The organism is Raoultibacter timonensis (assembly GCF_900240215.1).
GTDB classification, from domain to species: Bacteria; Actinomycetota; Coriobacteriia; order Coriobacteriales; family Eggerthellaceae; genus Raoultibacter; species Raoultibacter timonensis.
This window is the reverse complement of sequence record NZ_LT964679.1, coordinates 1,756,978-1,814,648: the sequence shown is the minus strand read 5'-3', so window position 1 is coordinate 1,814,648 and position 57,671 is coordinate 1,756,978. Positions and strand designations below refer to the sequence as shown.

Sequence of the window (57,671 nt, the reverse complement as noted above, 5' to 3'; positions counted from 1 at the left end):
TCCCGTGCGGGCGTCCCCCGTCGAGTTCGAGGCGATGCGTCCCGCCGCGGCGATCCATTTCCCGGTGAGGTTTGCGTTGTCGCCCATGGCCGTGCGAACCGATTGCACGGCAGAGGTGCAGTCGGTAGCGTTGTAGAAGATGTATCCGCCGCCGATGAACTGGCCTGCCGTCATAGTGTAATTCGCGTCGAACGCCGTATCGACCGATCCGCGAACGCTCGTCGTGCAGTTGTTCGCTTTGTTGTAAGCCAACCCGCCGCCCACGAACGATTTCGTGGAAACGTTGCTACCGAAGGTGGTCGCAACGCTTCCTTCGACAACGGCTTCGCAGTCGTTCGCCGCATTCGCCATGCCGCCGCCAACCGTGAAGTTGCCGTTGAGCGTGCAGCCGTCTTCGATGGTGGCCTCGACATTGTCCCGCACGTTCGCCGTACTGTTGAGTGCCTCTTTGTAGGCGTACCCGCCGCCCACAAAGAGGCCGCCTACCGTAGTGCCGCTTCCGAGGCTGATCGATGTTGCACCTACATCGGCGGATGCGTTGCGAGCTCCTTGCGGGCGACCGTCGTATTCGCTGCCCCAGACGATGCCCCCGCCTACGATGCCCTGCGAGACGAGGGTGTCGGAATCGACGGTGATGCGGGCGCCGTCGATTACATCGGCCGAGCACTTATTGCCTTTTGCGATGCCGCCGCCGACGATGTTCATGCCCGTCGAACTGCCCGACACGAGGTTCGCGCTCGCATGAACGACCACTTCGGTCGAGCCCGCTTTGGCAGATGTGGCGCAGTCGTCCGCATTGCTCTCGGCAAGACCGCCGCCTGCGATGAGGTTTGCGTTTTCGTATCCCGACCGCTGCCCTTCGAAGCCGAACACCTCGACGCGTGCCGTGCCGAGAACGTCAGCAGTGCCCCCGTTGCCGGCATAGCCGCCCCCGATGATGCCTGCTGCCGATTCCNAACGTCAGCGGTGCCCCCGTTGCCGGCATCGCCGCCCCCGTTGATGCCTGCTGCCGCTCCCCCCCCGCAGCGGGCCGTTTTTATCTCGGTTGATCCTCCGCTGGCCTGTGCGTTGCGGTAAAGTGCGCACCCCCCGCCGTAGAAGCGAGAGAATGCTTTCGCATTCGGTTGGCCCAGGGCCGCCGTGTCGTCCTCGAGCGCCGTGATGCGCGCGCAGCCGAGTACATCGGCGGTGGCGCGATTCGAGTCGAGCTTCGTCCCTGTCGCGAGGCCTCCTCCCCAAACCTTCAACTTGTTGAACGAGGATGAAGAGGAGAAGGCCTGCGCCTTTGCCCCGAAGACGATGGCGGAGTCGCCGGCAACGTTGGCCGCAGCTGTCGTGTTGGAAAGCCTGTCGAGCGCGATGGAGGCTGCGCCTGCGCTGCCTCCCCCGTACGCCTCATCGTTAGTACCGTCGATCGCAATTGACGTTGAGCCGTTCAGGTCGGCTGTTGCCGTAAGCGGCGCGTCTCCGCTGTCGGGAAAGCATGCCTCGCCGCCCCCGTATACCGCTTTGACGCTTCCCGTCTCGGTGACGGAGATGCTCGAAGAGCCGCTCATGACGGCTGAGGCGCTCGGTAGGCCGTCGGCCGACGCGTATGCGCGACATCCGCCGAATGCGGCATCCGCCGTGCCCCCCACGACGATCGTCGAGCTGCCGGCGAGATCGGCGTTCAGGCTGCCGCCGTAGATGCGCGAAACGTGAGCGCCTTCGCAAACGGCAATGCGCGTATCGGCCGAGAGGGGCGTGCCGTTCGCGCCCCCGTAGATGTAGGCGTTCATCTTCAGGGGCGCTTCGATGGTGGTTGCGATACCGCAGGTGTAGAGGTGGATGCTGTAGAAGCCGTTGCCCGCGTTGCCGACGGTAACCGTGTCTGTCGCATCGGATGTGATCGTGAAGGACGTTATGCCGCGGTCGGTCGGCAGTTCGAAGGCAATGGCGCGCGAAAGGTACTCGCGGTAGTCTTGGTACAGATCGCTTGTCACCTTGAAGACGACGTCGCCCGCATCTGCCGAGGGAATGGCCTCGATCGCCTCGGCGAAGCCTGCGTATGGCTGGCCGTCCCCGATAAGGAGCACGGTATCCGCCGAATCCTCCGATGTCGCACTCGACGTATCCTGGGGCTCGCCTGCCGCATTGGGGAAAGCAAGGCCGCTGCGCCCGTCATCGTCTGCGGCGGACGGGTTGTCTCGGAGCTCGGACCCTGGTCCGTCGAACGCCGTCGGCTCATCGGGCTCGGGTTCGATCGGTTCTTCGGGGTTCGATTCGGTTTGAGGCGATGGCTCCTCTAGCGACGTGGGGTTCGGGGGGGGGGTGGAGATTTCGCTGCCGTTTGCAGGGGTGCCGAAGGCGGGGGCGGTGCACAGAGAGGCGCCGAGGACGGTCGCCAGGCATGCTGTCAGGAGATTTCGTCTCATCGCTTTTCCTTAATATATAATCAACTCGGTCATATAATAATAAGGTAAACGGGGGGTTTAGTCTACGGTATTCAAGAAAGTTGCTGGTTGAACGCGATTTTCTCGGCTAAAGCCGTCAAGGGAGGAATCGTTTCGCGAACGCTTCCAATACGGTGACGGCGGTGCGCCGCTTGTGGTCGGGGCCGTGCAGCGCAATAAGTTTTAGGTATCTGGGCTTTTCTTTTTCAATGGTTGTGATAATATAACTGCCGCTGCAACAACAGCATCGGGATGTGGCTCAGTTTGGTAGAGCGCTGCGTTCGGGACGCAGAGGCCGCAGGTTCAAATCCTGTCATCCCGACCATGTAGACTCGGGATGTATTCTTTTTTATTAAGATGCATCCCTTATCTATGTGTATTGTGGTAATCTGACGTGGTTAGATTGCGCGGGTCGTGCGTCCCGCATCAACGAGTGGAGGACTGTATGAAAATTCTCGGAATGGGCGTTCCCGAGCTGTTGATCATCCTTGTTGTGATCCTGCTTATCTTCGGGCCCAAGAATCTCCCCAAGCTGGGCAGTGCACTCGGCAAGACCGTGAAAAACCTCCGCGAAGGCATCGGCGGCGGCGATAAGGACGTCGAAGAGGTCGAAGAAGAGGAAGAAGAAGTCGAAGAGGTTGAAGAAGAGCAGCCTGTCAAGAAGACGGTGAAGAAGACCACTACGACGACGAAAAAGCCGGCTGCAAAGAAGAAGGCCGAGTAGCACCACACATTGAGTATGTTGCGCGGCATGTGCGCTCTATGTGCACGTGCCGCGTTGTCATATACCGAGCCCTAGGTTCGCCGCTTAAGCGAGGACTCGGTTTCCGAGCGGGCCGATACACGTAAGCGCACGCAGGACATGCGTGCATGTTTTTTGTAACAGACAGGTGATGGTATGGCAGACAAGGATTTTATCCTCACGCAGGAAGGAAAAGAGAAGCTCGAGGCCGAGCTTCATTTCCTCGAGACGGAGAAGCGCGCCGAGATCGGCGAGCGCATCAAGGTTGCCCGCGAGTTCGGCGATATCTCCGAGAATTCCGAATACGACGACGCCAAAAACGAACAGGGTATGATGGAGGCTCGCATCGCCGAGATCAGCCGCATCCTGAGCGAGGCTACGGTCGTTACCGTTCCGAAGCGTTCGAGCAAGGTCAACATCGGCTCGAGCGTGACGGTCGACATGGACGGCCGCGAGCGCGTGTTCACGATCGTGGGCGGCGCTGAGAGCGATGCCGCTGCGGGCAAGATTTCCAACGAATCGCCCGTCGGCTCGGCGCTTCTGGGCCACAAGAAGGGCGATGTGGTGGAAACGCAGGGCCCCACCGGCAAGAAGATCGTGATGACGATCGTCAAGATAGACCACTAAGAACGCGGCCCCGACAGAAGAGGGCCGTCATACTTCGGATTCGCAGGAGCGGAGCCGAACCTTTCGGGCCCTGGGAATCGAGGGCCCGTTTGCGTTTTCGAACGATACGAGAAGGAAGCACATGAGCGAGACGACGAGTACTGCCCAAGAAGGAATCGACCAGATCGAGGACGACCCGATCGAGGTTCGCCGCGCGAAGCGGGAGGCGCTGATCGCGGCTGGCAAGAACCCCTACGGCCACGCGTTTGCCTACAGCCACCACATCGACGAGCTCGATGCGAAGTACGCCGAGCTGCCCGACGGCGAGTCCACCGAAGACGAGGTGCAGATCGCGGGCCGCATCATGGCTAAGCGCGATCAGGGAAAGATCATGTTTCTCGAACTGCGCGACGCAACGGCCGACATCCAGCTGTTCTGCCGCATCAACACGCTCGGCGAAGAAGCGTACGCCGAACTCAAGGATCTCGACGTGGGCGATTGGATCGGCGCATGCGGAACGATGATCCGCACGAGGCGCGGGCAGCTTTCGGTTGCCGTCGAGTCGTTCGAGCTTCTGTCGAAGTCGCTTCGGCCCCTGCCCGAGAAGTTCCACGGGCTGGCCGACAAGGAGACCCGGTACCGCCAGCGCTATGTCGATTTGGTCATGAACCCCGAGGTGCGCTCGACGTTCGAAGCGCGCTTCAAAATCATTTCGGCCATCCGCTCCTACATGGAGTCGCAGGGCTTCTACGAGGTCGAGACGCCGATCCTCCACCCGATCCTCGGCGGGGCGAACGCGAAGCCCTTCATCACGCACCACAATGCGCTCGACAAGGACTTCTACCTGCGCATCGCCACCGAGCTGCATCTGAAGCGCCTGCTCGTGGGCGGCTTCGAGAAGGTGTTCGAGATCGGACGCCAGTTCCGCAACGAGGGGATGGATCCTTTCCACAACCCCGAATTCACGACTATGGAAGCCTATCAGGCGTATTCCGACCTCGAAGGCATGATGGAACTCACGCAGGGCTACATCCAGGCGGCCGCCATGGCCGCATGCGGCACGTTGCAGATCACGTTCCAGGGCAATGAAATCGATCTGTCGGGCGAGTGGCCGCGCAAGTCGATGATCCAGCTCATCGAAGAGGAGTCGGGCGAGAAGGTCGACTTCGGCATGTCGCGCGACGAGCTTGTGCGCATCGCCGAGAAGTACGGTGTGAAGGCCGAGGAGGCATGGGGCAAGGGCAGGCTCATCGCCGAGATATTCGAGGCGACGGCCGAGGACAAGCTCATCCAGCCCACATTCGTGATCGACCATCCTCTCGAGGTGTCGCCGCTCGCCAAGAAGAAGCCCGACAACGAGAACCTCACCGAACGCTTCGAGCTCTTCATCTGCGGTCACGAGTACGCAAACGCTTTCAACGAGCTGAACGACCCCGTCGATCAGGCGGAACGGTTTCAGGCGCAGGTTGCCGCCAAGGAGACCGGCGACGATGAGGCGATGGGCTACGACGACGACTACGTGCGTGCGCTGGAATACGGCATGCCGCCCGCGGGCGGAGTCGGCATCGGCATCGACCGTTTGGTCATGCTGCTGACCGACTCGGCATCGATCCGCGACGTGCTGCTGTTCCCGCACATGCGCGACGAGGCGAAGTAGCGCGGCCGTTTTCGGGACGCGCACGGCGGGTTTTTGGTGAAGTTGTGAGAGAGCGTTACGGCCAGGTGTCGTTTTAGCACTCACTTGACTTGAGTGCTAATATTATGCGGAAAGCTAAAGTTAGCGAGAATAGAGGCATGTATGAGCTTTGAGAAATTCACCGACAAGGCCCGCAAGGTCCTCGTCCTGGCTCAGGATGAGGCCCGTGCCTTGCACCAGCCCTACGTGGGCACCGAGCACTTGCTGCTCGGTTTGATACAGGAGGAGGACGGCCTTGCCGCCCAGGCGCTCGATCGTTTGGGCGTCGAGTACAACGCCGTCGTCCAAGCTATCCGCCAGGTCGTTGCGATCGACGAGGACACCGACGTATCGGGTCATCTGAGCTTCACGCCCCGCGTCAAGCGCGTACTCGAGAATTCGCTGCGCGAGGCCATGCAGATGGGCCAGAGCTACATCTCCACCGAGCACCTGCTGCTCGGCATCGTGCGCGAGGGCGACGGCACCGCGCTCGAAGTGCTCGGCCGTCTGGGCGTCACGGGCGACAACGTGCGCTCGGCGCTGAACGACCTCGTGGGCCAGAGCCCGGTCTATGCGGGCCGCGGCGCATTCGAGGCGCAGGCGACCTCGTCCGACAGCATGCTCAAGGAGTTCGGCACCGATCTCACCAAGAAGGCGACCGAGGGCAAGCTCGATCCGGTCATAGGACGCGCGGGCGAAATCGAGCGCGTCATGCAGGTGCTTTCGCGCCGCCAGAAGAACAACCCGCTCCTGATCGGCGAACCGGGCGTGGGCAAGACTGCCGTGGCAGAGGGCCTGGCGCAGCTCATCGTTTCCAACCAGGTTCCCGACATCCTGCGCAACAAGCGTTTGGTCACGCTCGACATCTCCGCGCTCGTCGCAGGCAGCAAGTACCGCGGCGAGTTCGAAGAGCGCCTGAAGAAGTGCATCAAAGAAGTCCAGGACGAGGGCGACGTCATCCTGTTCATCGACGAGATCCACACGCTCATCGGCGCGGGTTCGGCCGAGGGGTCCATCGACGCGGCTGCCATCCTCAAGCCGCCGCTGTCGCGCGGCGAAATCCAGGTTATCGGCGCAACGACGATCGACGAGTACCGCAAGCATCTCGAAAAGGATTCTGCGCTCGAACGCCGCTTCCAGCCGATCACCGTCGGCGAACCCAACGAGGAGCAGGCGCTGCGCATCATGGAGGGCCTGCGCGACCGTTACGAGGCGCATCATCAGGTGCACTTCACCGACGAGGCGCTGCAGGCGGCCGTGGCGCTGTCCGACCGCTACATCCAGGACCGCTTCCTTCCCGATAAGGCCATCGACGTGCTCGACGAGGCGGGCGCCCGCATGCGCATCCGCAACATGACGCTTCCGAAGGAGCTGCGCGAGCTCGACGACGAACTCCGCCGCCTGCGCGCCGAGAAGGACGAGGCCATCGCCTCGCAGGATTTCGAGCGCGCGGCAAGCTTGCGCGACGAGGAGTCGCAGCTGCGCAGCAAGCGCGTCGAAGCGGAGAAGAAGTGGGAAGAGGACGCCCAGAAGTCGATCAACCAGGTGACGGTCGAGGATATCGCCGACGTCATCTCCATGACCACGGGCGTGCCGGTATCGAACCTCACCGAAGCCGAGACCGAGAAGCTCCTGCGCATGGAAAGCGTGCTGCACGAGCGCATCATCGGCCAGGAAGAGGCCGTTACCGCCCTCTCCAAGGCGATCCGCCGTAGCCGTTCGGGCCTGAAGGATCCGAAGCGCCCTGCCGGCTCGTTCATCTTCCTCGGGCCTTCGGGCGTGGGCAAGACCGAGCTTTCAAAGGCGCTCGCCGAGTTCCTGTTCAACTCCGAGGACGCGCTTTTGTCGTTCGATATGAGCGAGTACATGGAGAAGCATTCGGTTTCGAGGCTCGTGGGGTCGCCTCCGGGCTACGTCGGGTTCGACGAAGGCGGCCAGCTTACCAAAGCGGTGCGCCAGCGCCCGTATTCGGTCGTGCTGTTCGACGAGATCGAGAAGGCGCATCCGGATGTATTCAACATCCTGTTGCAGATCCTCGAAGAGGGGCGCCTGACCGACGCCCAGGGCCGTACGGTCGATTTCCGCAATACGATCATCATCATGACCTCCAACGTCGGTGCGCGCGAAATCGCGCAGTCCACGCCGCTCGGTTTCCAGAGCGATGCGAACACGGGGCTGTCCGACAAGGAGATCAAGAGTCGCGTGATGAGCGAGATGAAGAAGCTCTTCAGGCCCGAGTTCTTGAACCGCATCGATGAGATCATCGTGTTCAAATCGCTGACCGAAGCCGAGATCGCCGAGATCGTGAACCTCATGGTCGCCGAGCTTCGCGAGCGCTTGATTTCGCAGAACATGACCATCAACCTGACCGAGGCCGCAAGCAAGCACGTAGCCAAAGAAGGCACCGATGCGACGTTCGGCGCGCGCCCGTTGCGCCGTGCGATTCAGCGCCTGCTCGAAGATCCGATCTCCGAGCAGATACTCGAGGGCCGGTGGACGAGCGGTTCGGTCATCGACGTCGACTTCAAAGACGGAGAACTGACGTTTGCGGCGGGAAGCGGCTCTATACCTGCACCGCGCAAACGTGATAGCATAGCCAAGGACACCGAATTGCTCCTGACGAACTTCGATCTGGGCAACGCGGGCGTCTCGAGCGGCGGCTCGATGTCGGGCGGCGCCGCAGACTAACGCAGGTTTTGGCAAGGCAACGAACATGCGGAAGCCGTCGCAGCAACGCGACGGCTTCCTCGCATCGCCGATGAAGAAGGGTATGAAACCACATGGCGAAGACCATCGACCCCGTGTTCTCACCTCAGGTGCTGAAAAGGCCCGAGCTTCTGCTCGACGACCTTGATTTCGACGCGCTTTCGCAGAGTATGAGGGGCCTTGAGGGCAAGGTCGACGAGAACCCGAAAACGGCAGCCATCATCCTTGCCGGCGGCACGGGGGAGCGCTTTGGGAAAGAGGGGGGCAAACAGCTCGTCGAGATAGCGGGCAAGCCCATCCTCACCTGGTCGGCCGAGGCGTTCGATGCGGTGGGAGATATAGGCCTCATCGTCATCGTCTGCCCCGACGATCGCAAAGACGAGTACCTCAAACGCGCGGTCGATCCGTTCCCCTTCGTCACGCCCGTCGTGGTTGCGCCGTCGGGCCCGAGCCGTCAGGAATCGGCTTTTTCGGGCCTCGAATGCGTGCCCGATGATTTCGAATACGTGGTGCTGCACGACGGCGCCCGCCCGCTCATCTCGCCCGATCTGATCCTGCACGCCATCAACGTGCTCAAGGGCAACATCGATTGCGACGGTGCCGTGGTGGCCCATCCCGCGGTGGACACCCTGAAGGTCGTCGAGAACGGCGTTATCGTGGGGACCCCCGATCGCCGCGTGTTCTGGAACGCGCAGACGCCCCAGGTATTCCGTGCCGGCATCTACCGCCGCGCGCACGCATCGGCGCTTTCCGACGGGTTCATGGGCACCGACGATTCGTCGCTCATCGAACGTCTCGGCGGGCGCGTGCTCGTCGTCGAGGGCAAGCGCGACAACATTAAGCTCACGGTTCCCGAAGACTACCTCATGCTCGCCGCGGCCGTTCGCGCCCTGTACATGAAGGATGCCGAGCAGTGATCGACGGCGACCGACACGATGCGGGCAAGCTGCAGGGTTTTGCTGCCGATGTATCGGGCCGGGCGGCATTGCCCGCCGATGCGCCCGGTGACGCAGCGGCGGCTCCGGCTGCGGGTATTCCCGCAGCCGCCACGACGGTTCCCGCCGTACTCGCCGGCCTGAAAACCGGCCTCGGCTTCGATGTGCATGCGTTCGCCGAGAACCGCAGGCTCATCTTGGGCGGCGTCGATATTCCCCACGAGCGGGGTTTGCTCGGGCATTCCGATGCCGACGTGCTCGCCCACGCCATCGCCGACGCGCTTTTGGGGGCCGTGCGCGGAGGCGATATCGGCAAGCTCTTCCCCGATACCGATCCGGCGTACAAAGACGCCGATTCCCTCAAGCTGCTCGCTGCCGTGGCCGCATTTGTGCGCGAGCGGGGCTATGAGATACTCGACGTCGATAGCGTGGTCGCTGCGCAGGCTCCCAAGCTTTCGCCGTATCGCGATGCGATGCGCGAAAACCTCAGCCGCGCGATGGGCGTTCCCGTCGAATCGGTGGGCGTGAAAGCTACGACGACCGAGCATCTTGGGTTCGAAGGCCGCGAGGAGGGCATCTCGGCGCGCGCCGTTTGTCTCGTCTGTCGATGTTGCTAGCACTGCGACCAATCTGCGCACGTGAGCATGTGCGCTTCGCATGCAATGCTACAATGCACATTCGACTGGAAGACGGATGATCTATGAACATATTCAAAACCATAGGCGAAGATATCTTGGCGGTGAAGGAGCGCGATCCTGCCGCTCAGAACTCGTTTGTAATCTGGCTGACTTATCCTGGCCTTCACGCTCGCTGGTCCCACGTGGTGGAGCACTGGCTGTGGACGCATGGCGCAAAAAGCCTTGCGCGCATCTCGTCGCAGTTCACGCGTTTCATGACCGGTGTCGAGATCCATCCCGCCGCCGTGATCGGGAGGAGGTTCTTCATCGACCACGCCATGGGCGTCATCATAGGCGAGACCACGGTGATCGGCGACGACGTGACGCTGTACCAGGGCGTGACGCTCGGCGGTACCGGCAACGAAACCGGCAAGCGCCATCCCACGCTCGGCAACAACGTGCTCGTGGGCGTGGGGGCGTCGGTGCTCGGCAACATCACCATCGGGGATAACTCGAAAGTGGGCGGGGGAGCGGTCGTCGTGCGCGACGTGCCGCCGAACTGCACGGTCGTCGGCATTCCGGGCAAGATCGTCATGCGCGACGGCAAGCGCGTTGAAACCGAAAAGAAGGATGCGGCGAAGCATCGCGAGTGCTTGCCCGATCCGGTGACGGAGGAGTGCGAGCGGCTATCCGAGCGCATTGACGAGCTAGAGCGCGAACTGCGTGAAGATCAGGATGAACATGCGCTCGATCGACTGGCCGCGCGCATCGACGAGTTGGAACGAAGGTTGGGAGAGAAAGCATGATCAAGGTATACAACACCCAAACCAAGAGCAAGGTGGGTTTCGAATCGGTCGAGCGCGGGAAAGTCGGCATGTACGTATGCGGCCCGACCGTCTACAACTACATCCATATCGGCAACGCCCGTACCTTCATCGCGTTNCCAGGTGCTCGGCCATGTCGCGCAAGTACCTCGGGCTTCCGTTCGACATCCACGGCGGCGGCGCCGATCTCGTGTTCCCGCACCACGAGAACGAGCGAGCTCAGAGCGAGGCCGCTTGCGGGTGCCGTTTCGCCAACTACTGGCTGCATTCGGGCATGCTGCAGATCAATTCCGAGAAGATGAGCAAGTCGCTCGGAAACTTCCTTCTTTTGCGCGAGGTGCTCAAAACCACGAAACCCGCTGTGCTGCGTATGTTGATGCTGCAAACGCACTACCGCAGTCCGCTCGATTTCTCCGACGAGCGCATTGGCGAAGCCGAGGCGGCGCTGTCCCGCATCATGAACACGGTGAAGAACCTCGAGTGGGTTGTCGAGAACGCCGAGGACATTCCCTCGCCGCTCGACACCCGTACGATTATGACCCAGACAAGGGAGCTGCGCACAGCGTTCGTCCTCGCTATGGACGACGACTTCAACACGGCGGGCGCGCTCGGGGAGATATTCTCGTTCGTCGGCGAGCTCAACGCGCACCTCGGCGATAAGACGGTTTCGCTCACCGATGTGGCGGCGCTGCGCCAGGCGCACGACGCCATCGTCGAGCTCATGGGCGTGTTCGGCATCGAGCTTGTTGAAGATGAAGCGGGCAAGGATTATCCCGTCGAGGTCGTTGATCTCGCTCGCGAACTCGCCGCGTACGACGGCGCGAGCCCCGTCGAAGCGGTCGATGCGCTGCTTGCATGCCGCGCCGATGCGCGCAAGGAAAAGAACTGGGCGCTTGCCGACAAGGTGCGCGACGGGCTCGGCTCGCTCGGGTTCACGATCGAGGATACGCCGCAGGGTGCGCGCGTCTCGCTCGGCTAGACCTGTGCGGTAAGCGGGCGCTCGTGCCGTCTTCTCGGAAAAAGCCCGAGCTGCTTGCCCCTGCGGGGGGCATCGACCAGCTCGAATACGCCATCCATTTCGGGGCCGATGCGGTGTATCTCGCCTGTGATCGGTTCGGCCTGCGCCAGCGCGCTGCGAACTTCGCATTGGCTGCCGTGCCGGACGCGGTCGCGCTTGCGCATGCGGCGGGCGCAAAGGTGTACGTGACGCTCAATGCGGCGATGACGGCCGACGACATCGCAGCGCTGCCCGCCTACCTCGAGGCGCTTGCGGAGTCGGGCGTCGATGCGTTCATCGTGAGCGATCTCGGCGCCGTGCGCCTTGCGCAGCGATACGCGCCCGGGGTTGCCATCCATATCAGCACGCAGGCGTCGTGCATGAATGCGGAGGCGGCAACTCTGTGGCACGAACTCGGAGCGAAGCGCATCGTCTGCGCCCGCGAGATGAGCGTCGACGATATCGCAGCCATGCGCTCAGCCGTTCCGGACGAGCTCGAGATCGAGGCGTTCGTGCACGGCGCCATGTGCATGGCCGTATCGGGACGTTGCCTCATCAGCGATCACCTCAACAGCCGGTCGGCTAACAAAGGGCACTGCACCCAGCCATGCCGATGGGCGTATTCGCTTGTGGAGGAAACGCGGCCCGACGAGCGCTTCCCCATCGAGGAGGACGAAGGCGGAAGCTTCATCCTGAGCTCGAAAGACCTCAATATGCTCCATCATCTCGACGACCTTGCGGAAGCGGGTGTCGATTCGGTCAAGATCGAGGGGCGGGTGAAGAAGGCGTATTACGTGGCTACGGTGGTGAACGCGTATCGCCAAGTGCTCGACGGCGCCGATCCGGCTACGTTCGATCGCGACCTCGAAGCGGTGAGCCATCGCCCGTATTCGACGGGTTTTTTCTACGGACCCGCCGAGCAGGCGCCGTACGGTCCGGAGTACGCGCAGACCCACGCGTTGGCGGGCACCGTCGAATCGTGCACCGAGCGAGAGGACGGCTTGTTCGATGTGCGCATCGACCTGCGGAACCGTTTCTTCGAGGGAGACGAGCTCGAAGTGCTTTCGCCCGCGCGCCCCGTGCGCACGCTCGTCGCCGCCGATGTGCGGCATGTCGTGGCCGCTTTCGCGTCCGTTGCGCAAACGGGCTTTGAATCGTTTCGTTCGGACGCCTCGCCGGAAGCGGCTGCCGAGATCGCGGAGCCCGTTTCCGTAGCCGACCGCGCAACCGATCGCTACGTGATAGCGAGCCCGTTTCCCCTGCAGTCGAAGGATATACTGCGCGTGAGAAAGTAGCTGACGAGGATCGCGTGCGCGCTTCGGTACGCTGCCGCACCCTCGGGACGACCGCGTCGTTTGCGAGCTACCGCAGTATGGGCGCTTGCGGCGATCGCGAGCCATCGCTTCCCGGCGCACCCGTTACGGATCGGTTGCCTGCGAACCGATCCGATACCCACCCGCTACGCCATCGAGACCGACGGATCCCTTCCGATTGGTAGACTCTTCCTAAACATGAGAGACGGCATCAGGTATTGCCGCAAAGAAGGGAGAGCAGCGATGGGCGATTCAGCGAGCAGCGCAGTATACCATCAGCGAAGACAATCGGTGGCGCAGGCCACGGGAGGAACGTGGCGAGACGCTGGCTGCTACGGGATCAACAGGGCACGCACGACGCGAACGAGCATCGCCCTCGTGTGGGCGGCGTATGTCGTAACGATTGCATGCAACGCCGCATTCGAGGTATTCGCTCTCGGGGGCACCACGTCGGCCGAGGTGTCGGGCGAGGTGTTCGCTTGGTTCACGCCGGCGGGCTACGTGTTCTCCATATGGTCGGTCATCTATCTCGCCCTCGCGGTTTGGCTCGTCGCCTATTCGGGCGATGCTTCGCACGACGAGCCTCTGGGTTCGTTGCAGATCGGGAAGACCGCCTCTCTCTTCACCGTATCGTGCGCGCTCAACATCGCATGGCTTGCGCTGTGGCACTTCGAGGCGTTCGTGCCCTCGATCATCGTGATCGCCGCTTTGCTTGCGGTTGTCGGGATGCTGTACGTTCGGGTCAACACCCAGTCGAGCCGACTGGTGGACAGGGTTCCCATCTCGCTGTACTTCGCATGGCTCGGCGTTGCTACGGTCGCCGATATCGCGCACGTGATCACGCGCTTTACGGGAGCCGAGCAGTCGATCTTGCAGCCTGCGAGCACGCTGGTGCTTGCGATCGCGTTCTTCGCGCTCGCCGTGTACATGAAGCGCACGTACGACGATTACGCGTTCGGCGCAGTGATCGTGTGGGCGGTCGTGGGTATCGGCGTGCATTTGATGAACGCGAACATCGCCATCGCCGTGCTCACCATCATGCTCGCTGGGTTCGGCGCGCTTGCGGTCTACTTTCCGTGGGAGAAGTATCGGCTGCAGCCGCGCAAGTAGGGCGCGCGCAGCGGCATGGGTCGATTCCGCAATCGATACCGCCGGCTGCGAACGGCGCCCGCCGGGCAACTGCGGACGACCCCTCGGGTAGATGCGCGAGAAACGGCGGGTTTTGGCGGAAAACGACAGGTTTTCGTTGCCATGAAGCTCCCGATGCGGAAGCACTCGCAGGGTTGATGCGGGGGTTCCGATTCGTCCCAGTTCAGCGAAACGACCTGGAAAGCAATTGCTGGGCGGCGCCGGATGGTGACGAAAAGCTTCCGTTTTCTGCCACGATTCGAGCGCGACCGATACCGGAAGCGGACCGGAGCCCCGTTCTGCCCGCAGGTGGCATCGCGAGGCCGCTCGATGGGATCGCCATGCAGGGCCTCAATGCGAGATCGCGGGTATGGGTCGATAGCAAGGCTCGTCAGATTGTTTCGATTGAATCGAGCATCCTCGCTCGGCGGCCGATCCGTCTTGCTATAATGCTCGCATGAAGATAGCAGACACATTCACGCAGGGCACTCAGCCCATATCGTTCGAGATATTCCCGCCGAAAGGGGATCTCTCCCTCGAAGCCGCCCATACGATGGCACGCGAGCTCGCAGCGCTCGAGCCCGATTTCATCAGCGTTACGTATTCGGCTGGGGGAAGCGGAAACTCGAGTGCGACGGCCGACGTTGCCCATATGATCCAGGCGGAGTTCGGTGTTCCCGTTATGGCCCATCTCACGTGCATCGGTTTGACCGAAGCGATGTTGGCCGAGCGTATCGCCGATATGAAAGCGAAAGGGATCGAGAACGTTCTCGCCCTGCGCGGCGATCGTGTCGCGGGAAGCGAGGCGAAGGATTTCCTCTACGCCAAAGACATCATCGGCAGCTTGTCGGACGAAGGTTTCTGCGTGGGCGCGGCCGCGTATCCCGAAGGCCATATCGAGTGCGAGCAGCTTGAGTTGAGCGTCGAGCACCTCAAGCAGAAGCAGGATGCAGGTGCGGCGTTTTTCGTATCGCAGCTCTTCTTCGACAACCGCTATTTCTACCGGTTTTTGGAAGCGTGCCTCGGTGCCGGTATCTGCGCGCCTATCACGGCGGGCATCATGCCGTTTCTCGGCAAGGCGCAGATTCAGCGTATGGTATTCATGTGCGGGGCTTCGCTTCCCTCGCCGATCATCAAGCTTCTCGCCAAGTACGAGGACGATCCGGAGAGCCTGCGCAAGGCGGGTATCGAGTACGCATGTGCCCAACTCACCGATTTGCAGGCGCACGGAGTCGACGGCTTGCACGTCTATACGATGAATCAGCCCGACATCGCATGCGCAACCGTCGGGGCGCTGCGGGGCATGAGAGGCGCGGCGTTTCGAAAGCCTTGCTGGCGGTAAGGGGATTGCCGGGCATGAAGTACGGGGTGGATAGGGGCGAGGTCCTGCGCTACCTCGGGTATGCGGGACAGGCGATGGAACCCGCGCTCTACGATCGGATCGACGGGATCATCGAGCGATGCGAACGCGAGCTCGATCCCAAAAGCACCGTCGCGTACTTCGACGTCGAGGTCCATGGCGGCTCCGATACCGCGTCGGCGGAGCGCGGGAAAGCGTCAACTGCCGGCGATCCGTCAGGATGCGGGACTGAAGCCGGCGATGCCGGACGGGCGGTACGCGGCCGATCCGAATCGGCTCCTTACGTCGATGTGCTGGGCGCCTCGCTTCGACTTGATGGTTTCGACATCGTAGAGCACCTGCGCGGTGCACGGGGGTGCGCGCTTCTGGCGTGCACGCTCGGCGCGAAAAGCGAACAGGAGTTGGCGCGGCTCAAGGTTTCCAGCCCCTTGGACGCGCTCGTCTACGACGCGGCGTGCTCGGCGTTGGTCGAGCGCGTTGCCGATGCAACCGAAGCCCAGATCGTCGCCCAAGCGGCGCAGCGGCACCTGTATGCGAACTGGCGGTACAGCCCCGGCTACGGCGATTTGCCTTTGTCGGTGCAGCCTCGGTTTCTCGCTGTCCTGAGAGCCTTCGAGACCATGGGGCTTTCGGTTACCGATACCGATCTGCTTCTGCCGACGAAAAGCGTGACCGCTGTCGTCGGCTTGTTCGAAGATCCTCCTGCAGGCGAAAAGCCCCGGTCGTGCGGGTCGTGCCATATGAAAGAATTCTGCGCCATACGCGCAGCGGGAAAGGTTTGCCATGGATGAGAAAGCTGCGAAAAACATGAGGCTTGCACGGGGCGCTGCAATACCTGTTCCGGGGGAACCCTACGACAGGCTTGCGGGGCTCGTTATCAAAGACGAGCATCTTGCTGCCGTACTGCGGGGCGAGGAGTACCTTGTCCAAGACGGTGCTATGGGAACCATGCTGCAGGAAAGGAACCTCGTTGTTCCCGGCCAAGAGCCCGATTTGCTCACCATTGCGAACCCCGAGGCGGTTGCGGCGATCCATGCCGATTACGTTGCTGCCGGAGCGCAGATGCTCACCACGAACACGTTTTGCGCCAACCGCCGCAAGCTTGCGGGGGAGGCTACGGTCGAGGAGGTGTTCTCGGCGGCTATCCGCTGCGCGAAAGAAGCGGGCGGGCGCTACATCGCCGCGAACATCGGGCCGATCGGAGCGCTGCTCGAACCGCTCGGCACGCTATCGTTCGACGAGGCGTACGATCTGTTCGCCGAGCAGGTGGTGGCTGCCCGCGATGCGGGAGCCGACCTTTTGGCCATCGAGACGTTCACCGATCTGCTCGAAGCGAAAGCTGCGGTGTTGGCCGCTAAGGAGAACTGCGATCTGCCGATATTCATCTCGATGACGTTCGGTGAAGACGGAAGGACCTTTCTCGGCACAAGCCCCGAGGTGGCGGCGCTGACGCTTTCGGCGCTCGGCGCCCATGCCGTCGGCGTCAACTGCTCGCTCGGACCGGCGGAGCTGGCGCCCATCGTCGAGGCTATGATCGTACACGTTTCGTGCCCGCTGGTCGTGCGCCCCAATGCGGGGTTGCCGCGTGTGGAAGACGGCAAGACGGTGTTCGACGTCAAGCCCGACGAGTACGGGCGCGCCATGGAGCGCATCTTCGATGCGGGTGCGACGATCGTCGGTGGATGCTGCGGTACGACTCCCGCCTACATTGAGAAGATCGCCGCGTTGGCGAGCGGTCGGAAACCCGAGCCTCGGCAAGCCGCTTCGCTCTGCGCGGTGACGGGGTCTCAGGAGGCGGTTGTCCTCGAAGAGGGCAAGCCCGCGACGGCGGTGATCGGGGAGCGCATCAACCCGACGGGCAAGCCGCGCCTCAAGGAGGCGCTTCGTTCGGGCAACCTCGATTACGCTATCGGGGAGGCTATCGCCCAGCAGGAGGCGGGCGCGCAGATACTCGATGTGAACGTGGGCCTTCCCGAGATCGACGAGCCGACCGTCCTGCTCGATCTGGTGAAGAAGCTCCAGGTCGCTACGACGCTTCCGCTCCAGATCGATTCGAGCGACCCGATTGCCATCGAGGAAGCCGTGCGCCGCTATGCGGGCAAGCCGATTATCAACTCCGTGAACGGCAAGCGCGAGAGCATCGAGACCATCCTTCCCATCGCAAAGCATTACGGATGCGCCGTTGTGGCGCTGACGCTTGACGAGAACGGCATCCCTGCGACCGCCGAGGGGCGCTTCGCCATCGCCGAGCGCATCGTGCGGGCTGCCGAAGCGTACGGCATTTCACGTCATGACGTGGTGATCGACTGCCTCGTTATGGCCGCATCGACCAACCAGAAAGAAGCGGCCGAGATACTCAGAGCCGTCACCCTCGTCAAGGAGCGCCTCGGTGTGCGTACGACACTGGGGGTCTCGAACGTGAGTTTCGGCCTGCCGCAGCGCGAGCTGGTGAACGCGACGTTTCTGGCGGCAGCGTTCGGGGCGGGGCTCGACATGCCCATCCTGNCGGGCGAGGCGTCCGAAGTCGGCGACGAGGCGGTTGCATCGGCGCGCCGCTTCATCATGACGGGGCGCAAGGAACAGATGGAGGAAGCCACGCTCGAACTGCTTGCCGATCGCGACCCCATGTCGGTCATCAACGACATCTTCATCCCGATACTCGACCTCGTCGGTGCGAAGTTCGAGCGAGGGGAGTTCTTCCTTCCCCAGATGATGGCCTCGGCCGAGGCGGTGAAGGCGGGTTTCGACACCATCCGTGCGCACGCCGAGCCGGGGGCGTTCGAAAGCGATAAGCGCATCGTACTCGCTACGGTGAAAGGCGATATCCACGATATCGGGAAGAACATCGTCAAGATGCTGCTCGAAAACTACGGATACCGGGTGATCGATCTGGGACGCGACGTGTCACCCGAGGCCGTGCTCGATGCGGTGAAAACATACGATGTGCAGCTCGTGGGCCTTTCGGCGCTCATGACTACGACCGTCAAGGCGATGGAAGAGACTATCCGCCTGCTGAGGAGCGAGGCTCCCGGATGCACGGTGTTCGTTGGGGGAGCGGTTCTCAATCCCGAGTACGCCGATATGATCGGCGCCGATTACTATGGAAAAGATGCGGCCGAGGCAGCGCGCATCGCGGGAAACTTCTTCGGCGGTCGCGAATAGGCACTTTCTGCGAATCTGAGTTCCGCACGTGGCGTTAAATTGCTATGATGGGTCAAAGGTATTTCCCGAAGAGAAGGGGGCCCGTATGGGAACGAAAGCAACGGAAGAGCTTGACGTGTCCTTTGATGAGCTGCCGATGTATCTGCATGCTCATCACTCGGTTTACATGGAGGTCAGCGGTACCTTGTACTACTTGACAGATGTGAACGACCGATACTGGCGGGCGCAGGACACGGCGAAGCTCAACGAAAAGGGACACTACACCGATGCGAGCGAGCTTGTTCCCACCCTTGCGGAATTCATGGGTCTGCCCTTCGTTGGCGGGAGAACGATCGAAGAGGTGTTCGACGATGCGGTTTTCTACGCATCCGAGAAAAACGCATAGCGACCGAAGGGCGGCTGGAGATCCCAGCCGCCTTCTGATTTATTGCGTATAAGCTGCTTTTGATCGATATCGCATCGAGCGCTATACTCGTCCGACACGCGAAATCGAAAGGGCAGCGATGATCATCGAATACAAGGGCAAGGTTCCCGATACGCATCGAGCGGCGTTTATCGCCGATACCGCTACGGTCAGCGGCGATGTGACGCTCGGCGAGGAGAGCTCCGTGTGGTTCGGGGCGGTGCTTCGCGCCGAGGTCGATTCGATCCGCATAGGTGCCAAAAGCAACGTCCAGGACAACGCCACGCTGCATTCCGATCACGGTTGCCCGGTTGTTATCGGCGATTGCGTTTCGGTGGGCCATAACGCCATCGTGCACGGCGCCATCGTCGAGGACGGCTGCCTTATCGGCATGCACGCCACGGTGCTGAACGGGGCTCGAATAGGGAAAGGGTCGCTCATCGCGGCTGGCGCGCTGGTGAAGGAAGGCGAGGTCATCCCTGAACGCTCGCTCGTGATAGGCGTTCCCGGCAAGGTGATCCGCATGCTCGACGACGCTACGGTGGAACACAACCTCGCAAACGCCCAAGTCTACGTCGACGACGCGAAAGAGTACGCGGCACAGTGCCCGCAGGGCGGGCTTTCGGCGAAAATCAACACCAACTGTTGATGCGCGGCTGCGCTGTATCGCGCACAATGGGGCTGACGATTGGGGGCAGCATGCTGGGGACGGTATTTGGCAAGGTGGGCGAACCGCTGACGTTTTCGGGTTATGCCGACGATTTCGATAAGGCGATATCGGCCATCGAATTCTCCCTTGACGGGGGATCGACGTGGACGGGGCACGACACCGGCGGTGCCACCACCGACAAACTGCTCACCTGGCAGTTTTCCTATACGCCGCAAAAGCCGGGCCTCTATCGGCTCCGCGTGCGCGCGGTCAACGAAGACGGCGATCGCAGTCCGCTGGCCGATGTGGTGGAGTTTTTCGTAGAGTAGCCGATCTAGAGCGGAACGTGCTCCTCCTCGATCAGGTCGAGGAGCTCTTGGCGCGAATGGATGCCGAGCTTCTGGTATATGTGATGGATGTGGGAGTTGACGGTGGCGAGCGAAACGCTGAGGTCCTCCGCGATGCGCCCGGCGGAGCGGCCTTTCGCGACGAGGGCGAGCACCTCGAGCTCGCGCTCCGATACCCCCGTTCGCTGGGCGAGATGCTCGCATTGCCGCTTGAATCGCGNGCAGGGTACGCCCCTTTCTCTTACACACCTATAGAGGTGTAGAAGAGCATGGATGCCCCCCCAGAACCCTTTTTGCGCCAACCGCCGCAAGCTTGCGGGGGAGGCTACGGTCGAGGAGGTGTTCTCGGCGGCTATCCGCTGCGCGAAAGAAGCGGGCGGGCGCTACATCGCCGCGAACATCGGGCCGATCGGAGCGCTGCTCGAACCGCTCGGCACGCTATCGTTCGACGAGGCGTACGATCTGTTCGCCGAGCAGGTGGTGGCTGCCCGCGATGCGGGAGCCGACCTTTTGGCCATCGAGACGTTCACCGATCTGCTCGAAGCGAANGGCAGGGGCAGGCTCGAGAGGATCTCGACGCAATCCCTCTCGGTGAACACGAACACGAACGCCACTGCCGCTGCGAGGCCGAACGCGACGGCGAACGCCTGGACGCCGTCGGGCCCTGCACCTCGGCATATCGCCTCCAGGCCGATTCCCGAAAGCGCACCCGCCGACCAGGCGATCCGCGCGCTGCCGAACACGAGCGCGGGATGCAGGTCGAAGCCCACGCTTATCTCGAAAGCAACCATGATGACGGTGAACTGGAAGAAGAAGGACCCGAGGTCGAGCAGGGTGTGCGCGATCCAGCTTCCCTCCAAAAGGTACGGTATGCACAGGACGACGCCGAGCAGAAGCACGAACGCCGTACGGTATATCGCCGAAACGCCGTCGGCGTTGCGGGCGTCGAAGATCGCGAGGAGCCACACCGAGCAGGCGAGCTTGAGGGCGAGCGCACCCAGGTTGACGACGCCCGCGTAGAAGCTCAGAGCCGTTCCGTTGAGCAGGAGGTTGCGCACGGTCTCTATGATCGCGATCACGAGAAGCAAGCAGAGGCAGAATCTCAGCAGAAGCCATTTCTTCCTCTTGTCGGGAACCGTCGTTTCGGGTGGCGGGGCGGCGCCGGCGTGCTTGGGCCTGGCGCCTAAGAGCAGCACCGACACAATGGGCAGAACCGATGCGATCGAAGCGGAGACCCAGTGGTTCATCTGGTCCGACGAAAGCACGTTGGCGAGCGGGTAGGTGAGAACGGTTGCGATGACGACGCTGATCGCGAGGCCCATCATGTCGTGCGCTTCGACGAGAGCCTCAAACCAGGCGATGAACAGGCCTGCGAAACCGACGCCGACCGCGATCGCCGCGAGGTAGATCAGGGGCACCGAGGCGCTGGGCAGCAATGCGGAAACCGGGCCGAGGATGCTGCCGAAGGCCGCAACCGCCCCGATGGCCGAAACGAATCGCCGGCTGCGCAGGAGCGTCCCCGCTTTTTTCGAACAAACGACAGCTGCCGCCGAGAGCAGAAGCGCGGTTAGCAGCGACACCCATCGCAGATCGAGGAACGGCGCGGTGTAGGTGATGGGGTCGGGCAACGATATGCACAGGACATTCCAAGTCTGGCACAGGGCGAAACCGACTGCGAACGGCCAATTGACCGAGAGGAGGATGCGCGACGCGCTTCTCTTTTGCGGGAGGCGCATGATCTGCGCGAGCCGGCCGCCTTCCTGCTTGTTTGATTGAGCACCCATGATCTCTCCCTTACAGCTGAAAACGCATCAACAGAAACTGTTGATCCCCCCTGCGGCCCTGGCGAAACGATGCCGAAAACGCTCAGTAAACCGCTCATACTTTAGCACGTTTGCCTTTCAAGAGTTTTTCTGGATGACGCGGCCCCTTTCGTTTCGTACCCTTCGCTCACAGGGCTTCTCGGCGCAAAGGATCGGGAGGCCGAACAGAAGGGAGGGATACCATGAAGAAGCGATTGGTGGCAATGCTGCTCGTTGCGATTTCCGCCTGCGCGCTCGCGTGCTGTCTGTGGGCGTGTGCGAGCCAGCCGCAGCAAGGAAACTCGCAGGAACCGGCAACCGAGCCGACGGTCGATTCGTCCGATCAGGCGAAGGGCGAAGACGAGGCTGATCGCATCAAGATGCTCCAAGGGGAAGAGAAGGTGGCCGCGGCCAAGGAGTACTACGCCCCGAAGGTCACCGAGGCCAAAGACGGAACGCAGGTGCGGCTGGTCCCGTCGGATCCGTATATGTGGAATACGGCGATCCTGCAGGGCGAGAACCGCGGATGCCAAGCCGAGGGATGCCACTCCTCGCTCATCGACGCTCCCCAGCTTTTGCCGATGACCCATCCGAAGCTCTGGAACCCGTACAACGTGGATGCGTCGCTCAAGTTCTGCTACATGTGCCACTCGAAGGCGCTGTTCTTGCAGGACAGCATGCATGCGCTCCATATGAACAGCGACGAGTTCGACGGCGACTGCAACTCGTGCCATTACATCAACCCGGCGACGGGAGAGCATGAGATGTGGGATCTCGTGAAGTACGATACCGCCTATATGGGGATCACCCCCGTGGCGGAAGTCCAGGGCGATTTCAGCTTTACCCAGGATTCCATAACGCCGACCGACCAAGTGTTCTACTACTGGGAGAACGCTAACCATCAGGGCGTTACCCCCGATAACGACACGTCGGAAGAGGCGTACGAGAACTGGGAGATCAAGGTGAGCGGTTCGGTGGATTCCGAATTCTCGTTCAAGCTGTCCGATTTCGAGGATCGGATGGTCGAGCGCGTGTACAAGATGGACTGCCAGACCAACCCTCCGGGCGGAGCCTATATCGCCAACGTCAACGTAAAGGGCATTCCCCTGTCGGCCGTAATGGAAAAAGCGGGCGTCGACCCGAGTGTGAACTCGATGCACTCAATCGCCGATGACGGGTGGGACGTCTATCCGCTCTCGATGGAGTACGTAAACGAGTACAAGGACGACATCCTGCTGGTCACCGAGATCAACGGCGAGAAGCTCGGCATGCTGCAAGGCTACCCCGTGCAGATGTGGACCCCGACGCTCGGCGGCTGCCACTACACGAAGCGCGTCGTCGAGCTGAAGTTCACGACCGATCCAACCGAGCCGAAGTTCTTCAGGGGATTCACCAATCCGAAGACGGGCGAGATGTTCAACAAGCCCAACACGGCGATCTTCAACTACACGAATGGAACCGTATTTTCCGCCGGCGAGCCGATCGAGTTCGAGGGCTTCGCCGATGCGTACGAGATTCCGGTAACGGCGGTGGAGATATCGCTTGACAAGGGCAAGACGTGGACGACGTACGATCTGGGCGAAACCGATACGATGCGGTGGGTCAATTGGAAGCTTACCTATACGCCGGAAGCCCCGGGTTCGTATCTGATCAAGGTCAGGGCGGTCGCCGCCGACGGTTCCGTCAGCACCGATCCGTCTCAGCTGTTCTTTAACGTTCAGTAGGAAGGAGGAATCATGAACCATGCAATAACGAAGATCGTGGGCGCGGCGGCGGGCGTTACGCTCCTTGCCCCCGGGGCTGTTGCCTTCGGAGATACGGTCGAGGCGGCGGCGCCCGATGCGTCAGGGGCAACCTGGAGCCATGTTGAGGGAACGTCCTCAACGGTGGAGTCGCCGGTCGTCAACGTGCCGAACGTCAGCGGAGGCTTCTCCTACCAGCAATCGGTCGTGACTCCGAACTGGAAGATAGCCGAGGTGTTCCAAAAAGCCGCAAACGCCCTCTGCAATGCGACGACCGAGCTTACGGTAACGGCGGCGGCCGATTGGAGCCTTACCGTATCGGGGGATGTCGAGAACGCGTACACGGCGACTCTCGGCGAGCTAGCGGCCGACGGCGAGCAGACGACGCTCATGGGCTGCTCGTGCGCGGCCAACACGCCGGGAGGTGCGGCGGTCATCAACGCCGAGGTCACAGGGGTGCCTCTTGCGACCATCGTCGAGCGCGCCCAGCCGCTGCCGGGCGTGAACACGGTTACGCTCACCTCGGAGGACGGCTATTCGATGTCGGTTCCATTCGATTACGTTATGGCGCGTACCTCGATCTTGTCGTACATGATCAACGACGAAGGCCTCTCGGCTTCGGTCGGCGGTACGAACCAGCTTTGGATCGATTCGACGGCGGCGAAGTACTTCACGCGCAACATCGTTTCGATCGAATTGACCGCCGAAGACGAGGCGCCTGCGGTACCGGGTAGCGAGGATGCTCCCGAAAATCAGTATGCGAATCGCCCGAACGTGGGTATAACGGGCGTTTCGTAACTCGAAGCTGCACCGGATGCGGTTCGGCTCGGTACGGCTCCCTCAACCGCCGTCGGACCGCATCCCTTCATGCAAAAGGGGGTTTGCAGAAGAGCCTGCAAACCCCCTTTTGCCGCCCGCTGGCGAATAGCCGCGAACCTGCCGGCTTGTTTTGCTAGTTAACGGCTACGAGGACGTCGGTCGCCTTCACGATGGCGACGGCAGCGGCGCCCTCGGCAAGACCGAGGTCGTCGATGGCTTCATTGGTGATCGAAGCGGTGATCTTCGCGCCGTCGGTGATCTCGATGGATACGTGGCCGTTCACAGCACCCTTGGCGACCTTTACGATGGTTCCGGGGAACTGATTGCGGGCGGAGATGCTTCCGATGCGCTCGCTGCCGGCGGCGACGAGCACGTTGGACGCCTTGATGATGGCGATGGCTTCTTTGCCTTCGGCGAGACCGAGATCCTTGATGGCCTCCATGGTGATGTCGCTCTTGATGGTCTCGTCGCCGACCTTGATGGTGACGACTCCGTTTACGGCGCCTTCTTTGACGGCGGATACGGTACCTGCAAGCTGGTTGCGTGCCGAAATCTTCATGCTGATCTCCTTTTCTGTGGACCGTCGCATTGCGCGGCGACCGTTTTCCGATGACACCTGCCACTCTACGGATTCCCGGCGGCAATGCAATCGACGTTGCAAAATCGTTGGGAATCCGCCCTGTTTCGTTTCATTTCGCACAAAACCGTAATATACTAGAACGAGAATAGAAAGGGAGGCCATGGAGTTCAAGCAGAAGGCTTTGGCTGCAGACGACGTTGCGCAGATGCTCGACGTGAGCAAGAACACCGTATACAGCCTCGCCAAGGAAGGTAGGATCTCGTCGTACAAGGTGGGCAGGAAGCTTCGGTTCACGCTCGATGACGTGCAGGCCTATATCGCGCAGTCGAAACAGGCGCCGCCGAAGCCCAAGATCGCCCAAGATGCGGCTTCGAACCCGATCGACGGGGTCTGGGTGCCTCCCGTGTCCGGCATCGGCAAGCGCATACCGCGCGCGGCTGCCGACGCGTTTCTCCTCGGCGGCTCGGATGCCATGGTCGACGGGCTTTCGACGTGTTTGGCCGAATCGGGCGTGTACGTGCTGCGAAGCTACCAGAACAGCTACCAAGCGCTCGTCGATCTCTACTTCGGATATCTCGATGCAGCTGCGGTAAGCCTCTGGGACAGCTCGAGCGAAACCTGCAACCTCCCTTATATCAAGCGGTTGCTGCCCGGTATGCCTGTGAAGGTGTTTCAGATGGCGTACTACACGCAGGGGCTGCTCGTGCAGCGGGGCAACCCGCTCAACCTGCGCTCATGGGGCGATCTGCTCCATTCGGGAGCGGTGCTCGCAAACCGCGAGCGGGGAGCGGCGGCGCGCGTGCTGCTCGACGAGCGTTTGCGCATCATGGAGGCCGATCCGAAGACCATTCCCGGATACGATCGGGAGGTTTCGTCGGCGCTCGTGCAGGGTTCCCTCATCGCGCGCAAGGATGCCGACGTGGGGGTGGGAACCGAGAAGGTGTTTCATCAGGTGAGGGGTCTCGACTATCTGCCCCTGCAGACCGAGCAGCTCGTACTCGTGGTTGCCAAGAAGCCCTCGACCGAGCGCCTGCTGCGTACGGTGCAGGCGAACTTGCGAAGCACTGCTTTCAAGCAGGGTCTTGCGAGCATGGTCGGCTACGACTTCCGTTTGCTCGGGGAGTGCATCTACGAGACGTAGGCGACGTTCTGCCCACTATAAAACAAGCCGGACGATCGTCCGGCTTGTGCTGTGTATGGTGGAGCCTAGGGGGATCGAACCCCTGACCTCATGGCTGCCAGCCATGCGCTCTCCCAGCTGAGCTAAGGCCCCGTAAAAAGTGCGAGATTTAGTATACCTGACTCAGGGCTTCGGTCAAGCCCTAATTTCTATATGGTTTGTGAAGCATTCGGCTGCGCTCCCGAAAATCCAAGCGATATCCAATACTGCAGATCACGTTGCAGAACCGAATACGCCGCCGAGGCGAGAAAGCTCCCGAAGCTACCCGAAGCGCCTGGAGCTTTCTAAAAATAGGATACAATGGAATCTATTATAGATGAGCTGCCCTATAGCCGTTGGAAAGCCTCGGCGCGTAGGCATGAATTGGACGGAAGCGATGACCAGAGAAAAAAAGGTTCCCGTCGGAACCGACGGGAAGCCGATGACCCCGTGGCAGGTGTGGTTGCGCCGTCTGTGCATCGTTCTTCTCGTGTGGGCGGCCCTCGAAGTGGTGTTCGGCATACTTCTTGTGGTGTTCTCGGGGTTCGTACCGTCCGACCTGCTGAAGGGCATCGAGGGGCTGGGTGCCGACATCGATGCGCAGTTCTTCGCGAAGTTTCTCGGCGTATCGGCCATGGTGGGCGCCGTCATCAACGTTGTCGTGGCTCTGCTCGGCATTCGGGGGGCGAAGAATCCGCCTAAGATCACGTTGTTCTTCTGGATTGCGCTCGTCGATGCCGTAGTGACGGCATGGGCCCTTGCGAGCAGCCTTTCCCGGGGGGCGCTCGATCCGAGCAGTCTGGTGAGCGGCCTGTTCATCATCTCGCTTGCCGTGTGCGCATGGCAGGTTCGCAAGCAGACGGGCTACTTCGACATCCACCCGTAAACGCCGTGCTCCTATTCGGCTTCCGTTTCGTCTCCCTCGGCGGCCGGTTTCGCATCGATTCCCTCGACTGCTTCCGCCTGGTTCTCGGTCGTCTGGTTCTCGGTCTCCGTTGCGCCCGACGGCTTCTTTTTCGCGGAGCCTCCGGCCAACAGTTCTCCGACAAGTTTGCCGTGAGTGATGGCCATGCCGTGGCTTATGCCGGGGGCGGCAAGCGGGTAATCGACGAGGAATCTGCCCCCTTGGCAGTTGCCGACGGCGTAGAGACCCTCGATGAGCGAGTCGTCCTCGGCGTTGATCACCTGGAAGTTCACATTGGTGACGAGACCGCCCATGCATACAAGCAGTACGGTATCGGTCATCGGGTACGCGTAGAACGGCGGTTCGATGACGGGGAAAAGGCGATCGGCCCGCTTGTCGAAATCCTCGTCGACACCGGTTTCGGCGAGTTCGTTGTACCGGTCGATCGTGCTCTGCAGCGCATCGGGATCGACGCTCATGCGGATGGCGAGCTCCTCGATGGTGTTGGCGAAAACGCCATCGGCGCCCTCCGCGAAGTACGAGTCGAACCCCGGGGTGTTGCCATCCTCGTTATCCTTGCTCGCAATGTAGGCGTTCTTGCCGTACGATCCGTTCGGTACGTCGGCTGCGTCTTCCACGTACCAGTTCACGTTGCCGTGCCCGGTGTCCATGGAGCCGATCTGCTCGGGCCAGCGCGAATCGAACACCTGCCACGCCTTCTTTCCCGGAAGGCGCGATATCTGGTTCTGCAGCCACTGACCGCCCACATCTTCGTTCATGAAACGGTCGCCGTACATGTCGACGAGCAAAAAACCGTCGACGCCGAGCGGCCCGCCGAGGTGATGCGTCATCGGGGCGTGGGGTCCCGCCTCCATCTTCGCGCCGATCCACATGCCCATTCGCTGCCCGTCGCCGGTATTGGTCTTGTTGCCCTTCGCGTCGACGTTGGGGAATATGCTCTGAAAGCGGGTTGCCCACCGCACGTAGTACTGCATCATCTCGGCGTTGCCCGAATAATCGCCTGTGGCCAAGAGGATGGCCTTTGACGCGGTGATCTTGCGGTAGCCCTCGTCGACTCCCATGATGATGACGGATTCGACGCGGCCCTTCCCGTCGTCGGCGCGCACGAGCTGTCGAGCCCAGGTCGAGAACCTGAACTCGACGCCCGCGTCGACGCAGATCCTATACGTTTCTTTCAGGTACGGGGCGAGATCGGGCAGCAGAGCCTGGCAGGTATCGAAAACGGGGTAGTAGTCGTCCTGCGTGTTCGCCGTTTCGGGATGCGGCCAATGGAGCTTTCTGACCGAAAGGCTCTCCCCGTCGTACGGATCGCTTTCGGCCTCGAGGACGTAGCTTCCCTCGCAGGGTTCGAGGAACCAATCGAGCGCTTCTCCCGAATGGTTCGCCCAAAGGTTGAGCAGGCGTTGGTTGGGGCGGTAGCCGCATTCTTTCATGAGCTGCGAGACTACCTTTTTGCCGTCTACGCTGATCTCGAGCGACTCTTGAACCTGACCGCCCACCGTGCCTACTTGGTTCGAGCGGCACTGGTAGGAATCCGCCTTCTCGACGACGACGATTCTCTCTGCGCCGTTTTCGACAGCGGCGCGGGCGGCGCACAGGCCCGAGAGGCCTGCGCCGATGATGACGATGTCGGCCTCGATGGTTTCCNCGTCGGCGATCTCGAGGGTGTTCGCGTACACTGCTTCGAGCGTGTTGTTTCCGTAGCTTGCGCATATGCCCTCGATCGAGACGGGTGCTCCCGTTGCAATGCACCCCATCGCGAACAGAATGGCCAACCCGTCATCGACATCGCAGTCGGCGAGGCCCATGGTCGTATCGGAATCGAAGATAATGCGCTTTGCGGCACCGTGCGGCTGATCCATGAAACCTCCGTTTGCAGAAATAGGCTTGCAACTACCAACTAATAGATATAATCTTATAATAGACTAAAACAAGCTATTTGGGAAGCGCATGGCATCGTCGGTTGCGTCGGGGCAAAACGGGTTTCGGCTGCCGGGCGGCATGCGAAGAAGGGAGCATACATGGCGATCAGCGAAGCGCGAAAAGGAAACGACGGGGCAGACGGTGCGGCTGCAAGCGAGCTGCCGAGGGCGATGACGCGCCGCCGGTTCGTGGCGGTTGCTTCGACGGCTGCAGCGACGATGCTGCTCGGGTCGGCGCTCGCAGGCTGCTCGAACGCTTCCGACGGCGAAGCTGCGTCGGGCGGCGACGCTGCGGGCGAGGTCGATTACGCGAACTGGGATGCGGTTCTCGAAGCGGCGAAGGGCCAGACGGTTTCGTGGTACGGATGGGGAGGATCGGAGCCGCGCAATACGTGGATCACCACGGTGCTCGCTCCTGCGCTCAAGGAAAAGTACGATGTCACCTTGAATCTGGTCGGCATGGATATCAACGACATCCTCACGAAGCTTTCGGGCGAAATGCAGGCGGGTGTCGAGGCGGGCAGCATCGATTACATCTGGATCAACGGCGAGAATTTCTATTCAACCAAGGAAAACGGGTATCTGTGGGGGCCGTTCACGCACTACCTGCCCAACTTCAACGACTACATCGACTCCGAAAGCAACGAGGTGCTCTACGATTTCGGCTCCCCAGTCGAGGGGTACGAAGCGCCCTACGGCAAAGCTCAGATGCAGATGTGGGTCGATTCTGCGAAGGTGAAGAGCACGCCGAAGAACCCCGACGAGTTTCTTGCGTTTTGCCAAGAGCATCAGGGCCGGGTTACCTATCCCGAACCGGGCGATTTCGCCGGTACGGCGTTCATCTCGTGTCTCATCGCGGGCGTCGTTGGAAAAGACGAGTTCGAGAAGCTTTCCTCGATGGAGAACCCCACGACCGAATCGGTCAAGGCCGTCATCGAACCGGGTCTCGAATACCTCCGCTCGCTCAATCCCTTCCTCTGGAAAGGGGGAGCGACGTTTCCGGCCGACGCCGCTACGGTGGACACGATGTACGCAGACGGCGAGCTTGTGATGAACATGGGCTACGGTGCTCCCGAGGCGCTCGTGAAGAACGGCACGCTGCCCGAAACAACCCGCTCGTTCATCTTCGAAACCGGTACGGTGGGCAACTCGAACTTCATGGCGATCGCCAAGAACGCAACCAACAAAGCGGCCGCGCTCGTGGCCATCAACGAGGTGATCTCCCCGGAGATGCAACTCTCTCAATACGAGGAGCTTGCGAATATCAGTGTGCTCGACATGGGCAAGCTTTCCGAGGCCGATCGCGCCGCGTTCGAAGACGTGCCGCTCGGCGTGACGCAGCTTCCCATCGACGAGCTTTTGGACCATCGCATCGTCGAGGCCGCCGGCCCGGTGATTCCGATAATCGAGCAGCTGTGGCTCGACGAGGTTATCGGCAAGTAGCGTTGCCGTTATACTGGTACGGTGCCGCTTGCGGCCCGGGCGGCGCGAGGTGCTGCCCGCTGGTTGCGTCGATGGAACGTCGGCGGCACCGTATCGGTTGTTGAAGGCGGGCGGGAGGTGAATGCGCAATGTCGTTGCGAGGGCGTAAGATCAAGGGCGCATTGGCCCCGTACGCGCTTATCGCTCCCACGGTCGTCCTCGTCCTCGTTTTCATATATGGCGTGGTGAACGGCGTGCTCCAAGGGTTCGGGATCATGCCGTTTCTCGGCAAGACCGAGTTCACGCTGCAATACTACCTCGAAGCGTTCGGACGCGCTGATTTTACGGCTTCGCTCGGGTTCAGTCTCTATATCTCGGCGGTGTCGTCGGCGCTCGCCGTTGTGGGGGGCATTGTGCTGTCTGCGGCGCTGACGCGCTTGTCGGCGTCGCGTGCGCTGCAGGCCGTCGGCATCAGCATACCGCTCATGACCGCGCACACCCTTGTCGTGCTGTTCGTGGTTTCGCTGTTCGCGGGTACGGGACTCGTCCCCCGCGCACTGTACGCACTCGGCCTCATCGACGGGATCGGGGCGTTTCCCTCGGTCGTGGGGGATCCGAGCGGATGGGGCATCGTCCTCGTCTACCTCTGGAAGGAGATACCCTTCGTCGCGTTTTGCACTATCGCCATCATGGCGAACGTGTCCGACCGCTACGGCGAGGCGGCTCTTACGCTCGGGGCATCGGCCCTGAGGAGCTTTTTCTCCGTTACGCTGCCCCTGTGCAAAGGGGCGCTTGTCAAGGCGTTTCTCATCGTGTTCGCCTTCTCGTTCGGCTCGTACGAGGTTCCGTTTCTGCTCGGTCCGACTCTGCCGAAGGCGATACCTGTTCTCGCTTACCTGGAATTCCAGAATCCCGATATCCTGAACCGCTCTTACGCTATGGCCATCAACGGCATCATGGTGCTCATCTGTACGGTTCTCGCCATCGTGTACTTCATCGTGCTGCAGCGCGAAAGGAGACGCTGATGGGTGGAAAACGTGCTGCAAAACTGTTCGTGGCTCTGCACCTTGTTTGCGTTCTCGTCCCCCTTGCCGTCGTTGCGGTATGGGCGTTCACGAGTTCGTGGCCATGGCCCGAGCTGCTTCCGCAGACATTCTCGGATCGGGGCATCGTCGAGCTGTTCGTAACGTCGCGCGATCTGGGCGAGGTTCTTGCGGTGAGCGTCGGCATATCGCTTGCGGTAGCGGCGCTCTCGACGGTTGTTGCAGCCATGGCGGCCCGCGCGCTCGTTTCGTACCGCTTCTTCGGCAAGGAGTTGTTCCGCTTTTCGACCGTGCTGCCGTTTCTCATCCCGGCGACGGTGTTCGCCATGGGCGTACAGGTTGTCTTCATCCACGCGGGCCTCGCGAATACGGTTTTCGGCGTTGTGCTCGCGCATACCATCGTTGCGCTTCCTTATGCGATCACCATCATGAGCGAAGTTACCGCGGCTGCGGGCGAAAAACTCGAGCAGCAGGCGCGCGTATCGGGGGCGGGTCCTGTGAGGGCTCTCTTCGAGGTGCAGATTCCGTTGCTGCTTCCCGGCTTGCTCTCGGCGGCTTCGCTTTCCTACATCACGTCGTTTTCGCAGTACTTCCTGACGCTTTTAGTGGGCGGCGGCACGGTGAAGACGTTCGCGCTCGTGATGTTTCCCTACTTGGCGAGCGGCGACCGCACGATAGCAAGCGCGTACGGTGTCCTCTTCATGGCGGTGACGCTCGGCGTGTTCTTCCTGTTCGAGCTGCTGCTCAAGCGGTTTGCGTCCGCCAAGACCGAGTACTTTACCGATTGACCGAAGCTGCGATGAGAAGGAGTTGCCCGTCCGTATGAGACTAACGGTGTCCGACATAACGATCGATTTGGGAACGAAACCCGCCAAACGTGTACTCGATAGCGTGTCGTTCGAGGCGCACGATCGGGAATTTCTTTCGCTGCTCGGGGCTTCGGGCGCCGGCAAATCAACGCTTCTCAAGATAATCGCGGGCATTCTCGTGCAGGACGGCGGCTCGGTGTCCTTCGATGGACGCGCGATCGACGGAGTTGCGGCGCACAAGCGCAATGTCGGCTACGTGTTCCAGGACATGAGGCTGTTTCCCAACATGAACGTCGAGGAAAACGTTGCGTTTCCCTGCAAGATGCGCGGCATGAAAAAACCAGCGCGCCTCGATCGGGCACGTGAGCTTCTCTCCCACGTGCAACTGGACGGATTCGGAAAGCGCGAGGTGTCGAGCCTTTCCGGCGGACAGCAGCAGCGCGTTGCTTTGGCGCGCGCCCTTGCGGCAACGCCGCAGGTGCTGTTGCTCGACGAGCCTTTCTCGGGGCTCGACGAGCACCTGCGCGACGACATGCGCTCGCTGGTGCTGAAACTCCACCGCGAATTCGGCATGACGACCATCATGGTGACCCACGATGCGATCGAGGCCATAGAGATGTCCGACCGCATCGTGTACCTCAGCGGGGGCAGGGTCGAACAGCAGGGCATGCCTGACGAGTTGTTCGAGCATCCGGCGACAAGCGAGATTGCCGCATGCTTCGGCGGTTGCTCGACGATCGCGGGTGCAGTTGAGGGCGGTGTCTTCTCCGCGGGGCCCTTGAGCCTTCCGGCGCAAGGCGTGCGGTGCGGCTCTGCGACGGCGGTGATACGGCAGAACGCCGCCTTCATCGACGAGGGCATGCCGCCGGTCTTCTCGGTCCGGTGCTGCGTGTACCGCGGCTCGACGCATCTGGTTCGAATCGACCTTGGGGACCAGACGCTGACCGTTCCCTCGTCGTCGCCGATTTCCGNGACAGGCTTTTGGGCTGCCCGTTTTCGGGGGAGCCTCCCGCATCGATCACGTGGGCGTTCACGGGCACTGCGGGCCCGGCGCTGTTGCCTGTCGGCGCTCCGTTCGCTTCAGCGTGCCAGGAGGTGCCGTCGAACGTATAGTAGGGCTTGCCGGTCCGGTTCGCAGACCCCGCAGGCTGTTTGCGCGCCGGATCGTTTTGGGCTTTTGCCTGTTCGTGGGATTGGTCGACGGGGGTGACGTCGATGATGTCGTTGCGTTCCATGGCTGCCTCGTTTCCAGTCCGTTTTACTTAACGATTATACGGATGAGGCGGTGCAGTTCGGGTCTCCGATCTGCGCTGTCATCTTCTGGTAAAGAAAAGCCCATAAACCTGATCGAGACCGTCTGCCCTACCCGCCGAGCAGCGTGGCGGCCCCGAACCGCAACGCGCGGTTTCGTAAGGGCTTCAACGTTCCGTATCGGGGCGTTTTCGGTCCCGTCGACGGTCGCGTCATAGAGCGGGATCCCTTTTCGCCGTCCCGAAACGGAGGTTCCGTCAACGGTGGATCAACGCCGAAAAGCCTCGGAGTGCATGAGATTTGCGATTGTGAACCCAAAAAGTCTGATTTTAGGGAGATAATTCTATGCAGATGCATGAAAACACAGGTCAACATTGGCGCTTCTTACCTTTCCGGGTTCACAATCGTAAATCTCATACATGAAATCTCATACATGAAAAGGGGTCTCCGCCGTTAAACCGCCTTAGGCATGCCCTCGCAGGGTTTTTGCAGCAGAGGAGTCCCCACGGGAACATGCCGGTTTCGATTCCCGGCGTCCGGTGCGAATCTGCGATCTGAAGCTTCGGGCGGACGCATGTCGACGATGGCTTGACGGCAGGCTCTGGATTTGGGAACGCGCTTGCTGGCGCGGACGTCGCAAGGCGTTTCGGCGTACTCGAGCGGCAGCCGCGCGCACCGCTTCGGCCGGCCGTGATTTGCTTGCGGTTCGCACGGCATTCTCGCTTGTCGAAGGCCTCATTTGGGTTACACTAGGTGCCGTACTGTTTTTGTACTTCCAGGTTGCTTTGTTTGTGTAAGGCTCGACAGTGGTTCGCGCCTTGGGAATAAACAAAAGGCGCGGGCCACGCAACAGGAAAGTTGGTGGTCATTATGGCAGCTCCTGCTACCGAACACGTGCGCAACATTGTGCTTGTGGGGCAAGACGGCGCTGGCAAGACTTCTCTTGCAGAAGCGATGCTGCACGTCTCCGGCAAAACGCCCCGCATGGGCACGACTCACGATGGGAAATCCTACCTCGATTACGACGACGAGGAAATCAAGCGCAAGTTCACGATCGGCACATCGATCGCCCCCATTCCCTACAAAGACTTCAAGATCAACGTGCTCGACACGTCCGGGCACCCCGACTTCGTAGGCGATACGCTCGCGACCATGCAGGCGGCCGAAATGGCCCTGTTCGTCGTCGATGCCGTTGCCGGACCGCAGGTTATGACCACCAAGCTGTGGTACGAGGCCGAGGATATGCGCCTGTCGCGTGCCGTTTTCATCAACCATATCGACCGCGAGCACGCGAACTTCGATTCGGCCATGGCGACGCTCCATGCGCGCTTCGGATCGCGTTTGGGCGCGGTTACCATCCCCATGGGCGTCGACGCCGATTTCAAGGGCGTCATCGATGTCATCCGCATGAAGGCGCGCTACTTCGAAGGCGAGAGCGAGCACGTGGTCGATATCCCCGACGAGTACGCCGATGCCGCCATCGTCGCGCGCGACAAGCTCTGCGATCTCGTGGCCGAGGCCGACGACGAACTCATGATGAAGTACCTCGACGGCGAGGAGCAGCTGACCCAGGGCGAGCTTGAAGATCTGCTCGACAAGGCGATCGCGCAGGAGCTGTTCATCCCCGTGTTCGTGGGATCGACGATCATCAAGCAGGGCATACAGGGCCTCATGGAGGATATAGCCACCTACTTCCCCTCGCCGCGCGCTCACGGGCGCTTCCGTTTGGCCAACGGGGAAGAGACGTTCATCGACGAGGCGGGCGAGCCCGCGTGCTTCGTGTTCAAGACGCTGTCGGATCCCTATGTGGGCCGCATGAGCTTCGTCAAGGTCATTTCGGGCGTCCTCGAACCGGGCATGGAACTCATCAATTCCCGCACGGGCAAGAAGGACCGCCTCGGCCACCTCTACGTCATGATGGGCAAGGAATCCAACGACGTGAAAAGCGCGAAGGCGGGCGACATCATCGTCGTCCCGAAACTCACCGACGCGAAAACCGGCGATACCCTTTCCAAATCGGGCGATCTGGCCATCGATCCGCTGCCCATGCCTACGCCGCAGTACCCCGTGGCCATCGAGGCCGCCAACAAGAAGGATGAGGATAAGCTCGGAACCGCGCTCGCCCGTGTAGCCGAGAACGATCCGACGGTACGCATCAGCCGCAGCGAGGAGACGCACCAGACCGTGCTCACTGCCATGGGCGATACGCAGGTCGATACCATCANGGCGAGGCCTGCGCCTGCGGTGACGGCTGCGGCGGCCCCGAGCCCCAAGAAGGCGCGGCGGCTGAGATCTCTTCTCGGACGGTGTTCGTCGAGCGTTCCGGTGTCGTGGTTCATGGGTCCGGCTCCTCGCAGGCAAAGAACGCCCCGGGAGGTTTTCCCGGGCGATGTAAACGTGTTTGGTTCATAGTAACCGATGGACGTTATTTCAAGCAAAGAAACCAAAAAAGCCCATGCGGTCAGCTTCGAGAACCGCATGGGCTACACCTGTGGTTGTACGTGGCTGCAGCTTCGTTGCGCGCTGCGCGATCGGTTCGGCCTATTCGGCCTTCCATTCGGCTTTTTCGATCTGTTCGACAATCGGGTCGAGGGCATCGGCGACATCGTATTCCTCGACTTTGCCCGCGTCGCACAGGCGCGCGAACTCGGGGTCGATGGGAAGGGTGGCATACGCCGGAATCTCGTAGCGCTCGGCGACTTCTTTGCCTTGGGGATCACCGAAGATATGGTGCTTCTTGCCGCAATCGGGGCAGGTGAAGTACGCCATGTTCTCCACGAGACCGAGAACCGGGACCTCCATGCTCTTGGCCATGTTCACCGCTTTGCCGACGATCATCGCAACGAGCTCCTGGGGAGCCGACACGGTGACGATGCCGTCGACGGGCAGCGATTGGAACACCGTGAGCAGAACGTCGGACGTTCCCGGAGGCATGTCGACGAACAGGTAATCGATTTCGCCCCAGTTCACCTCGTTGAAGAATTGGCGAACCGCGTTGGAGACGACCGGGCCGCGCCATGCGACGGGCATATCGTCTTCGGGGAGCATCAAGTTGGTCGAGATCACCTTGATGCCGCTCTGCGTCTGCGCCGGCAGGATGCCGTTCGCATCGGCGGAAAGCGGATTGGTGATGCCGAACGTCTTGGGGATGGACGGACCCGTCACGTCGGCGTCGAGGATGCCGACCTTGAACCCCTTTTTCTGCATGCTGCTTGCGAGCAGGCTCGTAACGAGCGATTTGCCGACGCCGCCCTTACCCGAAACAACGCCGATGACGTGCTTGATCGTCGATTGGTCGTTCGGTTTGAGCGTGTGGTCGACCGGCTGGCTGCGATCCCCGCAATCGGACACCCCGCAGCCAGAGCATTCGTGTGTGCATTCTTCTGCCATTGCTCTTCCCTCTTTCTTTCGCCCGAACCCGGGCGCTGCCTAACCAGGCTGCGCGCTTCTCGTCTTGCAGCTCGGCGCGCAAGCTCTATCTTGTAACACGCGGTATGGTATCACAAAGTTTGCCGGTCGAACCGCTTTCAGCCATCTATTGTGGCGATGGCCGCTTCCCACAGGCGGTAGGTTTCTTCGCAGAACCTTTGCGCATCGGCGATGCGGGGTGCGTTGATGCGCGCTGCGGGGGCTCCGGGGAAGGCGGGCTCGAGAAACCCTGCCGAAAGAAGCCGGGGGTCGAGTACGACATCGAACGGGCAATCTTCGAACAGGGCGGGCATGAGGATATAGGCGGGTACGAGTACATCCCAGCAGCAGAACTCATCGAGCCCGTACCAGCGTTTCATCGTGTCGAACCACGATGCGCATAGGTTTCGGACCGTGCCGCCGCCTTCTGTGCCGGAGTCTATGCGGGCGAGGAAATCCGTTCGTTTGAACGAGGCGGGCAGGCAGTTGTTCGCGGTTGCCACGACGATGGCGGCACCGCGCCTGCCTGCATCGAAGATCATCTCGGTAGCCTGTGCATCACACGAGAGGTTCAGCTCGTCCATGATGGTGCCGTTGAAGACGAGCGTACGGGTTATGCCTCCCATGAGCACGACTTCGCGATAGAGCGAGAGCACGTCGGGATCGATGGCAAGGGCGCCTTTGAGGTTGGTGGTCGAACCTGTAACGGCCAGTGAAAGCTCGCCGGGGTTTGCGTGCGCAGCATCGACGATGAACCGGGCGGCTTCGGAGTCGGGGTGCTCTTTGTCCGCGGCGCCCTTAAGAATAGGCGCGTTCAGTCCGAACGCGTCGGCGATCTCGAGGGTGTTCGCGTACACTGCTTCGAGCGTGTTGTTTCCGTAGCTTGCGCATATGCCCTCGATCGAGACGGGTGCTCCCGTTGCAATGCACCCCATCGCGAACAGAATGGCCAACCCGTCATCGACATCGCAGTCGGCGAGGCCCATGGTCGTATCGGAATCGAAGATAATGCGCTTTGCGGCACCGTGCGGCTGATCCATGAAACCTCCGTTTGCAGAAATAGGCTTGCAACTACCAACTAATAGATATAATCTTATAATAGACTAAAACAAGCTATTTGGGAAGCGCATGGCATCGTCGGTTGCGTCGGGGCAAAACGGGTTTCGGCTGCCGGGCGGCATGCGAAGAAGGGNAAGGAGTTGCCCGTCCGTATGAGACTAACGGTGTCCGACATAACGATCGATTTGGGAACGAAACCCGCCAAACGTGTACTCGATAGCGTGTCGTTCGAGGCGCACGATCGGGAATTTCTTTCGCTGCTCGGGGCTTCGGGCGCCGGCAAATCAACGCTTCTCAAGATAATCGCGGGCATTCTCGTGCAGGACGGCGGCTCGGTGTCCTTCGATGGACGCGCGATCGACGGAGTTGCGGCGCACAAGCGCAATGTCGGCTACGTGTTCCAGGACATGAGGCTGTTTCCCAACATGAACGTCGAGGAAAACGTTGCGTTTCCCTGCAAGATGCGCGGCATGAAAAAACCAGCGCGCCTCGATCGGGCACGTGAGCTTCTCTCCCACGTGCAACTGGACGGATTCGGAAAGCGCGAGGTGTCGAGCCTTTCCGGCGGACAGCAGCAGCGCGTTGCTTTGGCGCGCGCCCTTGCGGCAACGCCGCAGGTGCTGTTGCTCGACGAGCCTTTCTCGGGGCTCGACGAGCACCTGCGCGACGACATGCGCTCGCTGGTGCTGAAACTCCACCGCGAATTCGGCATGACGACCATCATGGTGACCCACGATGCGATCGAGGCCATAGAGATGTCCGACCGCATCGTGTACCTCAGCGGGGGCAGGGTCGAACAGCAGGGCATGCCTGACGAGTTGTTCGAGCATCCGGCGACAAGCGAGATTGCCGCATGCTTCGGCGGTTGCTCGACGATCGCGGGTGCAGTTGAGGGCGGTGTCTTCTCCGCGGGGCCCTTGAGCCTTCCGGCGCAAGGCGTGCGGTGCGGCTCTGCGACGGCGGTGATACGGCAGAACGCCGCCTTCATCGACGAGGGCATGCCGCCGGTCTTCTCGGTCCGGTGCTGCGTGTACCGCGGCTCGACGCATCTGGTTCGAATCGACCTTGGGGACCAGACGCTGACCGTTCCCTCGTCGTCGCCGATTTCCGCCGGCTGCCTTGTCGGTGTGGCGTTCGACGAGGCGGGCGTGTTCGTGTATCCGGGAAGAGGTGGCGACGATGGCGATCGATGAGACGGCGAGCCGTCAAGCGAAGCGGACTTGCGTCGATGCGGCGCTCGGCGCATCGGAAACGTGCGGGGCGCCGGCTTCGCCCGACGGCCTCGATCCGCGTGAGGTTGAAGCGTACCTCGTTCGGAACACCGCTGCTCGCACGGCACTCGATCTGCCCGAGCGCGCGCCGATCGAAGTGCGGCCGCTTGCGCGGGGCGAGTACAACGCGAACTTCTCTTTCGTCCATCCCGTTACGGGAAGAAAGCTCCTGTTCCGCGTCAACCTCGGATCGCAGATGCATCTCGACGATCAGATCGGCTACGAGGCCCACGCCCTGACGCTGCTCGAACCGAGCGGCCGGACGCCGCGCGTTCTGTTCGTCGATTCGTCGAAGTCGTATTTCGGCAAGGGCGTGCTCGTTGAGGAATGGCTCGACGGCCGCCCGCTGTCTTACGATGCCGATTTGGACGTTGCCGCCGAAGTACTCGCCGATGTGCATGCCGTGGCGCTGTCGGACGGCCACGGTCTCGTCGCGCCCGATGATCCCCTGGGAGCCGTCATCGACGAATGCGAGGCGATGTTTCGCGTTTATCGTCGCTGGGCGGGGGCGGACCGCACGACGCTGGACCGCATCGACCGCCTGTTCGCACATGCGCGGAAGGTTGCATGCGAGCCCCGCGTTCCCGCGCACCGCCATATCGTGAGCACCGAGCTCAACTCCCGCAATTTCCTGATCAACGAACGGGGCACAAGCTATCTGGTGGATTGGGAAAAACCCGTGGCGGGCGAGGTCGAGCAGGATCTCGCGCACTTCCTTGCGCCGACGACGACGTTTTGGAAAACCGAAACGGTGCTCGATGCCCGCGACGTCGATCGTTTCATCGAGGCGTACGAACACGCGGTTGCGGGACGCTTTTCGCTTGCCTCGCTTCGCGATCGCACGGCCGCTTACCTGACGATTACCTGTTTGCGCGGGCTTACCTGGTGTGCGATGGCCTACGCCCAGCATCGGAGCGGCGAGCGATCGGTAGCCGACGCCTATACGCTCGGCAAGGTGGAATCGTATCTCGGCGATCCGTTTCTCTCGTTCGTCGAACGGGAGTTCTTCGGGCTTTCGCCTGAAGGCGGCGCACCGCGCCGTTGAGCAAGACGGACGCTCGAGAGTGATATAGTACTGGCTTGCGGGCGCGACGGCCCGCGAAACGAGATAAGGAGTTGCCCATGTTGTTTTCCGATATCGCGATACTCGACGAGCACTTCGAGGTGCAGACGAACCGGTGGGTCGGCGTTATCGATGGGCGCATCGAATACATCGGCGCCGAAGCGCCGTCGCCTGCGGAAGCAGCACGGTACGGCGAGGTGTACGACGGCGACGAGAAGCTGCTCGTTTGCGGCATGTACAACGCCCATGCCCATGCGCCCATGACGCTCTTGCGCGGCTACGCCGAGAACCTGCCGTTGCAAACGTGGCTGAACGACCGGGTGTTTCCCTTCGAGGCGAAGATCAGCGGTGAGGACGCCTATTGGGCGACGATGCTCGCCTGCGCCGAGATGCTCCGTTACGGCACGGTGAGCTTTTCCGATATGTACTACCATTCCCGCGAGCGCATCCGGGCGGTCACGGAGTGCGGCATGAAGATGAACTCGTGCGAGGGTCTTATCGCCTTCGAGGATAAGCCGTATGCCGAATATCCCGATTGCGCGGTCAACGAAGAGCTCGTCCGCGAGTTTCACGGCAGTGCCGACGGACGCATTCGCATCGATTACAACATCCATTCCGAATATCTCTCGACCCCCACCGTCGCAGCCGACATCGCGCGCATCGCGAAAGAGAAGGGCCTCGGCATCCACGTGCACGTTTCGGAGACGAAATCGGAGCACGAGGAATGCAAAGAACGTCATGGCGGCTTGACGCCCGTGCGCTATTTCGACAGCCTCGGTGTGTTCGACGTTCCCGTGACTGCGGCGCACTGCGTATGGGTTGACGAGGGCGACATCGACATCCTTGCCGAACGCGGCGTGTTCGTGGCTGCGAACCCGGTTTCGAATATGAAGCTCGGGAGCGGCTTCGCGCCGATCGTCCGCATGCTGGAGCGGGGCGTGAACGTGGCGCTCGGCACCGACGGCGTCGCATCGAACAACAACCACGACCTGTACCAGGATCTCTACGTGTTCGCGCTTACCCAGAAGGGTGCAAGCCTCGATCCGACCGCCGTGTCGCCCGCTGCGGCGATGCGGGCGGCAACGCGCATGGGCGCTCTTTCCCAGGGGCGCGAGGATTGCGGCCGGATCGCGATCGGCGCGAAGGCCGATCTGGCCGTGCTCGACGCGAGCGGACCCTCGTGGTGCCCCTCGACCGATTATCTCAACAACCTCGTGTTCGCCGGGCACGGCGGCGACGTGTGCCTGACGATGGTCGACGGCGAGGTGCTCTATCGCGACGGCGAATGGAAAACCATCGACGTGGAGCGCGCAAAGGCCGAGGTGGAGGTGCGTACCCGCCGCATCATCTCGTCGTTGTAAGCGGCTGGGCGGGGCAAGCGCCTCGATAAGCAGCCAGACGAAAGGCCGCCGATCGCATGTCGGCGGCCTTTCTGCATACGGATACGCGCTTTACTCGGCTCGCTAAGCTCCGGCTTTGGTGACCGCCATCTCGAGATACGAGTACATGTCCTGTGCGCTTCCCGCAAACACGGTCGACACGACGCCGTTCTCGTCGATGACGACGGTGTAGGGGATGCCGCTTGCGGGGTAGAGCGCCTCTATCGCGCCGTCTTCGTCGAGTCCCCAGGCGAAATCGTATCCGAGTTCTTCCGCTTTGGCCTGGGCATCGGCATTGCGATCGCCGCGGTTGATGGCGACGATCTGCACGCTGTCGAAAGCTTGATCGATCTTATCGAGCTCCGGCATATCGCGCATGCAGTATCCGCACCAAGTTGCCCAGAAGGTGAGTACGACCACCTTTCCCCGGTAGTCGGAGAGTTCGGCGGTTTGCCCGTCCATGGTTTCGAACTCGAAATCGGGCGCTTCGACGCCTTCCTCGACCTTGGCCTTTTTCTGAGCCTGCGCAGAGCCGTTCTCGTTTGCCGAACCGCTTGATCCTGCGGAACCCCGATCCGTTTCGGCGGCCGGCGCCGAGCAGCCAGCCAGTGCGGCGAGCGAAAGGGCGAGCGCAAGAACGAGCCCAAGGGCTCGGTGCGCATTCGAGCGTGCGGTACGTATCATGATCTCTGCTCCTCGCGTTCGGACGGCGCATCGTCGCGTCGAGAGCCGTCTATATGTAAGTTGTTTGCTAGCATATCACGAAGCGAGAATCGGATGGCGCTCGTTTTGCACGATGTTACGCAGGCTCCACATTGTATGCACTCCCGATCGCTTACCCTGCGAATATCGACCTTGCATACGTCGAGACATGCTCCGCAGCTGGTGCAGGCCTCCTCGTCGACGCGGTAGCGCAGAAGCGCGAACCGGTTGAAAAACGAATACAGCGCGCCGAGGGGGCAGAAAAACCGGCAGAACGGACGGTAGACGAACAGCGAGACGGCGAGCAGCGCTACAAGTACGCCGACCTTCCAGTCGAACAGCGCTCCGAGCATGAAGCGAAGATCCTCGTTCATGGCGACGAGCGGAATGCCCGCTTCAAGGGTGCCAGCGGGGCAGAGGTAGGCGCAAAACGCCGGCGTGCCGATGCCCGTAGCGTTGAGGAGCACAATCGGCGCAACGATGACGAGGCCGAACAGGATGACGTACTTGCCCCAGGAGAACGCACGGCTCCAGGCGCCCTTTCTGATTTTGGGAAGCGGTACCTTGTCGAGTAGGTCTTGGATGAAGCCGAACGGGCAGAGCCAACCGCATACCGTGCGGCCGAGAAGCGCGCCGAAAGCGAGGATGGTTCCGATGATGTAGAGGGGAAGCCGTTGGTCGCTTGCGACGAGCGCTGCTTGCAGCGAGCCGATGGGGCATGCCCCGATGGCGCCGGGGCATGAATAGCAGTTGAGCCCGGGAACGCAGACGCCTTTCGTGTCTCCCTGGTAGATGGTGCCCGTTGCGAAGCCCTCGAAGTTGAGGTTGTAGAGCAGGGCGGCGAGCAGCTGGATGATAGAGCGTTTGAAGCGCGCGATCGGACCCATCGGCTATCCGATCCCGATGCATTCGTAGCAGACGAGCGCCGCCTTGCGCAGCGTGTCCTGAAAATCGCCCTGCGCGATGCCGAGTGCGATCAGGATGGCGGCGAGTACGAGAACGACGAGCCACCAAGGTATGCGTTTTGCTAATTGTTTCATGGTGGCATTGTAACGTAGGGTTGCCGGCTGGTCGATCCCGCCGAGGAACCGTTACCCGATAGGCGCGTCTTTCGACAGGGGTGTCGCCTGCAGGACGCCTGCCGCCTGCAGGAGCCTATTTCCCGAACAACCGTTTCGCCCCGCTTGCCATGAGGTAGATTCCGCCTCCGATGGCGAGCAGGCCGGGCCCGGGCAAAATGAGCATGGGAACGCCGACGAGCGTGCACACGCCTCCCGCCGCGATGCGGGCCGCACCGCCGAGGCGGCTTTTGGGCTGCCCGTNCGGGCATGGAACTCATCAATTCCCGCACGGGCAAGAAGGACCGCCTCGGCCACCTCTACGTCATGATGGGCAAGGAATCCAACGACGTGAAAAGCGCGAAGGCGGGCGACATCATCGTCGTCCCGAAACTCACCGACGCGAAAACCGGCGATACCCTTTCCAAATCGGGCGATCTGGCCATCGATCCGCTGCCCATGCCTACGCCGCAGTACCCCGTGGCCATCGAGGCCGCCAACAAGAAGGATGAGGATAAGCTCGGAACCGCGCTCGCCCGTGTAGCCGAGAACGATCCGACGGTACGCATCAGCCGCAGCGAGGAGACGCACCAGACCGTGCTCACTGCCATGGGCGATACGCAGGTCGATACCATCATCGCCCGCATGAAGGAGCAGAACGGCGTCGAGGCGGTGCTCGTACCGGTGCGCGTGCCGTACCGCGAGACCATCCGCAAGGTTGCCGAAGCGCAGGGCCGCCACAAGAAGCAGACCGGCGGGGCCGGGCAGTTCGGCGATTGCTGGTTGCGCCTCGAGCCCAACCCGGGCGGCGGCTACGAGTTCCTCGACGAGATCGTGGGCGGCAAGATTCCTCGCAGCTACATTCCCGCAGTCGACAAGGGCGTGCAGGACGCTATGGCCGAGGGCTTCCTTGCGGGCTATCCCATGGTCGATATCAAATGCGCCGTGTTCGACGGTTCCTACCACGCGGTCGACTCGAACGAAATGGCGTTCAAAACCGCCGCACGCATCGGCTTCAGAGCTGCGTGCGAGAAGGCCGATCCGGTCATCTTGGAGCCGATGGCGAATATGGACATCGTGGTCGGCGAGGAGTACGCGGGTGCGGTCATGGGCGATATCTCGACCCGTCGCGGGCGCATCGTCGGCACCGATTCCAACGATGCGGGGGAAACCGTCATCATGGTGCGCGTGCCCTACGCCGAAGTGGTCACCTACACCAAGGACCTGCGTTCGATCTCGCGCGGGAGCGGTTCGTACTACATCGAGATAGAGGGCTACGAAGAGGCTCCGCACGACGTGCAGAAGAAGCTTGCCGAGGAGTACCAGGCGGCCCGCGCAGCCGGCAACAATTAGCGGGGTTTCGCCGGGCAGCCGTACGGTTCTGCGAGCCTGGCTACGAGCGCCGTCCGCTTCGCGCGGGCGGCGCTTATTTTTACCGGAACCCTTGCGTCGCTTCGGCCGATGGTCTAACCTCGGCTATCAGTATCCAACGTCGACAAGATAAGCGCCCATGAGAACCGTTTTCCAGATATTGTTCCGCGATCTGCGCAGGTTGTTGCGCAATCCCGTGGCAATGATCATCGTCGTGGGCGTATGCGTCATACCTTCCCTCTACGCGTGGTACTGCATTGCGGCAAATTGGGATCCGTATGCGAATACTGCGGGCATCCGCGTTGCGGTGAGCAACAACGATCGTGGCGTGCAGAGCGATATTGCGGGAAACCTCGATGCGGGCGGCCAAGTGGTTGAGGAGCTGCGCAACAACCATGATCTGACGTGGGAGTTCGTATCGGAAGACGAAGCGCGCGAGGGGGTCGAGTCGGGCACGTACTACGCCGCCATCGTTATTCCCGCCGATTTCAGCGAGGATCTCGCAAGCGTGTTCACCGGCGATTTCGAGCAGCCGACGATCGCCTATTACGTAAACGAGAAGAAGAACGCCGTGGCACCGAAGGTCACCGATACCGGTGCCGCCACCATCGAAGAGCAGATCAACTCGACGTTCGTCTCCACGGTCAGCAAGACCGTCATCGAGATGGCCCAGAACGCGGGCACCTCGATGCTTGACAGGTCGGATGAAGCGAGCGAGGGGCTTGCTGCGAGCGTCGATGAGACGAACGGAGCCATCGATCGCGTTCGGGCGTTGCTCGACGGCATCGATTCGACCATCGAAGATTCGCGCAGCCCGCTCGATAACACGCGCCAAACGCTCGACGATCTCGAAGAGCGGATCCCCGTTATCGCCGACGCGCTTGATCGGAGTACGGCGCTTCTGGGCGATGTGCGTCAGTCGGCTCGCGAGCTCGATGCGTCGATTTCCCAGGCTATCAGCGAGGGCGGAACGCTTCTCGGCGATGCTTCGACGCAGGCGAACATCGCCATCGGCGCGTTTTCGGGCAACGTGGCAAAGCTGCAGGGCGGCGTCGATGCCGCCCTGGCCGATATGGGCGCGCTCGTCGACGGCAACGAGGGGATCATCGACGAGCTCAGGGGCCAGGTTGCCCAGCACCCCGAGCTTGCCGACGTGATCGCCGAGCTCGAAGCGCAGAACGAGCAGCATCGTCAGACCATCGAGAGCCTCAAGATCTTGAGCGGCGATATCGCGGCAATCGCCGATGCTGCGGCGTCGGCTTCGGATGCCGTTGACGGATCGGTTCAAGACGGCCTTGCTGCGGCGGGCGAGGCGCAGCGCCGCATCTCTGCCGAGGTTCTGCCGAAGCTCTCCGAGGGGCTCGATTCGTTTTCGCAGGTGTCAGGCGGCCTTGCGGGCACCGTATCGTCGCTGAAGCCGACGATACAGCAGGCCCGCGCGCTCCTCGATCAGCTTTCGGGGACGCTCGACCAGACGAAGGAGGTCGTATCCTCTACAAGCTCGTCGCTTGCGGAGATGCGCGACGAGCTGTCCCGAACGGTCACCGATCTATCGGCGTTGAACGACTCGGCCTCGCTCGACGAGCTTTCGGCGCTTCTCGGCATCGATCCCGAAGATGCGGCAAGCTTCATGTCGTCGCCGGTCACCCTCGAAAACGTGGCGATCTACCCGGTTTCGCCGTACGGGTCGGGCGTCGCCCCCTTCTATACGAACCTTGCGCTTTGGGTCGGCGGCTTCATCCTGATCGCCATATTCAAGCTCGAAGTGGATCGCGAGGGTGTGCGCTCGTTTTCGCCTACGCAAGCCTATCTCGGAAGGTGGCTTCTGTTCGTGCTGCTCGGTCTTGTGCAGGCGGCGATCGTGTGTGCGGGCGATTTGGCCATCGGCGTGCAGTGCCTCGACCCGGTTGCGTATTTGGCTGCCGGCATGTTCACGTCGTTCGTGTACGTGTCCGTCATCTTCGCCCTTGCGAGCACGTTCAAGCATATCGGCAAGGCGGTTGCCGTGGTACTGCTCATCATGCAGATTCCCGGTTCGTCGGGCATGTACCCCGTGGAAATGATGCCCGCGTTCTTTCAGGCGGTGCATCCGTTCCTTCCGTTTACCTACGGCATCGGTGCGTTGCGCGAGGCGGTGGGCGGCATGTACGGCTTAACCTATGCGTTCAATCTGGCCCATCTCGCTTTATTCCTACCTGTGGCGCTGCTCATCGGGCTCGTGGCGCGACCGTACCTGCTGAACCTGAACCTCCTGTTCGATCGCAAGCTCGCCGAAACGGATATCATGGTGTGCGAGCAGAACAACCTGCCCCGCACGCGCTACCGGCTGCGCACGGTGATCAAAGTGCTCCTCGATACCGACGCGTACCGCGCGAAGCTGCTTGCGCGCGCCGATCGGTTCTACCGCAACTATCCGCGCCTCATCCGTGTGGGCTGGATTCTCGTCTTTGCGTTGCCGGTGCTGATCCTTGTCGTGATGTCTTTGTTCGATGTCGACGTGGACACCAAGATCGTCATGCTCGTGTTCTGGATACTCTCGCTCATCGCGGTGATCTCGTACCTCATCGTGGTCGAATACCTGCACGACAGCCTTCGCTACCAGCTTGACATGAGCACGCTCGACGATGCCGATCTCGAGCAAAAGCTGCGCGAGCATGTGGTTTTGCAGGCGGACAGCGGAAAGCGTGATCGCCCGTGAAGAACATCCTGCGCATCATGTACGGGGATCTGACCCACGCGACGAAGAACGTCATCGGCGCAATCGTGCTTGTGGGCCTCATCGTGGTGCCCGCGCTGTACGCATGGTTCAACATCGCCGGCAGCTGGGATCCCTACGGCAATACCCAGGGGCTCAAGGTTGCCGTGGCGAACGAGGACGCGGGGTATCAAAGCGATCTGGTGCCGCTCGAGGTGAACGTCGGCGATTCGGTGGTATCCGCTCTGCGGGCCGACGACGAGTTCGACTGGGTCTTTACCGATGAGGAGGCCGCTGTCGAAGGCGTGCGGTCGGGCGCATACTACGCCGCCATCGTCATCCCCGAAAGCTTCAGCGCCGATATGATGACCTTGTTCTCGCCCGACATGCAGCACTCGAGCATCGTCTACTACTCCAACGAGAAAGAAAACGCCATCGCACCACGCGTAACCGAGAAGGGCGCGAGCACGATACAGGGAAGCATCGACGAGACGTTTGCCCAGACGGTTGCCGAGGTTGGTCTGAAAACCACCAACGACTTGCTTTCGTTCATGAGCGGCGATGAGGTGACGAGCTACGTTTCGGTGCTCGATCGCCAGCTCGGCGCTGCAGTGGACACGCTTTCCGATTCGGCCGAGCGCATGGCCGCGTTCGCGGCGCTCGTCGGCTCGACGACGGCGCTCATCGATTCGACCTCGGGCATTCTTGAGGAAACGGGCAGCGCGCAAACCGATGCGCAGGCGCTGATATCGTCCTCCCAGTCGGGACTTTCGGATGTTCGCGCTTCGCTTTCGGAGCTCACCGCGATCGTCCGCGAGGCGTTCGATCGAAGCATTGCCGGCTACGATGAGGTTTCCGCGGGCATCGATCGGGCGCTCGACGATCTGTCGGCGGGCGCAAGCGGTGCGGTCGGGGGATTGGACGAGGCCTCGGTCGAGATACAGGGGCTGATCGATGGGTCCGAGCGGGCGCGCGATGCGCTCGCGCAGGCCGATCCCGGCAATCCCGCAATTGCCGAGCTCGACCGCGCAATCGAAGCGCAGCGCTCGCTCAAAACACGTGTCGACGAGATGGCCCGGACGCTTTCCGGCGCCTCGTCCGATGTCGAAAGCCAGCGTGCGGCGGTTCGCGATCTCATCGACCGGGCGAAACAGAGCATGGCGGGCGTGCAGTGGAGCTACGAGACGCAGCTGGAAAGCCAGATCGAAGAGCTCGAATCGGAACTTGGCGAAATCGCCTCGTCCTCCTCGTCGGTCGCCGACAGCCTCGATGCGGCGACCGAGGGGCTCTCGCAGCTATCCGGCTCGCTTGCCGACGATCTCGAATCGGCCCAAGGGGCGCTGCAGGAGGCCGCTGATACGCTGAAGGCTTCGGCTGAAAAGCTCGGCTCGAATCGCACCGAGCTGCAGGAGGCCGCGCAGAGCGGCGATGTCGAAAAGATCAAATCGATCGTCGGGTCGGATCTTGACGGCATGGCCCGATTCCTTGCGGCCCCCGTGCACGAGGATCGCCAAGCGGTGTTCGGCATCGCGAACAACGGCTCGGCGATGGCGGCGTTCTACACGATACTGTCCCTGTGGGTGGGTGCGGTCATCCTCGTCGCCATGATGAAGGTGGCGGTGTCGGATCGCCGGGTTGCCGAGCTCGAGAACCCAAAGCCCTATCAGCTCTACCTCGGTCGCTTCGGCATATTCGCGCTGCTCTCGTTTTTGCAGAGCACGGTTGTGTGCCTGGGCGATTTGTTCTTCCTCGGCATCCAGTGCGAGCATCCGCTCCTTTTCATGCTGGCGGGTTGGGTGGCCGCATTCGTGTTCTGCAACCTCATCTACACGCTCACCGTGTCGTTCGGCGACGTGGGCAAGGCGATAGCCGTCGTGCTGCTCGTCATGCAGGTTGCGGGTTCGGGAGGAACGTTCCCCATCGAGATGTCAGCGGGCTTTTTCCAGGCGGTGTATCCGTTTCTGCCTTTCACGCACGGCATCGCCGCCATGCATGCCTGCATCGGCGGGATCTACGGCAACGAGTATTGGATCGAGATCGGATGCACGCTCCTTTTCCTCATCCCTTCCTTGCTGCTGGGGTTCGTCCTGCGTAACCCCGTTGTCCGCTTGAACCGTTTCGTGATCGATAAGCTCGAGGAAACCAAGCTCATGTAGGGTCGTTGCAAGCCGATCCGGGATCGGGGAGTCGAAGCGGGCGGAGCCGGGAACGGCCGGCGTTAGCGGGTCGCGTTGCCGGCGGCGTTCGATCCTGCCGGCGCGGTTGCGGTACTCGGGCCGGCATCGTTTAGGGGTGTGTTGCGCTCGCAGACGCGATAGCTCCCGTCTTCGGGGTGCGAGGTGCTTTTCCCGCAGGGATATGCGCAGACGAGACCGCTGTGCGTACAGCGTACGGGTTTCGGCCGAACGAGCGCTGCCATGTCGGCACCGCACGCCTTGCAGCAAAGATCGGCTCCTTCGATGATGTCGTGCCGATCGAATATCGTGCAGGTACCGCATGCGGGGCAGCGGGCTGATTTTTTAGGGGCGGGTTGGCACTTTCCGCAAAACGGATTGCATACCCAGCATCCTCCTGGCACGGCGTTCCTTCCCTCGTCGGACAAAAGGTAAGATACCAGATAAATAGCCTGTTTCTATACTGTCTGCGGTATGAAAACGATGAATCTAGTACTCAGGGTTATATGGTCGGTCCGCGAAATGACGTACCTTATTCCCTATAATGCAACGAGTCAGATTAAGGTTCGGAGCAAGGGGGATTTGTATGGCCGAGCGTTCCAGTGCGTTTCTGATCGAAAAGAAAACCGCGAAGATGCTCGGGTTCAAAACCCTGCTCGCATGGCATTATCTCGTTTTGTTCACGCCGCTGTTCATCGGCGACCCCGAGGGCGGCTTCTTCCCGTTTTTCTTCGAACGCCAGCTGACGCTGTATTTGGCGCTCGCCGTGTCGTTCGGTCTGCTTGCGCTGGTGGGCAACCGCATGCTGCACAAGAACAAGACCATGCCATCGCCGGTGCTGCTCGGGGCGGCGTGTGCTCTCGGCGCCATCGCCTCGGCCGTGGCGGTTTTCGGCGTGGGGCCGGCCGATGCGCTGGTGCGGATTGCGGTAACGGCGGCCCTCGGGTTCAGCGAGGCGCTTCTCATGTTCCTTTGGCTTCGCTATTACGCGGTGGCGGCCGGCGAGTTCGTCTACCGATCGTTTGCCGTCGACATGATGTGCGGCGGGCTCATCGCATTTCTCATCTGCGTGCTTCAGTATCCTTTTTCATGCATTGCGGCCGTGGCCCTTCCGCTCGTGGCCGGCGCGTCGCTCGTGTTCAACTGGCAATCGGTCGAGCCTCAACAGCAGCCGCCGACGCCTTGTCGATCGGCGATGCCGAGCGACAAGGAGGTACTGCGGCATTTCTTGAAAACCGTGCTGCCGACGGTTGTGTACGGATTCGTGTTCGGGCTCCTTCAGGGCGGCTACATTCTGAACGAGGTCGCGTTGCTCATGGCGTACGATCCGATCGTTCTGCTGGGCATTCTCGTCTGCGGGGTGCTCATATTCGCGATTCCCGAAGATCCCGGTGGAAACTCCGATATCGATACGATGCACCGCCTGTCGCTGCTTCTGTTCGTGCTCGGCATCGTGAGCCTGTCGTTTCTCAGTACGAGCGTCCACCAGGTGGTTGCCGAAACCGCTATGTTTGCGGGGTTCAACCTCTTCGACTTCGGCGCTATGATTCTCGCGCTCGGCATGTCGAAGCGCCTGTATACGCGCGGCTTGCTGTTCATAGAGGGAGGAAGGGCGCTCACGTATCTGAGCCTCGCGCTCGGCATCCTTTCGGGCGAGCAGCTCATGCTGTTGGCGAACGGCGACCCGATGACGCTCTACACCATAAGCGGCATCGCGATCGCGTTGCTCGTCATCACGACGCTTACGCCGTTTCGCGAGACCGAGAAGCTCGNCCGCGCGAGCGGTTCCGGATCGGCCGGCGAAGGCGATGCGGCCGTACAGGACGCTTCGGGCCCTGCACGCGTCGAGCCGCGCGACGGGGCACAGCGCGATACCCCTTGGAGGCGCACTTGCAACGAGGTGGCGCGGATATACAAGCTCTCTCCACGCGAAACCGAGATATTCCTCCTCATCGCAAAGGGGCGCAACGCGGAATACGTACAGCAGAAGCTCGTCATATCGACCCATACCGCGAAGACCCATATCGCGAACATATACCACAAGCTCGGGGTGCATTCGTCGCAGGAGATGCTGAGCCTTGTCGAAGATTACAAGCGGCAGGGCAACGAAGGCGATTTTGCGGACCAATGAACAGGACAAGGCGAAGCTCGCCGAACAAGACCACGAAGGGATGACCATGACTACAGACCAACCGACCATCAGCGAGAATCCGATAGATCTTGCGCGGTTCTCCTTATCGGCATGCGATCGGGTGCGCATCGAGATGCCGCCGCTTTCCGACGTTACCGAAGACGATATCGATGCGCAGCTGTTCGCCTACGTGGCGAATGCGCCGAAGGACAGCCCGATCAAGACGCTTGGCGATCTCGACGACGCATGGGTGAAAGCGAACCTGCCGATGTACGAATCGATCGGCGAGGTGCGAAACGCAATCAGGGCGAGCCTTACCAAAGAGACGACGGTCGCATTCGATGAGATCAGGTACGCCAAATGCGCAGAGGCGCTGATCGAAAGGCTCGAAGGGGACATTCCTGTGGCCGTAATCGAGGCGCATGCCGAAACGGTGCGCGCACGCACCGAAGAAGCTGCCTGCGCGCAGGGCGTATCGCTCGCCCGTTATCTCGAGGACGCGCACATGACAAGCGAACAGTACGAGGCGAGCCTTCTCGACGAGGCTCGTCGAGAGATTGCGCTCAACATCGCGCTCGACAAGATGGTGGAGGTTACGGCGACCACCGTGCCCAACGCCGAGCTGACCGAGTACCTCGCGTGCGAGGATCCGGCGCGGTTCCTCGAGGAACTGCGCGAGTCCGGCAAGGTGGAGCAGGCGCGCAAGGCGGCAGCGAGGGTGAAGGTTATGCGGCGGGTGATCGAGACCGCCGAGGTCGAGACCGAAGGCGACGAATCATAAGCCGACGGTTCGTGCAGCGCGCCTTGTGCGGGCCCGGATGCGATTGGGCATCCGGGCCTTTTTCGTGCGGCGCAGACTTTGCGGCAATCGGTTCATGGGTTTGGGAAACTCCATGTCAAAGTCCATTTTCATGGTTCCCCTCACCAGGGTGAGAAACGTATAACCGCCAGTACTAGATCGCCTTTTTTCATACCCGCGAAGGGAGGGGCGCACCTCTTCGGGGTGGTAGGTTACGGTCGTGAATGCACCCAAGCCATTTACACGAGTTCGATCAGCATCCTACACGACGTACAAGGAGGAATCGCATGTGTTTTAGACCGCCATCATTCGANGAAGCCGCCCGTCCCGCCCGCGTAAGGGCGACACCGTGCGCTTCGGCGCACGCGACGCAGGTGTTTGAAGGCCGCCTGCCGCATGTCCGGGGGAAGGATTATGCGGTGCGGTAAGCAAGGGTACCGGCTCTGCGGACGCCCGGGCGGCCTTTGAAGCATACGAGTTTGACATTGGTTGGATTCATTACACGAAAGGGGGATTTTCATGATCAACGATTTCAACAAAGATCTTTACAAAGAAGACTGGCGTTGGTATGAGGACGGTTATGAAGTGACCCGAACCTCGGTCTGGACAGGCCCTGGTTGCCACAACGGGTGCGGCGTTCTATGCTACACCAAAGACGGGAAGCTCGAAAAGATCGAGGGCGATCCCAACTTCGGCTACAGCCAGGGACGTCTGTGCCTGCGCTGCCTGAACATGGTCGAGAATATCTACAACAACGATCGTCTCAAGTGGCCTCTTTTGCGCGACGGCGAAAAAGGCGAGAACAAGTGGAAGCGCATCACGTGGGAAGAGGCCTTCGACTGGCTCGAGGAAACCTACGGCAAGATCTGCGATACCATCAAAAACGAATACGGCGGAATTGGACCCGAGGGCATCGTCGCCCTATCCGGTACGGGTCGCAACGCCATGTGGCACGGCGCCATGTGCCTGCGCGCGGTCTTCGGCAGCCCGAACATGTCGTTCGGCTTCCTCTCCGCCGATTCCTGCTATCAGCCCCGCATGACGGCGAACCTGCTCAAAGAGGGCGATTGCTGGATTCTCGACGCATCGCAGCTGCATCCCGATCGCTACGACAACCCCGACTGGGTTCGCCCCGAAGTCGTTGTCGTTTGGGGCAACGAGCCGCTTGCTTCGAACGGCGACGGGTTCATGGGCCACTGGCTCGTCGATCTCATGCGCATGGGCACCAAGCTCATCGTCATCGATCCGGCGCTCACCTGGCTCGCTTCGAAGGCCGACATCTGGTTGCAGGTGCGCCCCGGCACCGACTGCGCACTGGCTCTCGGCATGCTCAACGTTATCATCAACGAGGATCTCTACGACCACGAGTTCGTTGAGAACTGGTGCTACGGCTTCGACGAGCTCACCGAGCGCGTCGCGGAGTACCCGACCGACAAGGTCGCCGAGATATGCTGGCTCGACGAGCAGGATATCATCGACGCGGCCCGTATGTACGCGGCGGCCAAGCCCGCAGGCGTGCAGTGGGGTCTTGCGATCGATATGCAGATCGCTGCCATGGAAGCGTCGTTTGCGATCTCCGACCTCGTTGCCATCACCGGCAACCTCGATGTTCCCGGCGGCAACGTGCTCGTGCGCTACGCGTACAACAGCTCCAAGAAGTACGGTTGCGGCCTCGAGTTCATCTCCCAGGAAATGCTCGATCGCCGTATCGGCACCGATCAGTCGCCGATCCACAAGGCCGGCTACACGCCGTTCATCCCGCCGGATCTGCTGCTCGAGGCCATGGAGACGGGCGAGCCCTATATGCCCCAGATGATGTGGGTGCACGGCACGAACCCGATCGCCAACATGGGCGGCGACGCTCCGCGCATCTACCGTGCATGGAAAAACGTCCCCTACACGGTCGTCGTCGACTACTATCTGACCCCCACCGCCGTGGCGTTCGCCGATCTCGTGCTGCCCGTGGCGATGTCGGTCGAGCGCGACAGCTTCCGCTCCTGGTGGCAGCCGCTGCGCACCATTACGGCTTCGGCCGAGCGCTACTACGACTGCAAGATGGACGAGGAGTTGGTGCTCGAACTCGGCAAGCGCTTCAACCCCAAGTTCTTCAACCAGTTCAACGACGTGCACGAGTTCTTGACCTATATGATCCAGGACGACGGCTACGGCGTGGATTACACCTTCGACGACCTGAACCACAAGGTCTACGACTGGTGGGACTTCAACGAGACGTACGAAAAGTACAAGAAGGGCCTGCTTCGCGAGGACGGCCAGCCCGGCTTCGTGACCGCGACCGGCCTCTATGAGATCTACTCGCCGTTGTTCGACGTATGGGGATTCGATCCTTTGCCCCATCATATGGAGCCTTACGAGAGCCCCGTGCGCACGCCCGAGCTCTACAAGGAGTATCCCTACATCTACACGTCGGGCCATCGCCATATCGGCCTGTTCCATTCCGAGCATCGTCAGCTTCCGACCATGCGCGAAGTGCACCCGACGGCCATCGCGGACATCTCGCCCGAGATCGCCGAAGAGCAGGGGATCAAAGAGGGCGATTGGGTATGGTTCGAGAACAAGCGCGGCAAGTGCAAGCAGCAAGCGCACATCGCCCCCGGTCTCATGCCGAACCTCGTTCGCGCCCGCCACGGCTGGTGGTTCCCCGAGCAGGAAGGCGCCGAACCGAACCTGTACGGCGTGTTCGACTGCAATGCAAACAACCTCACCACAATGGGCGTCTACGGCCCGACGCACTACGGCGCACCGTACAAGTGCTCGCTGTGCAAGTGCTACAAGGTGACGGAAGAAAACGATTGCTCGCCCAGCGAGATTGTTACCAAGGGAGGAGGTTTCGGTGGAAATGACTACACCCGATTCGAAGGCTAACGAGTACGGAATCCTCATCGACTACGAGTACTGCACGAACTGCCATACCTGCGAAGTTGCGTGCAAGAAGGTTCTCGATCTACCGATCGGCCAGTACGGCATCAAGGTGCTCGAGGACGGTCCCCGCAAGAACACGCTCGGAAAATGGGAGTGGACCTATCTTCCGCTGCCGACCGATCTGTGCGATCTGTGCGCCGAGCGCACGGCCGAGGGGCGGCTTCCGAGCTGCGTCCATCACTGCCAGTCCGGAATCATGTACTACGGTACGCTCGAGGAACTGGCTGCAAAGCTGGCTGAAAAGCCCAAGATGGTGCTTTTCTCAAAGTAAAGCGAAAGGGGGTAATCGAGTATGGCTAAGCAAGAAAAAGGCGGGTTCAGGCCGCCTCCGTTGGTGAAGATCCTCTGGAAGTGCGGCGAGTGCAACACGTTCAACGCCGCCGATGCGGAGGTCTGCAAGAAATGCGGCGCCCCGAAGGTCGTTGACGAGAGTCTCGTCGGCGCCACCAAGCCGATCGACGACAGCGAACGTCACCTGAGGGAAGACTAGCGTTTACGGGGGCCTGCGTCCGAAGGGACGCAAGGCCCCTTGTCGGATCGCCAGCGATTCGCTTGAGAGGGTTTAAGGTCTATGAGGGGAGCTCGGGCATAGGTGTGTGCTTGGCTGCTGCGGGGGAGCCTAAACCGAGCACATCACGCTACTACGTACTAACAGCACATCAGACCGTTTTCTTTGTCTCAGCGATTCTATTGCCATCATCCCGGTGCGGCCGGCACGCGAGGCCGTGCGGGACATCTTGCAAGGAGCGGAATATATGAGTGCAGCAGCGAAAAGCCCTGGGAAGTTCACCATCTCCCAGGCTATCGACTCCATCGGAGTCAACAAGTTCACTATATCCATTTTCTTCCTCGTCGGTATTGCCATGATGTTCGACGGTTACGACTACATGATCATCTCGTATACGAATACGCAGATCGCACTCGAGTTCGGTGTCGACGACATCGCGAAGGGCGCCCTGTCGTCGTGGTCGACGATCGGCATCGTGGTCGGGTCGTTCGCCGCGGGCCCCTTATCCGACGGATTCGGGCGCAGAAAGATTCTCACGATCGGCACATTCATGTACGGCCTGTTCACCATTCCGTGCATCTTCGCACCGAACTATCTGATCTTCTCGGTTTTCCGCGTTATCGCGGGGCTCTTCCTCGGCGTGTGCACGCCCATCGTGACAACGTTGTTCACCGAGTTCACGCCAACGAAACAGCGATCGTTCTTCATCACGTTCGGTATGGCGTGGATGATCGTCGGCTGGGTTATGTCGGCGCTCGTCGGCACCATCGTCGTGCAGCTGTGGTCGTGGCACGTATGCTATGCGATCGGGGCTCTCCCGGTGCTTTACGCATTCGTGTTTCATAAGTTCACGCCCGAATCGGCTCATTGGGCGGCGGTGCACGGCAAACTCGGCGTAGCCGAGAAAACGCTTCGCACGATCGAGAAGCGTGCGGGCAAGGAGATACCCTACGATCTTCAGGGTTCGAACATCATCGTGCCGCCCGTTGCGGCGAAGGCGAGCCCTGCCGAGGTATGGAAGGGCAAGTACTTGAGGACGACGTTCGCGCTTGTGGTGCTCTACTTCGCGGGCAACTTTACGATCTACGGTGTGAATGCGTGGCTGCCGTCGATCATGTTGGCGCGCGGCTACGAGATCACCTCGGCGTACCTCTTGGCCATGGCTCAGAACGCCGCGGCCGTTATCGCGAACTGCACGACGGGCTTCGTGTCCGAAGCCATCGGGCGCAAGCGCAACATCATCCTCGGATACGCCGTCTCCATCCTCTCGTGCTTCCTCGCGGCGTTTGCCACGGGTTCGTTCTGGCTCGTGCTCGGTTCGCTCATCTTCCTGGGTTTCGCGTTGAACTACGCCATCACGGCCGTGCAGCCCATGATGTCCGAATCGTATCCGACGGAGTTTCGCAACTCGGGCGTTGCGACCATCGTCGCGCTCGGCAAGTCGGCGGGCATCTTCTCGCCGATCGTGCTGGGGGCGCTTATCGGCATGGGATTCGATTTCACGGTCCTGTTCAGCCTGCTCGCCATTCCGATGCTGGTCGGCGTTCTTGCAGGCCTTCTGCTGCCGAAGGGCGCAAAGGGCATGAACATCGACGATATCGCCGAAGAGACGACGGGCAACTAGACGCAGGGTGGCGAGGTTCTGCTGAGCTGTTTTCGGCAGAGCCGTCTGGCCCATTCGGCCGGTACCCGCCGGCCGGGCGTCGCTACAAGCCGGGCGCATACCCTGCGACCGGCTTGCAG

Annotated in this window: 46 protein-coding genes, 2 tRNA genes and 3 pseudogenes (1 of these 51 running past the window's edge); 41 read left to right on the top strand and 10 right to left on the bottom strand. The window is 61.3% G+C overall.

Annotated features, from left to right (window positions below; genetic code table 11):
* Positions 1-873, bottom strand: the 5' portion of a protein-coding gene (locus tag C1722_RS08100; RefSeq protein ID WP_146040625.1) for an autotransporter outer membrane beta-barrel domain-containing protein. Its footprint begins 2,145 nt before the window's first position; 873 of the gene's 3,018 nt are visible here — the first part of the coding sequence; the start codon lies at positions 871-873; its stop codon lies beyond the left edge, outside the window.
* Positions 874-2,680: 1,807 nt separating this feature from the next.
* Between C1722_RS08100 and C1722_RS08090 the strand changes: the two genes are divergently transcribed.
* From C1722_RS08090 to C1722_RS08005, 18 genes and pseudogenes are all read left to right on the top strand, one after another.
* A tRNA-Pro gene (locus C1722_RS08090) sits at positions 2,681-2,757 on the top strand.
* A 120-nt stretch (positions 2,758-2,877) separates the two neighbouring features.
* Positions 2,878-3,156: a twin-arginine translocase TatA/TatE family subunit gene (tatA, locus tag C1722_RS08085; RefSeq protein ID WP_102378774.1), complete on the top strand. Its 279-nt coding sequence runs from the start codon at positions 2,878-2,880 to the stop codon at positions 3,154-3,156.
* Between the two features lie 174 nt (positions 3,157-3,330).
* Complete coding sequence (gene greA / locus C1722_RS08080; protein WP_102378773.1) at positions 3,331-3,801, top strand: transcription elongation factor GreA; 471 nt, start codon at positions 3,331-3,333, stop codon at positions 3,799-3,801.
* Positions 3,802-3,922: 121 nt separating this feature from the next.
* The gene (gene lysS / locus C1722_RS08075) at positions 3,923-5,437 is read left to right on the top strand and encodes a lysine--tRNA ligase (protein ID WP_102378772.1); all 1,515 of its coding nucleotides are present in this window, start codon (positions 3,923-3,925) and stop codon (positions 5,435-5,437) included.
* Between the two features lie 141 nt (positions 5,438-5,578).
* Entirely contained in the window at positions 5,579-8,143 is a 2,565-nt protein-coding gene (locus tag C1722_RS08070) for an ATP-dependent Clp protease ATP-binding subunit (RefSeq protein ID WP_102378771.1), read from the top strand.
* 92 nt (positions 8,144-8,235) lie between these two features.
* On the top strand, positions 8,236-9,078 hold the full coding sequence (ispD, locus tag C1722_RS08065) for a 2-C-methyl-D-erythritol 4-phosphate cytidylyltransferase (RefSeq protein ID WP_102378770.1): 843 nt from the start codon (positions 8,236-8,238) through the stop codon (positions 9,076-9,078).
* 116 nt (positions 9,079-9,194) lie between these two features.
* Positions 9,195-9,713, top strand: coding sequence for a 2-C-methyl-D-erythritol 2,4-cyclodiphosphate synthase (ispF, locus tag C1722_RS08060; protein WP_102379587.1), 519 nt, complete (start codon positions 9,195-9,197; stop codon positions 9,711-9,713).
* An 83-nt stretch (positions 9,714-9,796) separates the two neighbouring features.
* Positions 9,797-10,519, top strand: a complete 723-nt coding sequence (cysE, locus tag C1722_RS08055) for a serine O-acetyltransferase (RefSeq protein ID WP_102378769.1) — start codon at positions 9,797-9,799, stop codon at positions 10,517-10,519.
* Positions 10,516-10,608: pseudogene (locus C1722_RS17680) on the top strand (hypothetical protein); the annotation flags it as partial. The gene cysE and the pseudogene C1722_RS17680, both read left to right, overlap by 4 nt.
* Before the next feature lie 62 nt (positions 10,609-10,670).
* The gene (locus C1722_RS08050) at positions 10,671-11,516 is read left to right on the top strand and encodes a DALR domain-containing protein (protein WP_244902493.1); all 846 of its coding nucleotides are present in this window, start codon (positions 10,671-10,673) and stop codon (positions 11,514-11,516) included.
* Between the two features lie 23 nt (positions 11,517-11,539).
* Positions 11,540-12,829: a U32 family peptidase gene (locus tag C1722_RS08045; RefSeq protein WP_180995231.1), complete on the top strand. Its 1,290-nt coding sequence runs from the start codon at positions 11,540-11,542 to the stop codon at positions 12,827-12,829.
* Between the two features lie 261 nt (positions 12,830-13,090).
* Positions 13,091-13,957, top strand: coding sequence for a TspO/MBR family protein (locus C1722_RS08040; RefSeq protein ID WP_102378768.1), 867 nt, complete (start codon positions 13,091-13,093; stop codon positions 13,955-13,957).
* Between the two features lie 475 nt (positions 13,958-14,432).
* The gene (locus C1722_RS08030) at positions 14,433-15,317 is read left to right on the top strand and encodes a methylenetetrahydrofolate reductase (protein WP_102378766.1); all 885 of its coding nucleotides are present in this window, start codon (positions 14,433-14,435) and stop codon (positions 15,315-15,317) included.
* A 14-nt stretch (positions 15,318-15,331) separates the two neighbouring features.
* Entirely contained in the window at positions 15,332-16,126 is a 795-nt protein-coding gene (locus C1722_RS08025; RefSeq protein WP_102378765.1) for a vitamin B12 dependent methionine synthase, read from the top strand.
* Positions 16,119-18,497 carry a homocysteine S-methyltransferase family protein gene (locus C1722_RS08020; RefSeq protein WP_244902492.1) on the top strand — a complete coding sequence of 793 codons (2,379 nt, stop codon included), beginning with the start codon at positions 16,119-16,121 and terminating at the stop codon, positions 18,495-18,497. The genes C1722_RS08025 and C1722_RS08020 overlap by 8 nt, the downstream gene beginning before the upstream one ends.
* Before the next feature lie 85 nt (positions 18,498-18,582).
* Positions 18,583-18,882, top strand: coding sequence for a CDP-alcohol phosphatidyltransferase (locus C1722_RS08015; RefSeq protein WP_102378764.1), 300 nt, complete (start codon positions 18,583-18,585; stop codon positions 18,880-18,882).
* A gap of 118 nt (positions 18,883-19,000) precedes the next feature.
* Positions 19,001-19,549: a gamma carbonic anhydrase family protein gene (locus C1722_RS08010; protein ID WP_180995096.1), complete on the top strand. Its 549-nt coding sequence runs from the start codon at positions 19,001-19,003 to the stop codon at positions 19,547-19,549.
* A 50-nt stretch (positions 19,550-19,599) separates the two neighbouring features.
* The gene (locus C1722_RS08005) at positions 19,600-19,878 is read left to right on the top strand and encodes a PKD domain-containing protein (protein WP_102379584.1); all 279 of its coding nucleotides are present in this window, start codon (positions 19,600-19,602) and stop codon (positions 19,876-19,878) included.
* A gap of 5 nt (positions 19,879-19,883) precedes the next feature.
* Here C1722_RS08005 and C1722_RS17590 read toward each other — a convergent pair whose 3' ends face one another.
* Complete coding sequence (locus C1722_RS17590; RefSeq protein ID WP_280522937.1) at positions 19,884-20,198, bottom strand: response regulator transcription factor; 315 nt, start codon at positions 20,196-20,198, stop codon at positions 19,884-19,886.
* On the opposite strand from C1722_RS17590, the gene C1722_RS07995 reads away from it, so the two are divergent.
* From C1722_RS07995 to C1722_RS07985, 4 genes are all read left to right on the top strand, one after another.
* Positions 20,170-20,916 carry a homocysteine S-methyltransferase family protein gene (locus C1722_RS07995; RefSeq protein WP_102379583.1) on the top strand — a complete coding sequence of 249 codons (747 nt, stop codon included), beginning with the start codon at positions 20,170-20,172 and terminating at the stop codon, positions 20,914-20,916. The two genes, C1722_RS17590 and C1722_RS07995, sit on opposite strands and share 29 nt — an antisense overlap.
* A gap of 45 nt (positions 20,917-20,961) precedes the next feature.
* On the top strand, positions 20,962-21,177 hold the full coding sequence (locus C1722_RS16690; RefSeq protein WP_146040623.1) for a hypothetical protein: 216 nt from the start codon (positions 20,962-20,964) through the stop codon (positions 21,175-21,177).
* A gap of 724 nt (positions 21,178-21,901) precedes the next feature.
* A complete protein-coding gene (locus C1722_RS07990; protein WP_102378761.1) occupies positions 21,902-23,422 on the top strand; it encodes a molybdopterin-dependent oxidoreductase in 1,521 nt (506 codons plus the stop codon).
* Between the two features lie 12 nt (positions 23,423-23,434).
* On the top strand, positions 23,435-24,238 hold the full coding sequence (locus C1722_RS07985) for a molybdopterin-dependent oxidoreductase (RefSeq protein WP_102378760.1): 804 nt from the start codon (positions 23,435-23,437) through the stop codon (positions 24,236-24,238).
* Positions 24,239-24,392: 154 nt separating this feature from the next.
* Here C1722_RS07985 and C1722_RS07980 read toward each other — a convergent pair whose 3' ends face one another.
* The gene (locus C1722_RS07980) at positions 24,393-24,818 is read right to left on the bottom strand and encodes a TOBE domain-containing protein (protein WP_102378759.1); all 426 of its coding nucleotides are present in this window, start codon (positions 24,816-24,818) and stop codon (positions 24,393-24,395) included.
* A 181-nt stretch (positions 24,819-24,999) separates the two neighbouring features.
* On the opposite strand from C1722_RS07980, the gene C1722_RS07975 reads away from it, so the two are divergent.
* Entirely contained in the window at positions 25,000-25,980 is a 981-nt protein-coding gene (locus C1722_RS07975) for a helix-turn-helix transcriptional regulator (RefSeq protein ID WP_102378758.1), read from the top strand.
* Positions 25,981-26,036: 56 nt separating this feature from the next.
* Here C1722_RS07975 and C1722_RS07970 read toward each other — a convergent pair.
* Positions 26,037-26,112: transfer RNA gene (locus C1722_RS07970), tRNA-Ala, on the bottom strand.
* Positions 26,113-26,395: 283 nt separating this feature from the next.
* Between C1722_RS07970 and C1722_RS07965 the strand changes: the two genes are divergently transcribed.
* Positions 26,396-26,884, top strand: coding sequence for a hypothetical protein (locus tag C1722_RS07965; protein ID WP_102379582.1), 489 nt, complete (start codon positions 26,396-26,398; stop codon positions 26,882-26,884).
* Between the two features lie 11 nt (positions 26,885-26,895).
* Here the strand turns inward: C1722_RS07965 and C1722_RS07960 are convergent, their stop codons facing one another.
* Positions 26,896-28,680, bottom strand: a complete 1,785-nt coding sequence (locus C1722_RS07960) for an FAD-dependent oxidoreductase (RefSeq protein WP_425319374.1) — start codon at positions 28,678-28,680, stop codon at positions 26,896-26,898.
* A gap of 264 nt (positions 28,681-28,944) precedes the next feature.
* Between C1722_RS07960 and C1722_RS07955 the strand changes: the two genes are divergently transcribed.
* From C1722_RS07955 to C1722_RS07935, 5 genes and pseudogenes are all read left to right on the top strand, one after another.
* Positions 28,945-30,288 (top strand): ABC transporter substrate-binding protein, encoded by a 1,344-nt coding sequence (locus C1722_RS07955; protein ID WP_219724289.1) that lies wholly within the window; start codon positions 28,945-28,947, stop codon positions 30,286-30,288.
* A gap of 128 nt (positions 30,289-30,416) precedes the next feature.
* On the top strand, positions 30,417-31,292 hold the full coding sequence (locus tag C1722_RS07950; protein WP_102378756.1) for an ABC transporter permease: 876 nt from the start codon (positions 30,417-30,419) through the stop codon (positions 31,290-31,292).
* Complete coding sequence (locus C1722_RS07945) at positions 31,292-32,098, top strand: ABC transporter permease (RefSeq protein WP_102378755.1); 807 nt, start codon at positions 31,292-31,294, stop codon at positions 32,096-32,098. The genes C1722_RS07950 and C1722_RS07945 overlap by 1 nt, the downstream gene beginning before the upstream one ends.
* Positions 32,099-32,132: 34 nt before the next feature.
* The gene (locus tag C1722_RS07940) at positions 32,133-33,329 is read left to right on the top strand and encodes an ABC transporter ATP-binding protein (protein WP_102378754.1); all 1,197 of its coding nucleotides are present in this window, start codon (positions 32,133-32,135) and stop codon (positions 33,327-33,329) included.
* 911 nt (positions 33,330-34,240) lie between these two features.
* Positions 34,241-35,602 (top strand): annotated as a pseudogene (locus tag C1722_RS07935) (GTP-binding protein); the annotation flags it as partial.
* A 309-nt stretch (positions 35,603-35,911) separates the two neighbouring features.
* Here the strand turns inward: C1722_RS07935 and C1722_RS07930 are convergent.
* Entirely contained in the window at positions 35,912-36,760 is an 849-nt protein-coding gene (locus C1722_RS07930) for an Mrp/NBP35 family ATP-binding protein (protein ID WP_102378753.1), read from the bottom strand.
* Positions 36,761-36,897: 137 nt separating this feature from the next.
* Entirely contained in the window at positions 36,898-37,818 is a 921-nt protein-coding gene (locus tag C1722_RS07925; protein ID WP_102378752.1) for a nucleoside hydrolase, read from the bottom strand.
* Positions 37,819-37,989: 171 nt separating this feature from the next.
* Between C1722_RS07925 and C1722_RS07920 the strand changes: the two genes are divergently transcribed.
* The 3 genes from C1722_RS07920 to C1722_RS07910 all read left to right on the top strand — a co-directional run bounded on the left by C1722_RS07920 (position 37,990) and on the right by C1722_RS07910 (position 41,532).
* A complete protein-coding gene (locus tag C1722_RS07920; RefSeq protein ID WP_102378751.1) occupies positions 37,990-39,030 on the top strand; it encodes an ABC transporter ATP-binding protein in 1,041 nt (346 codons plus the stop codon).
* Positions 39,017-40,153 (top strand): phosphotransferase, encoded by a 1,137-nt coding sequence (locus C1722_RS07915; RefSeq protein ID WP_102378750.1) that lies wholly within the window; start codon positions 39,017-39,019, stop codon positions 40,151-40,153. The genes C1722_RS07920 and C1722_RS07915 overlap by 14 nt, the downstream gene beginning before the upstream one ends.
* Positions 40,154-40,230: 77 nt before the next feature.
* Complete coding sequence (locus C1722_RS07910; protein WP_102378749.1) at positions 40,231-41,532, top strand: amidohydrolase; 1,302 nt, start codon at positions 40,231-40,233, stop codon at positions 41,530-41,532.
* A 102-nt stretch (positions 41,533-41,634) separates the two neighbouring features.
* Here the strand turns inward: C1722_RS07910 and C1722_RS07905 are convergent, their stop codons facing one another.
* Genes C1722_RS07905 through C1722_RS16950 form a run of 3 tightly spaced genes read right to left on the bottom strand, consistent with a single transcriptional unit; the run spans position 41,635 to position 43,292 of the window.
* On the bottom strand, positions 41,635-42,234 hold the full coding sequence (locus C1722_RS07905; RefSeq protein WP_102378748.1) for a TlpA family protein disulfide reductase: 600 nt from the start codon (positions 42,232-42,234) through the stop codon (positions 41,635-41,637).
* A complete protein-coding gene (locus C1722_RS07900; RefSeq protein WP_102378747.1) occupies positions 42,231-43,139 on the bottom strand; it encodes a 4Fe-4S binding protein in 909 nt (302 codons plus the stop codon). The genes C1722_RS07905 and C1722_RS07900 overlap by 4 nt, the downstream gene beginning before the upstream one ends.
* Before the next feature lie 3 nt (positions 43,140-43,142).
* The gene (locus tag C1722_RS16950; RefSeq protein WP_180995094.1) at positions 43,143-43,292 is read right to left on the bottom strand and encodes a CD1871A family CXXC motif-containing protein; all 150 of its coding nucleotides are present in this window, start codon (positions 43,290-43,292) and stop codon (positions 43,143-43,145) included.
* Positions 43,293-43,577: 285 nt separating this feature from the next.
* On the opposite strand from C1722_RS16950, the pseudogene C1722_RS07895 reads away from it, so the two are divergent.
* The 9 genes and pseudogenes from C1722_RS07895 to C1722_RS07850 all read left to right on the top strand — a co-directional run.
* A pseudogene (locus tag C1722_RS07895) lies at positions 43,578-44,663 on the top strand (EF-Tu/IF-2/RF-3 family GTPase); the annotation flags it as partial.
* Positions 44,664-44,820: 157 nt separating this feature from the next.
* On the top strand, positions 44,821-47,379 hold the full coding sequence (locus tag C1722_RS07890; RefSeq protein WP_102378746.1) for a YhgE/Pip domain-containing protein: 2,559 nt from the start codon (positions 44,821-44,823) through the stop codon (positions 47,377-47,379).
* Positions 47,376-49,532 (top strand): YhgE/Pip domain-containing protein, encoded by a 2,157-nt coding sequence (locus C1722_RS07885; protein ID WP_180995093.1) that lies wholly within the window; start codon positions 47,376-47,378, stop codon positions 49,530-49,532. The genes C1722_RS07890 and C1722_RS07885 overlap by 4 nt, the downstream gene beginning before the upstream one ends.
* Before the next feature lie 562 nt (positions 49,533-50,094).
* Complete coding sequence (locus C1722_RS07875; RefSeq protein WP_102378744.1) at positions 50,095-51,681, top strand: response regulator transcription factor; 1,587 nt, start codon at positions 50,095-50,097, stop codon at positions 51,679-51,681.
* A 46-nt stretch (positions 51,682-51,727) separates the two neighbouring features.
* Complete coding sequence (locus C1722_RS07870; protein WP_180995091.1) at positions 51,728-52,462, top strand: trigger factor; 735 nt, start codon at positions 51,728-51,730, stop codon at positions 52,460-52,462.
* A 537-nt stretch (positions 52,463-52,999) separates the two neighbouring features.
* Positions 53,000-55,363 (top strand): molybdopterin-dependent oxidoreductase, encoded by a 2,364-nt coding sequence (locus C1722_RS07865; protein ID WP_102378742.1) that lies wholly within the window; start codon positions 53,000-53,002, stop codon positions 55,361-55,363.
* Positions 55,338-55,691, top strand: a complete 354-nt coding sequence (locus tag C1722_RS07860) for a 4Fe-4S dicluster domain-containing protein (RefSeq protein ID WP_102378741.1) — start codon at positions 55,338-55,340, stop codon at positions 55,689-55,691. The genes C1722_RS07865 and C1722_RS07860 overlap by 26 nt, the downstream gene beginning before the upstream one ends.
* A 21-nt stretch (positions 55,692-55,712) precedes the next feature.
* The gene (locus C1722_RS07855) at positions 55,713-55,910 is read left to right on the top strand and encodes a hypothetical protein (RefSeq protein WP_102378740.1); all 198 of its coding nucleotides are present in this window, start codon (positions 55,713-55,715) and stop codon (positions 55,908-55,910) included.
* A gap of 265 nt (positions 55,911-56,175) precedes the next feature.
* On the top strand, positions 56,176-57,552 hold the full coding sequence (locus C1722_RS07850; protein WP_102378739.1) for an MFS transporter: 1,377 nt from the start codon (positions 56,176-56,178) through the stop codon (positions 57,550-57,552).
* Positions 57,553-57,671: the final 119 nt, after the last annotated feature.

Excerpts from the sequence above, each read along its gene's own strand:
- tatA (WP_102378774.1), top strand. The coding sequence starts at position 2,878 with ATGAAAATTCTCGGAATGGGCGTTCCCGAGCTGTTGATCATCCTTGTT.
- C1722_RS07860 (WP_102378741.1), top strand. The coding sequence starts at position 55,338 with ATGACTACACCCGATTCGAAGGCTAACGAGTACGGAATCCTCATCGAC.
- C1722_RS07955 (WP_219724289.1), top strand. The coding sequence starts at position 28,945 with ATGGCGATCAGCGAAGCGCGAAAAGGAAACGACGGGGCAGACGGTGCG.
- C1722_RS08040 (WP_102378768.1), top strand. The coding sequence starts at position 13,091 with ATGGGCGATTCAGCGAGCAGCGCAGTATACCATCAGCGAAGACAATCG.
- C1722_RS08015 (WP_102378764.1), top strand. The coding sequence starts at position 18,583 with ATGGGAACGAAAGCAACGGAAGAGCTTGACGTGTCCTTTGATGAGCTG.
- greA (WP_102378773.1), top strand. The coding sequence starts at position 3,331 with ATGGCAGACAAGGATTTTATCCTCACGCAGGAAGGAAAAGAGAAGCTC.
- C1722_RS07890 (WP_102378746.1), top strand. The coding sequence starts at position 44,821 with ATGAGAACCGTTTTCCAGATATTGTTCCGCGATCTGCGCAGGTTGTTG.
- C1722_RS07980 (WP_102378759.1), bottom strand. The coding sequence starts at position 24,818 with ATGAAGATTTCGGCACGCAACCAGCTTGCAGGTACCGTATCCGCCGTC.
- C1722_RS08010 (WP_180995096.1), top strand. The coding sequence starts at position 19,001 with ATGATCATCGAATACAAGGGCAAGGTTCCCGATACGCATCGAGCGGCG.
- C1722_RS08005 (WP_102379584.1), top strand. The coding sequence starts at position 19,600 with ATGCTGGGGACGGTATTTGGCAAGGTGGGCGAACCGCTGACGTTTTCG.
- C1722_RS07850 (WP_102378739.1), top strand. The coding sequence starts at position 56,176 with ATGAGTGCAGCAGCGAAAAGCCCTGGGAAGTTCACCATCTCCCAGGCT.
- C1722_RS07945 (WP_102378755.1), top strand. The coding sequence starts at position 31,292 with ATGGGTGGAAAACGTGCTGCAAAACTGTTCGTGGCTCTGCACCTTGTT.
- C1722_RS07990 (WP_102378761.1), top strand. The coding sequence starts at position 21,902 with ATGAAGAAGCGATTGGTGGCAATGCTGCTCGTTGCGATTTCCGCCTGC.
- C1722_RS16690 (WP_146040623.1), top strand. The coding sequence starts at position 20,962 with ATGATCGCGATCACGAGAAGCAAGCAGAGGCAGAATCTCAGCAGAAGC.
- C1722_RS16950 (WP_180995094.1), bottom strand. The coding sequence starts at position 43,292 with ATGAAACAATTAGCAAAACGCATACCTTGGTGGCTCGTCGTTCTCGTA.
- C1722_RS07925 (WP_102378752.1), bottom strand. The coding sequence starts at position 37,818 with ATGGATCAGCCGCACGGTGCCGCAAAGCGCATTATCTTCGATTCCGAT.
- C1722_RS07910 (WP_102378749.1), top strand. The coding sequence starts at position 40,231 with ATGTTGTTTTCCGATATCGCGATACTCGACGAGCACTTCGAGGTGCAG.
- lysS (WP_102378772.1), top strand. The coding sequence starts at position 3,923 with ATGAGCGAGACGACGAGTACTGCCCAAGAAGGAATCGACCAGATCGAG.
- C1722_RS07915 (WP_102378750.1), top strand. The coding sequence starts at position 39,017 with ATGGCGATCGATGAGACGGCGAGCCGTCAAGCGAAGCGGACTTGCGTC.
- C1722_RS07855 (WP_102378740.1), top strand. The coding sequence starts at position 55,713 with ATGGCTAAGCAAGAAAAAGGCGGGTTCAGGCCGCCTCCGTTGGTGAAG.
- C1722_RS07965 (WP_102379582.1), top strand. The coding sequence starts at position 26,396 with ATGACCAGAGAAAAAAAGGTTCCCGTCGGAACCGACGGGAAGCCGATG.
- C1722_RS07975 (WP_102378758.1), top strand. The coding sequence starts at position 25,000 with ATGGAGTTCAAGCAGAAGGCTTTGGCTGCAGACGACGTTGCGCAGATG.
- cysE (WP_102378769.1), top strand. The coding sequence starts at position 9,797 with ATGAACATATTCAAAACCATAGGCGAAGATATCTTGGCGGTGAAGGAG.
- C1722_RS07905 (WP_102378748.1), bottom strand. The coding sequence starts at position 42,234 with ATGATACGTACCGCACGCTCGAATGCGCACCGAGCCCTTGGGCTCGTT.
- C1722_RS08025 (WP_102378765.1), top strand. The coding sequence starts at position 15,332 with ATGAAGTACGGGGTGGATAGGGGCGAGGTCCTGCGCTACCTCGGGTAT.
- C1722_RS08050 (WP_244902493.1), top strand. The coding sequence starts at position 10,671 with ATGTCGCGCAAGTACCTCGGGCTTCCGTTCGACATCCACGGCGGCGGC.
- C1722_RS07950 (WP_102378756.1), top strand. The coding sequence starts at position 30,417 with ATGTCGTTGCGAGGGCGTAAGATCAAGGGCGCATTGGCCCCGTACGCG.
- C1722_RS08030 (WP_102378766.1), top strand. The coding sequence starts at position 14,433 with ATGAAGATAGCAGACACATTCACGCAGGGCACTCAGCCCATATCGTTC.
- C1722_RS07870 (WP_180995091.1), top strand. The coding sequence starts at position 51,728 with ATGACTACAGACCAACCGACCATCAGCGAGAATCCGATAGATCTTGCG.
- C1722_RS07900 (WP_102378747.1), bottom strand. The coding sequence starts at position 43,139 with ATGGGTCCGATCGCGCGCTTCAAACGCTCTATCATCCAGCTGCTCGCC.
- ispD (WP_102378770.1), top strand. The coding sequence starts at position 8,236 with ATGGCGAAGACCATCGACCCCGTGTTCTCACCTCAGGTGCTGAAAAGG.
- C1722_RS08070 (WP_102378771.1), top strand. The coding sequence starts at position 5,579 with ATGAGCTTTGAGAAATTCACCGACAAGGCCCGCAAGGTCCTCGTCCTG.
- C1722_RS07920 (WP_102378751.1), top strand. The coding sequence starts at position 37,990 with ATGAGACTAACGGTGTCCGACATAACGATCGATTTGGGAACGAAACCC.
- C1722_RS07930 (WP_102378753.1), bottom strand. The coding sequence starts at position 36,760 with ATGGCAGAAGAATGCACACACGAATGCTCTGGCTGCGGGGTGTCCGAT.
- C1722_RS07985 (WP_102378760.1), top strand. The coding sequence starts at position 23,435 with ATGAACCATGCAATAACGAAGATCGTGGGCGCGGCGGCGGGCGTTACG.
- C1722_RS07865 (WP_102378742.1), top strand. The coding sequence starts at position 53,000 with ATGATCAACGATTTCAACAAAGATCTTTACAAAGAAGACTGGCGTTGG.